A 57,671-nucleotide genomic window follows, 5' to 3' on the forward strand; every position below is an offset into this window, starting at 1 on the left:
ATCAAAACTTGTTTCCATTCCTAAAGCTGTCATTGCCATTGTTAGAGAAAAAGTATCTACAAAATTTATAGCGGTGATTGTACTTTTGCCTAAAAATCCAAAAGAGTTAAACCCTACAACTACTATAAACATCACAGCAAACCAAGGAATTACTACTTTTGTTTTCTCATTTTTGCTGTGAAATCCTGTTTTAATCAACCACAAAGATAATAAAATCAAAAAAGGTACTAAAAATATAACTCTTATCATTTTTACAATAATCGCATCTTTAGATACATCTTCACCTAAAGCAGTAGATGCTCCAACAACATGAGCCACTTCATGTAAAGTTGCTCCAATATAAACTCCCATTTGTGAAGCATTTAAATCAAAAAATCCTAATTTATATAAAAATGGATATAAAAACATAGCAACAGTTCCAAAAATCACCACAAAAGATACAGCAATTGCACTTTTATAAGCTTCATTTTTTAATACACTTTGAGTTGCTAATACAGCAGCAGCTCCACAAATAGAACTTCCAGCACTACATAAAATTGTAATTTCTCTATCTAGTTTTAAAAATCTTGTTCCAACTACATATCCAAAGATAAAAGTAAAAAAAACTACACAAAAAGCTATAAAAACTCCACTAAAGCCTACTTCTTGAAGATTTTGAAAAGTAAGTCTAAATCCATATAAGATAATACCAAATCTTAAAATATATTTTGTAGAAAAGATAATTCCACTTTGCCAAGTAGCTGGAAGTTTATGTCTTAAAGTATTTGCATAAAAAATTCCTAAAACTATTCCAATAATAAGTGGGCTAATTGCTAAGTTCTTAAAAAAATTTGCATCTGCTATGATTGTTGCAATTAATGCAAAAATACCTACAAATAAAACTCCATAAAAAGTATTTCTAATATTTAAATTATTTGTTTTCATAATATTAATCCTTTGATTTTGAAAGTATAACCCTATTAAATTAATTTGTAAAATATATTATTTTTAATATAATGATTAATATTTTTAATAAGGGAATATATGACATTAAAAGAACTAAACTTTTTTTACAAACTTTGTGAAAACCCTCAAGTTACCCAAGTATCACAAGAGTTAAATATAAGTCAATCAGCAATCTCACTTGCAATTAAATCACTTGAAAATTCTCTAAATGAACAACTTTTTGACCGAATTGGCAAAAAACTTATATTAAATGAAAAAGGAAAATATTTCAAAGAAAAAACTCTTCCTCACTATTTAGCACTTATTGATGCTCAAAATATTTTTCAAGAAAATAAATTAGCTGGAAATATCAAAATAGCTGCTAGTAAAACTATTTCAAACTATATAATGCCAAATATCTATTATGATTTTTTAAGCAAATATAGTGATGTAAAAATGGATATTTTAACTATAAATTCAAGCAAAATTATAGATAAGATTTTAAAATCCCAACTTGATATTGGACTTATTGAAGTTGATACACAAAATTCAAGTTTGATAAAAGAAAAACTCTGTGATGATGAATTAATTGTTGTTTCAAGTGACAGAAATCACCCAAAAGTTGCCTTTATTGATGCTATTAAAAAAAGATGGATTTTAAGGGAAACTGGCTCAGGAACAAGAGAAATATTTATAAATCATCTTGGAGAAATAGCAAAAGATTTAGATATTTTTATGCAATTACAAGATTTTGAAGAGATTAAAACTATAGTTTTAAATAATCCAAATACAGTAACAGCAATCTCAAAAGTTATTGTTCAAAAAGAGCTAGAAGAGAAAAAACTATTTCAAATCAAACTAAAAAATCTAGAATTAAAAAGAGAGTTTTATTTAGTTTATCATAAAGAAAAATCAAAAAATCTACTTTTTGAAACCTTAATAGAATTTCTAAAAAGCAGATTTATATAATTTATCTTTTCTTTGTTTCCAAGCTCCAGATTGGGAATCCATACTAAAACCCAAACTAAAACAATCTCTCAATCTCTATCAAACCTTTTATATCTTCATAATCCCTTGCACTTGAATATCTCCAATGTTTTGCAACATCAACATATCCTCTTTCTACTGGATTTTGATGAATATAGTTTATAGTTTCTATCATCATTCTTTCATCTTTTATAAGTTTTGGTTGAAATCCTTCTTGCCAAAGTTGATAAGTAGTTTGTGTTTTGTGTGCTTTTTTATAAAAAGCCAATTGTTCTAGTATAGTTTTTACATTTTTAATTTGAAGATATTTTAGTATCTCTTTTGAAGTAAAGGATTTGAATTTTTTAATTGTTTTTGAAACATCATCACTTGACACAATCATATGAAGATGATTTTCAAGGATTACATAAGCGTATATTTTTAGATTATCTTCTTTTTGCAGAAATTTTAAACTATCAAATATAATATTGGTTGTTTCAGTTCTTGTAAATATTGGTATCCAATGTAAAATAGTACAAGTTATAAAATGCGGATATGTTGGTTCATATATTTTATATCTACTTCTGCCCATTTTTATTTCTCTTGCTTTATTTAGTTTTTATATGCATTCCCAAGCTGGAGCTTGGGAACGAGGAAAAGTAAGCCCCACGTTAACATTCAATTTCCTTTTTTAATTTAATTTTTATTTTATCTTTTCTCATCATCTCACACTCAACCCCTCATCCAAATACTGAATAATTGGATAGATAAAAAACTCTATTACTCTTCTTTTTCCAACTTTTATTTCTGCTGTTACACTCATTCCTGCTTCTAAATATCTTTCTTCGTTCCCAAGCTCCAGCTTGGGAATGCATATTCAAATCCAAACTAAAATAATCTTTCAATATCAATTGAACCTTTATATCTTATTTTTATTTCTCTTGCTTTATTTAGTTTTTATATGCATTCCCAACGTGGACGTTGGAAAAAATTATAGAAAAAACGTGTCACATATGGTGTCACAGTTTTACTTTTTTGTTTATTCTCTAATCAAAAAGTTTCTCATTGTTAATAAACTATGAGATTATCCTTTTCTTCATTCACAGTCTCTCTAGCTTACTAATGTATACTACTTTTTGTTTCTCTTGTTTTATTGAGTATTTAAATCTAAGTTTAATTACTAACAACCCTATTTCTTCCTGATTCTTTTGCACTATAAAGTAATTTATCTGCTTTTCTATACATATCATCTACATCAATAATATTATTTGCATAATCACTATATAATCCCATAGAAACTGTAATATATTGGCTTACTTTACTATTTTTATGTTCTATTTCTAACTTTTCAATACTTTTTAGAATCATAAAAACAAAATGTAAAGCTCTATCTTTATTTTCTGATTTAAAAAGTATTCCAAACTCTTCACCACCCAATCTAAAACAATAATCATCTGATCTTAAACTAAACTCTTTTAGTGTATTAGCTACTTTTCGTAATGCATTATCACCTTCTTGATGCCCATAAGTGTCATTATATTGTTTAAAATAATCTATATCTAATATTACAAAAGATATATGTTGTTTATTTCTTTTTGAGCTATTTAAAAATTTCAACGAAAAATCACTAAAATATCGTTGATTATAAATATTTGTTAAACCATCTTTAATAGATATTTCTTCAATAATTTTTTTATCTGTAATATCTTGTTTAATAGAAATATATCCTATTTTATTGTTAAACTCATCATATTTTGGGCTAATTGTAGTATATATCCAATATGCACTTCCATCTTTAGCTTTATCTTTTAACTCTCCATCCCATATTTTATTTTCACCTATTGTTTTCCATAAATCTTTATATACTTCACTTTTCATATCAGGATGTCTTACAATATTTTGATTTTTTCCAATTAACTCTTCCCTTGAATATTTACTAATTTTACAAAAGGCATTTGAGACATCAGTTATATAACCTTTTAAATCAGTTGAAGATGAAATTATATGATCATCAATTAATTTATTAAAACTTAGTAATCTTTTTTCTATTTCTTCTCTTTTTTTTATCTCTTTATTTAATTTCATATTTGCACTAATAAACACATAAAGAATTATTCCAAATATAAATATTGTTCCCAAAACCCAAAGTGCTATGACTTTATAATCTGTAAAATTCCCAATATTAATAGGAATCCATTTGTTAAAAATCAACTGCTTATCTTCAAATGTTAATGTATTTATAGCTTTGTTAAAAATATTATGTAATAAAGGTTCATCATTTCTTGTTCCTATTCCCAAATTCCAATTTTCGTCAATTTTACCACTGATTTTTAATTGAGAAATAAATTTATTTTGTATTACATATGAGACTGTTGTTAAAGTATCAATAAATCCATATAACTCTTTATTTTTAACTTTATTTAAACCATCTTCAACATTTTTCACTTCATAAATATTAATATTTGGATATTTTTTTTTCAAAATATCAATATAAGCATAATCTTTTACAATACCTATTTGTTTATTTTTAAGATTGGAAATATCTGGTATTTCTGAGATAAATAACTCATCATTTCTTGTAACAATTACTAAAGGAGATTGAATATAGCTATTTGTAAAATCTAAAAATTCTTTTCTCTTAGGAGTTTCAGCTAAAAGAGAGATAATATCACATTTTCTATTTTCAACATAAAATAAGGATTCTGGCCAACTTGAAGTTGGAACAAGTTTTAAAGGAATTCCAATTTTTTTCTCAAAAATTTTAAAATAATCTAAAGTAATACCAGTATGTTTAGAATCAAGAATTTCCTCAAATGGCATCCAATTTGGGTCAATACAATAGGTAATTTCTTTTTTATTTTTTATATAAACAAGTTCTTCTTTTGTCAAATTCAAATTATTTTTAAACTCTTCAAAAATAAAATCTTTTATGTCAAAACCATTATTAAATAATCCATAATCTTTATATAAATCAGAAATATATTTCAATCGTCCTTTATCTATAGTTCCTAAAGGTATGCTCTTTTCGTCTATCATATCTTCAATACTATTTGCTTCAAATCTTAAATGTTCAATTGATTTGTTGTTATTATATTTATTATAAATTAATTGAACAACTTCTTCTTTATGCTTTAATGCATATTCCCAGCCTTTTAATGTGGCTTCTTTAAATTTTTCAACTCGTCTAGGATGATTTATAGCCTCATTTTCATTTGTAAAAAGCATATCACCATATAAGTCAAAGCCATAATTTCTTGGATTAATAATATTAATAGGTATATTTTTTTCTTTTAAATAAAATGGCTCATTACTCAAATATGCAGGAGTAACACTTACTTCATGATTAATTAATTTCATATAATCATAAGGATCTTTTTTTTCAATAAAATTTGGTTTAATTCCTAATTTTTTAAACATTGCATATATTGCAAAACTATCTGTATTATTAGCGTATGTTAAAATATCTTTATTATCTAAATCATATGGAGAGTTAATATCACTACTTTTTAAAGTTATCAATACATTTGGTGAATGTTGAAAAATTGCAGCAACAATAACAACAGGTTCATCTTTTATCTTATTTAATAATAAAGCTGAATCAGCTACTCCATATTGAGCTTCATTGTTTATTACTTGTTGAATGTTGTTATATTTCAAATCTCTTTGTTTTATTTCAACATCTAAATCAACATCATCATAGTAACCTTTTTCTTTTGCAACATAATATCCCGCAAATTGAAATTGATGAAACCATTTTAGTTGCAGAGTTACTTTCTCTTTTGAATATGAAAATGTAATAAAAAATATTATTAATATGATTTTGGATTTAAGCAAAATTCCGGCAACTCTCATAATTTAAACCTTCAGTTTAAAATCAAACTATACTTATAAAAATTATTATACTTAAAAATATGTACAATTAAATTACAAATTAGTTTATTAAAATAGTAATTTGTTTTATTTCATCATCTAAAAGTTCAAATTCCATTATTTTTAAATCATCAATCATATGTTTTGTTGATGTTGTTCCATTTAATGGAATTATATTTATATGATTTAAAAATCTATAAAATATTTGAGTAACTTCCCTATCATACTTTATCGCTAATTCTTTTAAAATCTCACTATTCAAAATATGTGGATTTGCAGTTAATGACCAAAAACTCTCATAAGTAATACTATTTTCATTACAAAAAGCTCTTATTTCTTTGTCATAACCACTTTGGGCATAAAATCTATTTTGAACGATACTTGGTTTTACTTTTGCATTGTTGTACAAATAAACTAACACATCTAAATCATAACAATTACTAATTCCCAAAACCCCTACTTCTTTTTTATCATAAAACTCTTCCATTTTTTGCCAAACTCTTTGAAGTTTACTTCCAGGATATACAGGTGAATGTAAGATATACGCATCTATAAAATTTGCTTTTAGATTCTTTTTTGAAGTTTCAAAAGATTTTTCCACTTGAACTTCTATTTCATCGCTTTCTAAATAAGGCATATTACTTTTGTCTTGCCCATCAATTGGTGTGAATTTTGTTTGAAGAAAAATATCTTCTCTTTTTATTCCAATCTCATAAGCTTTAAGAAGTCCAAGTCCAACTAAATCTTCCCTATAATGTTTTGGTTGACAAGCCGTGTCGATACCTTTAAAACCTTCTTTTAAAGCTTGAAAAACTAAATCTGTAGTATTTTCTTTTTTCCAAGCTGTACCATAAATCATATTTGGTCTTTTTATATTTTCATTTGATAAAAAAGTATTCATATTTTTTTCCTAATTTTTATATAGTTTTATTGTATCAAATATTAACACTAAAATCTTTATTAAAAACAACACATTTATAAGTTTATTTATGTTAACGTACGCAAAAAAATTATATATAAATTACTTATTATTGGACTTTTATGATTAAATTGATTTTATTAGGAATTCTTTCTGGTGCTTTTTTTAGTACAACTTTTGTTTTTAACGATGTTATGAGTGTTTCAGGTGGACATTGGTTATGGTCTGCATTCCTTAGATACTTTTTCGTAATTATTTTTCTAATAATTATTTTAATCTTACAAGGTGGAATAAAACGACTAAAAGATGTATGCAAACTATTTATGGAAAACTACTGGTTTTGGACTATAAGTGGAACAATAGGATATGGATTTTTCTATGCTTTACTTTGTTTTAGTGCTGATTATTCACCAGGATGGGTAATTGCTGCAACTTGGCAATTTACAATGTTTTCAGGGCTTTTTGTTTTTATGATGTTTGGAAAAAAATTTCCTAAAAAAATTTGGATTTTTTCATTTATAATCTTTGTTGGTGTTTGTTTAGTAAACCTTTCACATATGGAAAACTTTGATTTAAAAGCTTTATTACTTGGTGGACTTCCTGTTTTAATTGCCTCATTTTTTTATCCAATGGGAAATCAATTGGTTTGGGAAGCAAAAAATGGAGATCATAAAAATGTACCAAAAATAACTTCAAAACTATTATCAAATGCCTTTAATAAAGTGTTTTTAATGTCAATTGGTTCTGTGCCATTTTGGATTATTTTATTAATCATTATCAATCCACCCGCACCTAGTGATTCCCAAATAATCACAACTGCATTAATAGCATTTTTTTCAGGAATTCTAGCAACTCCAATATTCTTATATGCAAGAAACTTAGCAAAAGATTCAAATGAAATAGCAGCAGTTGATTCAACACAAGCAAGTGAAGTTGGTTTTTCACTTATTGGTGGAATGATATTTTTGGGAAATGCTTCTTTAAATCTTTATTCAATTCTAGGTATTGCCCTTATAATGGGTGGATTACTTTTATTTACTAAATATCAAAATGCTTAAATTAACTATTATATAAATATCGCTCTATTAAAGGAACGGATATTTATATAATTTAAAGACTAAAGTTAATACTCTTATTTTTGTTTTAACAAAACTATTGTAGCAAATGTTGAAATTATAATTCCTACAAAAATACCAAAAGATATACTTTGTTTATCAAAAATAAAAGACAATATAGCAACCATTGCAGGACTTAGATAAACATAAGCCATAAGTTTTTTAGAACCCAAAACTATCGAACCTTTTTGATATAAAAACAAAGTAAAAACAGTTGTAACAATAGAGATATATAACATCAAATAAAATAAATTTCCGTCAATTTTTTCCCATTCTAAAGGAATATCTAAAACTTGCATAGTTAAAAACATCCAAATACATCCACCAACAAGTGTACAAAAAACCAATACTAATAAAATGTCATCTTTTTTATATAAAAATTTCAAGAATATAGAATATAAAGCCATGGAAATCGAGCCTAATAAAAAGATAATATCTCCTTGATTTAATGAAAAATTTAAAAATAATTCAATATTTGCTTTAAAAATAACAATCGTAGTACCCAACATTGCAATAAAATAAATAAAAAGCTGAGTTAAACTAATCTTCTCTTTAAAGAAAAAAATACATAAAATGGCCGTCATTAATGGCACTAAAGTATATAAAGTACTTGTATTTAAAACAGTTGTACTTTCTAAAGCCTTAAACATTCCTATAAAATACAAAGAGTAAAAAAGACTTATTATCATTCCTCTTCCAAAAGTTGAAGAGATTCTTTTTCTGTATTCTTGTTTTATAAATATTGGCATTAAAACAAGAGCCGCTATAAAAAATCTGTACATAGTAATGGAGATAGGATCAATAATTCCTGAAAGTTTCCCTGAAACAAGAAAGGAACTTGCAATCAATGCGGTTGCTAATAAAATATATAAATGGGCTTTTATTGTTTCACTCAAAATTAATCCTTTAAAAAAATTAAAGAATAATACAAAAATTAAATTCTAAAGTCATTTACATATGTTGATTAAACTTTTGTTTATCATTTTTTTAAGAACTTTTGTATAAAATTTATACAATATAGAATTACCTATACTGTTTAGATTAGAATTGAAACAGTTATAGTGTAATCGCTAAAATAATTATTTTAATGGGTCTATTAATTTACTTAGAATTATAAGTATTCTTGGTATTATTGGATTAAAAATCTCTACTTCTTAAATACAAAAAGGCTTCTCTTGATTAAAAATATTCTATTCTTTCTTATTCCTTTAATCATTTATATTACTTTAGCAAATTTTATAATAGATGAAAAAAATGTAATTTTAATAACCTTACTTATAACAGTTATTATTTTTTGGGCAACTTCAATAATACCTGCTTATCAAACATCACTAATTTTTTTATTTACATGTTTGATATTTTCATTGAGTAGCAAAGATATAATTTTTTCAGGATTTTCATCTTCTGCTTTTTGGCTTGTATTTGCAGGAATGTTAATAGCAAGTGCGATAAAAAATGTGAATTTAAGTGAAAGATTTTCCAGTTTATTTACAAATATAAAAAATCCTAGTTATTTAAATATTTTGATTTCTATAAATATTTTTTCTTTGTTATTTAGTTTTATTATGCCCTCAAGTTTAGGAAGAATAATACTTTTACTTCCAATTGCAGCTATCATTGCCAAAAATTTTGGTTTTAAACAAAATGATAATGGTTATATTGGAATAATGTTAGCATTTATTTTTTCAACGGTAATTCCAGCATTTACAATTTTACCTGCAAATGTTCCAAACATGATATTAAGTGGATTAACTTTTGAAATTTATGGTTTTGAGCTTTTATATTCACACTATTTAGTTGTTAACTTTTTTGTTTTAGGTTTTATAAAAAATATAATTATTATTGCCATGATTTATTTTATGTACAATGATACTATAAAACCCTCAGTATTAAAAAGTGAAAAGAATCTTTTATCAAAGGATGAAAAAATAGTTATATTCACTACATTAATGATGTTACTTTTTTGGACTACAGATTTTATTCATGGTATTTCTTCTAGTGTTATAGCTATTGTTGGTGTTTTATTTTTAGCAAATCCAGTTATAAATATCATAAAAAATAAAGATATAAACAGTATAGATTTTTCTTCTTTACTCTTAATTGCCTCAATTATTAGTCTTGGAAATATTGTTGCAACAAATGATTATATAAAAGATATTCTAACTAAAACTATTGATCTTTTTGAACCTACAAGTTATGAAATATTAAATCAAATAATTATTAGTTTATTTATGTCATTTACTGGTATTTTTATTACTCAACCATCAATTCCCGCAATTTTTACACCAATGGCTGAACATATAAGTTTAATAAGTAATTTTAGTTTAAATGAGGTAATAATGATGGAAGTAACAGCATTTTCTACTGTATTTATACCATTCCAATCTACACCAATATTAATTGGTTTAGCATTGGCAAATATCAAACAAATTACAGCTATTAAATTTTTATTGATACTTGCAATTATTACTATAATTTTTTTATTTCCATTACAATATTTTTGGATGCAACTTGTAAAAAATATAATTTAAACATTTCAAATTTTATTTTGAAATGTTTTTTATATACTCAACATAATTCTTTGCAGATTCTTCAAGTTTTTCATCACTAATAACAAATGTTTCATAAGTTACAAAAGGATTTTGATAATCCATTTTTATATAATTTGCAGTTCCAACAAAAGGAGTTAAAAACTCTTCAACTGAGTGTTTATTACTTCCTGTTGAGCTATATTGTGCTGTTCCACTTCCTGTACTTACAGCAATAACAAACTTTTTACCTTCAAGTTTGTAGTTTTCTCCATAAGCAAAATTATAAGTAAAAACTACATCTAACCACTCTTTTAAAAGTGCTGGAGAACTTAACCAATACATTGGAAATTGGAAAATAATTACATCATTTTGTAAAAGTAATTCTTGTTCTTTTTGTACATCTATTTTAAAATCTGGATATTTTGCATATAAATTGTTTATTGTTATATTCTCTTCTTTTTCAGCTGTTTGACTTAAAAATTTATTTACTCTTGACTCATCTATATTTGGATGAACTAGGTTGATTAATACTTTCTTCATTTTTTATCCTTTTATATATTTTCAAAATCTTATCCATTTATGACATTTTTGTCAAGTAGTGATAAAAATGTCATAATTGATATTTTAGTCATTATTAGATAAAATACTTCAAAGGATAAATAATGATAAAACTAAATGGAAAACAATACGAATGTCCAAGTAAAATACCTATGGATTTAGTTGATGATAAATGGAAATTTTTAATACTTTGGAATTTATCTACAAAACCATTACGAATTAGTGAATTATCAGAAAAAATTCCCGACACTTCACAAAGAACTTTAAGCAGAAAACTAAAAGCTTTAGAAGAAGTATCTTTGGTACAAAGAGTTGTTTTTCCAGAAGTTCCACCAAAAGTTGAATATTCACTAACAATTCATGGGGAAAGACTTCTTGAAATATTTACAATAATGGCTAAATGGGGAGAACAATATGCTAAAGATATGGATGCGATAATAGAATAACTTTATTTATTTAACTTTTTTCTAATTCGGCTTAATTGAGTTGGAGTTATGCCTAAATGATTTGCAATATGATGCTTGGCTATTCTATTTTCGATATTTGGATTATTTTTTATAAAATTCTCATATCTTATTGTTGCATCATCAAGGATTAGGGAAATTTCATTTTTTTCTTTTATTATTACCCAGTTTTTTTCTAGATAATTTATATAAAAAGTTTTAAATTCATTATATTTATCTATCAACTCTTTATACTTTTCAAAATCTATATAAATAAGCGTACAATCCTCCAAAGCTTCGATATTTAGATATGAATCTTCTTTTGTAAGAAGGGAAACCTTTGAAGCTGAAAAATAATTCTCACTAAAAAGATTTTTAGTATAAATCTCACCATTCTCACCTAAATAATAAGTTCGTAAAATCCCTTTACAAATAAAATAGATATATTTTGCTTTTGAATAATTATCAAGTAAAATCTCACCTTTTTTTACCTCTTTTAAAAAAGTTATATTTTTTAACTTTTCAAAATTTTCATCATCAAAATCATAATATTGTTTACATACATTTCTAAACTGTTCATAATACAACTCTTTCATAAAATCAATCTTCCATACCAATTCTTAGAAATCCAGTAAATGCTGCATTATCAAAACTCAAAGTTTTATCTACATTTTTTTTCATCTCATTTAAGATTTTTTTGTAAGAATCATAAAACTCAAAACTAGGAGTTGGTTTATAAATTAAATCTTTTATTTCAAAATATTTGATTACATTTTTTGTGGTTGTGGGTTTTATAAAATACTCTTTTTGTCTATCGTTATAATATAAAACTACAGATATTATCGTCCATTTTGCAAGATTATATTGACTTAAATATTCAACTAAGCCCTCAAAACCATCTTTTTGATTTCCATGTAGAAGTTCATATAATTCGATGCTCAACATATCTTTTTCATAAGAAGTCAAACCTGCTAACATATCACGAAACTTTAATTTATCAAACAATGAAACCAAAACAGATTTTTGAATGATTTTGAAAAAAGCATCCACAACTAAGTTTGGATTAGAAAAATTCTCTTTTTTTAAATTTTTTTTTGTGAATTCTTCAAGTTTTGAGGGGTTAAATTTTTTCATAGTTGGGAAAAATTTTGCATCTTCAAAACCTGTTGGATAAAAAGTTAAAAACTCCACTTCCATATCTTTTAGTTTTTCTAAATTCATATTAACTCTTTTTAAATGACATTATATAAGAAGATAAAATATCTATCACATCTACGTAATCTTGGATATTTTGAGTAGCTTTTGCAGACAAAATTGCACCTTCAATAGTTGAAGCAATATAAAGTGCAAGTTTTCTTGTATCACACTGTTGCATCTCATTTTTTTGTATTGAAATATCTAAAATATCTTTTATATTTTTTCTAAATGATTGATAAATCTCTTCCATTAAAACTTTGAAATCTTCATCAATATTTGACATCTCTTGCACAATATTTGCAATAGGACAACCTTTGTTAAAATCCCTTTGGCTTGTATCTTTTAAGCCATTTATAAAAGCTTCTAAATAGCCTGATTCTAAGGCTAATATTAAAGAGTATCTTTGCACAAATCGTTCGTAAATTTTCTCTTTTATACAAACTAATGCCATATCTTTTTTGTTTTCAAAAAAATGGTACATTGAGCCTTTGTGTACTTTTGCATTTTTTAATATTGTTGTTAAGGATGCGCCTTGATAGCCATTTGCGTAAATTTCACTAAAGGCTGAATCTATTAAATTTTTTCTTGTATTATTTTCCATTTTGAATTATAACATTTTAAACTTGACAAATCGGTCAAGTTTTATTAAAATTAGACTTGACCAATTTGTCAACAATAAAAAAGGAAATAAAATGCCAATTATAAAAACATACGAAACAAATGAAGCAAGTGGTGAATTACTTGAAATTTATAATGAAATCATCAAACTAAGAGGTGAAGTTGGAAACAATGCCAAACTATTTAGTTCAAGTCCTGAGCTTTTAAAACAGCAATTAGATTTTATAAAATATTACTCAACGCACCCTACTTTATCAATGGCACTACTTGCTAGTATTAGAATTTGTGTATCAAGTAAAGAAGAGTGTAATTTTTGTATCGATTTTAATACAGCAATGTTGGTAAACCATGCAAAATGGAGTATTGAAGAAGTACAATCTATGAAAAAAGATTTAGATAGTTCAAAACTAACTCAAAAAGAGAATGCCCTTTTAAAATTTGTAATCAACTCTATGAAAAATCCCCACAAAGTAAATGAAAATGATATGGATGAATTAAGAAAGTTAGATTGGCAAGACAAAGATATAATAGATGCTCTAAATCACGGAGCTAGAATGTTAGCAACTGATATAATATTTAACACTTTTAAAATAGAAGATTATAAGGCTTAAAAATTTTAAGAAGTTTTGAAATTCAAAACTTCTTATTTAATTAAATTAAGATTTTTTAACAAACTCTTGTTTTAATTTAATAGCTCCAACACCTGTAACTTTACAGTCGATATTGTGACCATCATTTCCTTCAACAAGTCTAATACCTTTGATTTTAGTACCAACTTTAATTCCAGATGAACTTCCTTTTACTTTTAAATCTTTTATAACAGTTACATCATCTCCATCTTGTAAAATAGTACCATTTGCATCTTTTACTACTAATGTATCGCTACTTTCAGAAGATGATACATCCTGTGACCATTCATGGGCACACTCAGGACAGATGTATAAATTTCCATCTTCGTAAGTATATTCGCTTCCACATTTTGGGCAGTTTGGTAATTGACTCATTATTTTCCTTTTAAACTTTAGATTTTGGCATTATACAATAAGTATACTTTCTTATAATTTAGGGTGATTTTTTGCAAAATCTATTGCATTTTGAACTGCTTTTTTAGCTTGTGGACTATTTTTCCAACAAGAACTTCCCAAAATATCTGAAACAATATCTGTTATCTCTTCCACACTACTTTTTGCCAAATCTTCTAAAGAGTTAATACCAATCTGTTCAAATCGTTTAACAACCGTTTCACCTACATATTTTACTTTTAAAAGTTCTTCTTTTTGCTCTTTTGAAAATCCCATGATAATCCCTATAATCAAAAAATCACAACTGGTTTTATCAAATCTTTTGGTTTATCTTTCATTAAAAGTAAAGCCTCTTCTATATGTTCTTTTCCATTAAATCTATGAGTAATAAGTTTTTCTGGATTTATTCTATTTGTTTGTATCAAAGAAGCTAATTTTTCCATTCTAAGTCTTCCCCCTGGCATTAACCCACCAACAATTGTTTTATGAGCCATTCCATTTCCCCATTCAACTCTTGGAATTTTAATAAATTCACCCTCTCCTAAATAGTTTACATTTCCTATTCTTCCACCTGGTTTTACAATTTTAACAGCTTGGATAAAAGTATCAGAATTTCCACCAGCAATTATCACTTTATCAACACCTTTTCCTTGTGTTTTTTCCATGATTTGTTCAACAATATCGCCTTCATGATAATTGATAATATCAGTCGCTCCAAACTCTTTGGCTACTTCTATACATTTTGGACGTGAACCAATAGCAAATAATCTTGATGCACCTCTACTAACTGCACCTGCTACTGCCATTAGTCCAACTGGCCCAATACCTATTACACAAACCGTATCACCAAATTGAACATCAGCAAGCTCCGCACCATGAAAACCAGTAGGTACCATATCACACAACATAACAGCTTCAATAGGATCAACTCCCTCAGGAATAAGAGCTAGATTTCCATCAGCATCATTTACATGGAAATATTCAGCAAATACTCCATCTTTAAAGTTTGAAAATTTCCAACCAGCCAACATTCCGCCTGAATGCATAGAATATCCTCGTTGAGCTTCTAAACTATTCCAATCAGGAGTAATTGCAGGAACAATAACCTTATCACCTACTTTGAAATCTTTTACAAGTGAGCCAATTTCTACAACTTCCCCAACAGCCTCATGTCCTAAAATCATATCATGCCTATCGCCTAAAGCACCAGCCCAAACAGTATGAATATCAGATGAACAAGGGGAAACAGCTATAGGTTTAACTATTGCATCCATTACCCCGCAAGTTGGTTTTTCTTTTTCAATCCAAGCTACTTGCCCAATTTTCAACATTGCAAAACCTTTCATAACCATTCTCCCTTACATTAAAATTTATTATTAAATATATCTTAAAGATTATTAGTTTAAGATTATTTGATTATTTTTATTACTTAGTGTCCAAACTTTTAACTTAAGATTTTCAATAAAAGTTTTATCATGACTTACAACAATCAAAGCTTTGTCATACTCAAGCAAAGCTTTTTCAATAGCTTCAATAGAATCTATATCCATGTGATTTGTAGGTTCATCAAGTATAATCAAACTAATATTTTCCAATAATGCTTTTGCAATAAAAAGTTTTCTTAGTTCCCCAGGACTTGCAAAGATATGTTCTAAAAGATTCTTTGGATTTGAAGACATTCTTCTTATAAGAGTAAAAAGCAAACCTTTTTTTTCGTTATCTAAAGAATCTATTTCTTCATATAATTTTTTGATTTGAATTTCTTCAATCTCTTGGGGAAGATATAAGTAGTTATTATTTAAACCAATTTTTAAAATAAGATATTTTACAAAACTACTTTTTCCAACGCCATTATCCCCAACAATTGCTATTTTATCATTTGAATTTATAGATAAATTTGGATAATACAAAGTTTTTTCTTGTGATAATTTCAAACTTCCCTCTTCTAAATAAAAAGAGAATAAATCCTTTTTTGAAATATTATTTTCTATTTTTATTCCTTTTTTAAACTCTTTATCTAGTTCATTTCTTTTTAGTTTTTGTTCCTCGTATTTTTTAGAAAAAGTTGTGACAAGTTTTGAATCATTTTTATCTTTTCCTGTAAGTTTGGCAAGATTTATTTTTTCTTTTGAATCTTTGTCATTTTTATCTATATTTTTTTTGGACAATCTACTTTTTGATATTGATACTTTTTCTTTTTGATTTTGAATATTTTTTTGAAGTTTTTTTAATTCTTTGTTAATATTTTCATTCTCTTTTATCAAAAAATCTCTATGTTGATTAAACTCTTTTATAGCATTGTCATAATTGCTTTTATATATGTGAATATTTTGATTTCTCATTATCACTGTATTTGTGCATAAAGTATTTAATATTTCCCTGTCGTGGCTTACTAAAATACCAATACCTCTAAAACTTTTCAAAGCTTCTAGTACAATATTTTTTGAAGTATAATCCAAATAATTTGTTGGCTCATCCAATAATAAAACATCCACTTCTTGGTATAAAGCTATAGCAATTTGAATTCTTTTTTTCTCTCCATAACTTAAACTCTGCCATCTATAAAACCACTCATCTTGGATATGAAGTAACTCTTTTAATCTGAAAGTTTTACTATTAAAAGTATAAATAAACTCTTCAAAACCTTCTGGAGTTTCAGTCAAACTTTGTTGGCAATAATAAACCAAATCATTGCCAACTATACTTCCAAATTCAAGCTTCATTTTTTTAGCAATAAGTTTTAAAAGTGTTGTTTTACCTGAACCATTATTTCCAACAATACAACTCCAAGAAAGTGGTTCAAAAGTAAGATTTAGATTTGAGAAAATATTTGTGTGTGAATACTTAAATGTAAGATTATTTATTTGTAAATATTGCATGGATTTCCTTGATTTATTAGTAAATGAGTATCAAGGATAATTGTATTTTTTAGATTTTATCCTTGAATTAGAGTGAAGTGTTCATTGTTTTTTTCCTTTTTTGATTTTGATTTTTTATTATAATTATAAATACAAAGTTTCATCCGTATTTTAGATAAAACTTTGTAACAATCTATTTTACTTTATAGAAATATATATTTCTATTTCATCATCTTTTGAATATTTTTCAAAATCAAAATTGTATACTCTTTCATATTCACACTCTTTTGAAGCAAAATAGTTCCAAACTTCATGCCAAGTTTCTATTACAACTTTTGGAAATTCACCTTTTTTTGAAAATACTAAATATCTATCTTTTTCTATAGTAATTGCATTCTTAAATTTTGTAACTTCAACGCCAATTGTATAATCATAATCAGAATTTACATCTTTTTCATATTTGTTGTAAACTCCAAACATAGCCAAATTTCTTGACTTGTTGAATGTTTTACTTTCAATATTTTCATCTACATATCTTTGCCAAAGTTGCGGTATCTGTTCTGTTGTTTCATCTAATTCTATTTTGTTGTTAGTTCTTGTTGTGATTCCCGCAACATAAAATTTTTCTAAATATTTTACTTTCATCTTTTCACTTTATTAGTTAATTTTGGAACGTATAGTACTATAATATTTTTTCATAGAGATTTAGAAAAATCTTTTTATATATGAAACAACTATCTCTTTTTCTTCTTTATATACTTCATGTTCAGCAAAAGGGATATTTAAAATTGAGCACTCACTTAATTTACTTTGAAGAACTTCAAAACTATTTAATGAAGTTAAAAAATCATTATCTCCTCTTATTAAAAGTGTTTTTGCACTAATATTTTTTACATTTTCATTTGGATAGCCACTACTTGACTCATCTATCCACATTTTAATCAATTCTTTTGATAATAATTCAAAATTTGCTTCTGAGTTTAGTTTTTGATATAAATCATACTCTTTAGAAAAAATATTTTTCATTTCTTCAACTGTTAATGATTTATATATATCTTTTTGTTGTTCATCAAGATTCCAAGAAGAAGCTATTGAAACGAGTTTTTCAACTTTTATTTTATTTGAAGAAGCCATTCTTAAACCAACAATACCGCCATCACTAAAACCTATAATCGAAACTTTTTTTATATTTAAATAATCTAAAATAGCATATATATCATTTTCTATAAGTTCATACGATAATTTATTTTTTCCTAATGTAGAAGCTCCATGTCCTCTACTGTCAATGCCAATAATTCTATAATCGTTTATAAAATCTTTTGCTATTTCACCTAAATCTTCAATAGTTCCTAATCCACCATGTAAAAATAGAAGAATATCTTTACTTTTATCACCTAACTCTTCATAGTAAATTTTTGCTGTATCAATTTGTAAATAAGTATTATTTTTATGAGTAAACATAACTGTATCCTTTTTTTTAAAAATGTTATCATAGAAAAATAAAAAACAAAATAATTATTACAAATTGTAATGTTTTTATATTATTTCTTCAAATATTTTTTCACAAATTTCCAAATCATATTTAACATTTATAACTCATAGGCTGATAGTTTAAACCTAAATATTCACTTTGTTCACCACTTATTTTAAATCCAAAAGATTCATATGTTTTTATTGAAAAAAGCGAAGCATTTACGCTCATATTTGAAACATCAAAATGCTCGTTTATGTATTGCCAAAGTTTTTTTGCAATGCCTTTTTTATGATATTTTTCATCAACAAAAAGATGAAAAAGATGATTTTTATTTTTGATTGTTATAAATCCCACAATTTTATTTTCGATTACATAAATAAAATACTCGTATTCATCACTTAAAATTCTTTCTTTAAAGCTCTCTTCTAAAAGTTCATCTTCAAACCATTTTGGTACTTCTTTTTCAAAGATATAACTTGTTAATTCATTTGTTATTTGGCTTAATCTTAGAGCATCAAAAGTTTTTGCTTTTCCTATAAAATGGCTAACATTTGGAAAAATATTTATCATTTCATCATAAGTTTTATTTTTTTTCAAAGCTTCAATTACAACATCTAAAGGTTTAGAATAAATATTTGGCAAATCAAACTCATCTTTTTCTAGTTTGAAAGCAAGTTCTTCAAAAGGTGGATTAAACTGGGCATTTACGCCCTCTTTATTTCCTCTTGCATCTATTTTATACCAACCATAATTTTTCAAATAAATTGCATTTAAACCATGTAAACAATAAATATCTTTTTTATATTCACTACAAGATAATCTTTGATAACAAAACCCAGCAGGAATACCATTTGCTCTTAAAAGTGCAGCTAAAAGATGAGATTTTGCATAACACCAACCAGTTTTATATTTTAATACATCGCTAGCTTTACAAGTTGTAATTTCATCTTTGAAATCACCACTATGATTGATATTATCTCTTACATAAGTAAAACAATTTTTTGCTATTTCTTCATCTGTTTTACAATCTTTTGATAACTCAAAAGCAAGATTAAAAACTTCTTCATTTTTAAAATCTATAATTTCTGTTTCTTCTAAATAGTTTTTCATTTTAACTTTTCAAACTCTTTCATCTCTGCATTTATAAAACTATCAATCATACTTCTATAAACATTTTCCACAACTTCTTCATTTGCACCAGTTGATTTTGCTAAATCTTTTACTTTATTGATAACTTCTTCCACTCTTTTTGGTGCTTTTACAGCATCGCTATCTTTTTTGAACTTTGCTGCTTGTTTTACAAATTCACCTCTTTGGGCTATTAGTTTTACTATTTGTTCATCAATGTTATTTATATTATTTCTAACTTCATCTATTGAATTACATTCAATCATTTTCTATTTTCCTCTATTTTATAGAAACGTAAATCTCTATCTCATCTTCTTTTGCATATTTTTCAAAATCTATTTCAAAAGCTCTTTCATATTCGCTATTTTTTTCAAAATAATCCCAAATTTCTTCCCATAATTCAACTACAACCATTGGAAGTTCCCCTTGTTTTGTGAAAACTAAATATTTTTTATCTTCAATTACTATGGCATTTTTTGGTTTTGTAACTTCAACTCCAACAGTTACTTTGTAGTTTCCGCTTGCATCTGACTCGTAGTTGCTATAAACTCCATACATAAAATCACTGTTTGCTTTATCGAAAGTTTTTTTATAAACATCATTTGCAAAATATTCTTCCCAAAGTTGTGCTATTTTGCCATTTTCTTCACTCATTTCAAATTCATTGTTTGTAACTACACTGATACCTGAAATCATTAGTTTTTTTACTCTTGTAACTTTCATTTTTACTCTTTATTTTGTAGATTTTATTAATTTTAAGATTATATTAAACATTTGCTAGTAGTATCTTAAAAAACGTAAATGTTAGGAAAAAATATGAATATTATTGATTTTGAAAATATAAATGTAGGATATGACGAAAAAATTATATTAAAAGATATAACTCTAAAAATAAAAGAAAAAGAACACTGGGCAATACTTGGAGCAAATGGAAGTGGGAAATCAACTTTGATGAAACTAATCCAATCAGAAATCCATCCAAGAAGAACAAATGAATTTAAAAAAGAGATTTTAGGAAAAGCAACTTACTCTATTTCTGATTTAAAAAAACAATTAGGAATCATCACAAATGATTTACACAACTATATTGCAACTCAAGGTTATTTTCTAAGTGGATATATCGTTGTTTTAAGTGGTCACTATAGCTCTCTTGGAGTTTTTAAACATCAAGATTTTACAGAAGCTCAACACGAAAAAGCAAGAGAGACTATGAAGTATTTGGAGATTGAACATCTAGCAGATAAATATGTTCAAGAAATGTCAACGGGGGAGCTGAGAAAATGTATAGTTGCAAGGGCATTAATCCACGACCCAAAAGCTTTCATCCTTGATGAACCGACTGTTGGACTTGATATAAAAGCGCAAATAAATTTTATTAAAATGATTCAAAAGCTATCAAAAAATTGCTCAATAATCCTTGTAACGCATCACTTAGAAGAGATTTTTGAAGAGATACAAAATGTGGCTTTGATTTATGATAATACAATCTATAAAAGCGGGAAAAAAGAGGATATTTTAACAAGTGAAAATCTATCAGAAATATTTGATACAAATGTACATATCAATATGAAAAATAATAGATATTATGTGGAAGAGATTTTCTAATTTATTAAGAAAATTTAATGTTGAAAAAAAATTATTTTAGGATTTAATTGTGTCAGATTTACAAAATGAACTTATAGGATTTGTTATTGTTGCAATAGTTGTAATTGCTTTGGCTTTTTTAACTCAAAAATTACAAAATAGAAATTAGATGACAAAGTATGATTTAAGTATTTAATTAAGTCATTCACCTGATTTTTAATAAGGAGATTTGAAATTATATATATTCTATTGTAATAATTATTAAAAATCGAAATATATAAACTTCTCAGATTCTTCACTTGAACTACCAAGTACAATAGCAATTATCCAAATCATAAGTAAAAATAAGAAGAGATATTTTTTGTTAATTTGGTTTGTTATTTTTTCCACACGACTAAATTGATCAAAATAATGACTCATAAAAAATATAGTTATTAAAATAATAGGAAAAATATACTCTTTTAAGGCAAATATATTAAAAGTACTCCAATTTATTGCTTGAGCACACACATCCATAGCATTCGATAAGTCAGTTGATCTAAATAGAATAGTTGAAAAAACCCACCAATGAAAAGTTAGAAAAATTTTTAATGCTGTAGGAAAAGGAATTTTAATTCTTTTTATTCGTAATAAATTTGTAATTGCGACAAGAAGACCATTCAAAAATCCCCAAAGTATAAAATTCCAACTTGCACCATGCCAAAAACCACAAACAGTCATAGTAAAGAGCGCCGCAAAAAAGTGTAACTGTATGTTTGTTTTTCTACCTGCAATTGGGAAATATATATAATCTCTAAACCAAGTTGAAAGAGTGATATGCCACTTTCTCCATATATCAGGTACAGTTGTAGCTAAATAAGGGCGATCAAAATTAATAGGTAATTTAATTCCAAAAAAAAGCGCAAGACCAATAGCCATATCACTATATCCACTAAAATCACAATATATTTGAACGCTAAATCCATATATAGCTATCAACCATTCATGATATAAAGCAGTTGTGGGACTAGCATACACAGAATCAACATAAGGAGCAAGTTGGTCTGCAAATATTAATTTCTTAGCTAACCCAATAGTGAAAATTGTTATAGCTAATATACGCATTTTATTTGTAACTATTGGAAGATTTTTTAGTTGAGGGATGAGTTCACTTGGTCTTAAAATAGGTCCAGCTATTAATTGTGGGAAAAATAGAATATATCCTAGTAATATATTAAAATTTTTTTCTATAGGATATCTTTTCTTTGAAACATCTATTATATAAGATATCAATGTAAAAGTTATAAAAGAAATACCTAAAGGTAAAGATAAATTTACGGTATTCGTATTAAAAATAAAATTAAAATATTTAAAATATATTAAAGGAACTGAAACAAGAAATATAGATAGGAAGAGTGTTATTCTATTGATATATGGACTTGAAGCATTAATATAAAAAGCGCAAATGTAAGCCAATAACGTAAGTACTACAGGGAAAAGACTATAATAATAATTCCAATATCCATAAAAAAAAAGACTAAATAAAACTATGATAGTAAGCTTGAATTTTTTTGGTGCTAAAAACCAAGCTAATAGATAAACTATAAAAAAATAAAAAAAATCTAAAGAACTAAATAACACCTATATACTCAATTATTAAGATTATTGTTTATTAAATAGGGATAAATAGCATCAGCCATAATTTCATGCGCTTTCTTATTAGGATGAGGGTCTGTTTTCATCACCCACAGCTCTGAAGACTTATATTTATTCTCAAAAGAATCTAATAAATCTATATATGTAAAGTTTCTTTCTATTGCAATTTCTTTCATTATATTGTGAATGTTTTTAAATTTATAATTAGTAATATCATGAATATCAGGTGTCATTACAAAATAAATATTAATATTATTCTTTTTTGCGTAATTACTAAGTTTATCTAAAGAATTTAACATTAAATTAAAACCTTTACTATCTTTTTCATATAGATTATTGTAATAATCTTCAATTGAAAAACTTTTATAATTTATTCGATTTATCAAATCCCAAAGTGTAACAGCTAATTCACTATTTCGTAAAAACCAATTCCCTGAGTTAGCTTTTAATATTTCAACATCATTTAAAAAATAATGAATAACTATATCAGTAGGATGTAATATTTCTAATTTAGTAAAAAATAGTTCAGTATACCGACTAGTGTTATAGTTACCTATACCTGCGTTCAAAACTTCTACATTTTCGCCAAGTTTTTCATCTAGAAGAGAAGTCATGGTTTCTTCTTCTTTCACTCCCCATCCTAATGTTGCAGAGCTCCCTAGAAAAAGTATTCTTCTTTTATTTTCACTTTTTTCATTTATATCTGGACCTCTAAGACCGAAATTATTAGTTCTTATTACTACAGATTGCAAAGTTGCCTGAGCAGAATTTTTATGCTCATGCCCTAATTCTAGATTATTACTATTAACTTTTAGTTCTTTTGCATATTTCCACATCTCGATGTTATAATTTTTCATATCAGAATTTTTAATTCTTAAAATTCCTTCAATTCCAAGAAGCATAAGTATTAAAGTAAAAATAAAAATAATTGAATTAACTAAAACATATTTCATTATTTGTTTCCTTTAGAAAGTATATTATCGAGTCTTTTTTTAAGTTCTGTAGCATAGATCAGATTTCCTTGATATGTATAATGAGAAAAATCACTATAACATTCTGATTTATCATTGAAAATATCTGATAAATCTATAAATTTAATATTAGGATATTCCTTCATATTTTTAATAATTAAAGAATACAGCTCTTTCATATATACAATTTCTTCTGATTTCTTTAAATCTTTTGTAGTTAAATTTTTTAAGATAGGTGTTCCAACAGACGCAATAGGTGGCAAAATTGCAATAAATTGATCATTCCTAGAAACAGCCAAACTATTTGCAATATTCCAAGTTTTTATTATTTGATTAACTATGAAGGCAATTTTTTCTTTATCCATTTCAAAATTTATATCTTCATTTTCTTTTTTTGAGAATTTTGGGTTAATCTTTGATATAAATTCATTTAAAGGATTTATCAAATAACTAAATGTTAAAGGGGAATTTAATTTTATACTTTCGTCTATATTTTTTGCATAGCTTGTACGTAATTTTAATTCTTTTTGAGTATTCATTAAGAATGCATCCATTGGTCCATCATTAAATAAAATAATATTTTTTCTAGAATCATCGTAGTCAACATATAAATTTATAAGTTTTTCTAACGATTGTCTTACTGAGTATCCGATATCAGCATAATTTAGAGAGTACATATTATATTTTGTTGTGAATATAGATGGAATAGTTTTTTCATTGGTTACACCATACCCCCATATTGTTGATGAGCCAAAAAAAAGATATTTTGGAGCATTTTTATCATCATTTGTAGGTAAACTTGTAAATCTATTTCCATCTTCTTGTATGGTAATAATTTTGCCATTAAAAGGGATAGGCTCTTTAACTACAAAATCTCGATATCTATATTGAACATTCCTATATTCTTTTAAAAATTCTTGTGAAATATTTTTATTCTCTTTCGATTGAGGTAAAATGATTTTTATAAGTTGATATGTTTGAAAAGTTAATATAGGAATAAAAAATATACAACCAATGATAGTAAAAAAAATAACTAGATTTATAAAAAGTATTTTTAAAGATTCTTTCATAAATTAATCTTCTAGTGCAAAGTTTTTTTGATTTAATATTGTTTTCACCTGTTGCTTATTTTTTTGTAAATAAAAATTATTAATAACTAAAATATCCATGTCTGTACTAATAAAACATTCAAAAGCGTCCCTAGGTGTACAAACTATAGGTTCTCCTCTTACATTAAAAGAAGTATTCACCAATATTGGGCAACCAGTTAAATCGTTAAATGCACTAATTAAAGAGTGATATTTATGATTTGTTTCTTTGTGTACAGTTTGGAGTCTTGCACTGTTATCAATGTGTGTTACTGCAGGAATCTCAGATCTAACAATTTTTAGTTTGTTTAAACCTTCTATTTTTTTTTCATCTTGAGAGATTTTTTTTAATTTATTTTCATTAACATTTGCTACAAAAAGCATATAAGGGCTAGAATCATCAAAATCAAACCATTCTTGTACATTTTCACTTAAAATTGATGGAGCAAAAGGACGAAAACTTTCTCTATTTTTTATTTGTAAATTTAATCTTGATTGTATTTCAGGCATTAATGGATTTGCTAATATTGATCTATTGCCCAATGCTCTAGGTCCAAATTCCATTTTACCTTGAAACCATCCCACTGCTTTTCCATTTAATAAATCTTTTGCCACTTTTTGTATTAAATCTTTTTCTTCAAATATTTCATAAATTGCATTTAAAGGAGAGATTTCAGTTTCTATCTGCTTATCTGAAAAAGAAGGTCCCAAATAGGAACCTTTCATTGAGTCACCTTTTGTATATACGCGAGGATTCTTTAATTCAATATGCCAAGCTGCTAATGCCGCACCTATTGCTCCACCAGAGTCACCAGCAGCAGGTTGTATCCATATATTCTTAAATCTTTTATCTTTAAAAATTTTACCATTTGCCACACAATTTAATGCAACTCCACCAGCTAAACAAAGATTTTCAATCTTGTATGTATCTGCTAAATGACGAGTTATCTTTAACATAATAGTTTCAGTAACAGATTGAATAGAAGCTGCAATATCCATATAAAATTGAGTCAATTCTTCATCTGGTTTTCGAGTAGGCATAGAAAATAATTTACAAAAATTATTGTTTATCATTTTTAAATCTGTAGCATAACTAAAATATTTTTGATTTAATTTAAATGAGCCATCATCTTTCAAATCAATTAAATTATTTAATATTATATCTTCATATGCAGGTTTACCATAAGGTGCAAGACCCATTAGTTTATATTCTCCACTGTTAACTTTAAATCCACAATAATATGTAAATGCGGAGTATAATAATCCCAAAGAATGTGGAAAATGAATCTCTTTGACTACATTTATGTTCGATTCTTTGCCAATAGCAATAGTACTAGTTACCCATTCTCCTACTCCATCAACAACCAAAACTATTGCTTCTTTAAAATTTGATGGATAAAAAGCACTTGCTGCATGACTAAAATGATGTTCACTAAATAAAAGTTTTTTTTCATTAAAATTACTGTCTAATAACTTAAGTTCAGAAACTATATTTCTTTTTAGGAATAATTTTTCTTTTAGCCATAAAGGCATAGATACTATAAACGACAAAAGTCCTCTTGGTACAAAAGATAAATAAGTTTCTAAAAGTCTTTCAAATTTAAGAAATGGCTTATCATAAAATACAATATAATCAATTTCAGAAATAGTTATATTTGAATCTCTTAATATATATTTAATTGAGTTTATAGGGAAAGAAGAGTCATTCTTTTTTCTTGTGAATCGTTCTTCTTGTACCGCTGAAATAATTTCACCATTTTTAATTAATGCTGCTGCACTATCATGATAATATGCAGAAATACCTAATATATAACTCATATTAAAATAATGTATATACAAAAGGTGATATTACAGTTCCTTGAGAAAAAACAATAATAGAAGACATTAAAAGCATTATTATAATAATTGGTAATAACCAAAATTTTTTTCTTATTTTTAAAAAAAGCCATATTTCTTTAATAAAACTAATCATAATTAAAATTGATACCTCATTGATTGAATTTCGTCATTTCTAATAATCCAGTAAGATTCTTTTTCTTTTTCAAATTTTTTATTAAGTAAATCTTTTCCAATTAGCTTTAAAAAAAAACCAATTGGAAAAAATAAAGTAAAAAAAATTATACTCATTATTATTGGTGGAATTATTTTTTCTAAAATTTTACCTATAAACATCCACGCTAAAAAAATAGGTGTAAATAACTTTGAGAAAAACATATTCATCAAAAATATGACAAAAGGTACAATAATGAATATTATATTTATTTTTTCACTTTTTAGCACAGGTAAAAAAGCAAAAATTAAAAAAATAAAACACATTAAATATATGAATTGATTTTGTAATGAGTTTTTCAAATTATTATCCTTTTTTATATTAGTTCACTAAATTATTTATATTTTTTTTGCATTATACCAAATTTTCTGATTTTTTAACATTAACAAAAATATACAGTTTTAAATCATTTAAAAATAAAAGGTGAGCTTTTAAATTATTTATTTGTAGCTTCTATACTTCCTCAAAAAATATAAGCGATTAGAAAGTATTAAACTCCAATTCTCAAATAGATATTGAGCATTTTTGATATCCATACAGAGTAACATAAGATACTCTACTAAATTCAATAGTTGCTACAAATGCTGAAAATTATCTTTTGGAAATTCAACCAATCTCCTTGCATTTGACAAGCTACATCCGTTTCAAAACTTCTTCTTTTAATTTTCTAAGATAAAAAAATATTTAAAAGAAATTACCACAACTTTAGTATTACTATTTTATTGTACAAAAGTATTGATACTATATATTTGTAGAAAACATAATTTTATGGAAAGCGATTCTATCGAAGATAAAAAGATAAGGTAGTACAAGATTTTTATACTATATAAAAATCTTATTAAAAAGGATACCTACGAAGACACCTATTAAAAAATCAAATCCCTATAAATAGACACTTAATAAATGGCGACCCCAGCATGATTCGAACATGCGTGTTCTGGAGGAAATCCAGACGTCCTTGGCCACTAGACGACAGGGTCAATTTTTTTAGGAGTAGGATTATATTTTAGTTTGAGTTTGTTTTTGCTTAAAAGTGATTATTATCTTAGTTTCTTTAGGGCTTTTTTCGAGAGTTTTATTATTGTTGAGGCTTTTGTCTCATAAAAACCTTTTTTATCTTCAACTAAAATATCAGCTCCAATTGTTGCAAAATCTTTATCAAAACTTTCAGCTGTTTTATTTGCTGATGTTGAATACAAAATATTGAATTTATGGATAAAATCATAAAAATCAGAATCTTTAGGCACAACTCTGAATGACTTTGTATTTGGATAAATAAAAGTTGTTCTTTTACTATTTCTTACTTTTTTTCTAAAACTTTTTGGAACTCGTGTATGTTGAGTTAAAGTCTTAAAAGAATCTACTGTATGAAGTATTTTTTTTGATGTTGGTCTTTGTTTTATTAAAGAGAGTTTCTCATCATTATAAGATGAGAAACCTACTGTTGTATCAGTTTGTACTAGATAAACTAAAGAAGAATCCATGAATTCTTAATCGTTTAAGAATTCTTGGATTGATTTAGGAGTTGAAACATCATTAGTTTTTAAAACTTTGATTGCTTCAACTGCTGCGTTTGCAGCTGCAACTGTTGTAAAATAAGGAACATTCATTCTAAGAACTGATCTTCTAATATTTTTACCATCATCTTTTGATGCCTCTTTTGCTTCACTTGTATTAATAGCCATTGCAATATCACCATTTGTAAGTAAATCTATGATATTTGGTCTTCCTTCACTAACTTTTAATACTTTTTCACACTCAACACCAGCTTCATTTATAGTAGTATAAGTTCCACCAGTTGCTACGATTGTAAAGCCATTTTCAGCTAAACCTTTTGCAATACTTGGAGCAAACTCTTTATCTAAATCACATAATGAAATAAATACTTTTCCACCTTTTGGAAGGTCATTTTTTGCAGCAGTTTGTGATTTAGCAAAAGCCATTCCAAAGCTATCAGAAATACCCATAACTTCACCAGTTGATTTCATTTCAGGACTTAATAATAAATCAGCACCTGAAAGTTTATTAAATGGGAATACAGCTTCTTTAACAGCCACGTGACCTTTTAATTTTGGTTTTAATACTCCATTACCCTCAGTTACAATATCTTTATCATATACTGCAAGTGCGTCTCTTAAAGTTTCACCCCACATAACTCTTGTTGCAACTTTTGCAAGTGGCATACCAGTAGCTTTTGATACAAATGGAACAGTTCTACTAGCTCTTGGATTTACTTCAATTAAATAAATCTCACCTTTGTGAATTGCATATTGAGTATTCATAAGTCCAACAACACCAAGACCTAAAGCCATCTCTTTAGTTTTTGTTTCCAATTGTCTAATTAAATCCTCACTAATTGAGATCGGAGGTAAAGAACAAGCTGAATCACCAGAGTGAATACCAGCTTCTTCTATATGTTGCATAATTCCACCAATATAAACTTCTTTTCCATCACAAATACAATCAACATCAAGCTCAATTGCTCTATCTAAGAATTTGTCAATTAAAACTGGTGCATCATTTGAAACTGAAACTGCTTCATCCATGTATTGTTTTAATTCATCTGTTGAATAAACAATTTTCATTCCACGTCCTCCAAGAACAAATGAAGGTCTTACAAGTACTGGATAACCGATTTTTTCAGCTATTGTGATAGCTTCTGTTACTTCAACAGCTGTTCCATTTTCAGGTTGTAATAATCCGATATTTTCAACAAATGCTGAGAATTTTTTTCTATCTTCTGCTAAATCAATAACTTCAGCAGTTGTTCCTATGATTTTTGCTCCAGCTTTTGTTAAAGCATTTGCAAGTTTTAAAGGAGTTTGTCCACCAAAATGTACAATAACACCATCTGGATTCTCTTTTTCTACTACACTTCTTACGTGTTCGAAATCAATTGGTTCAAAATATAAAACATCTGAAGTATCATAATCTGTTGATACAGTTTCAGGGTTGCAGTTATACATAATTGTTTTTACACCCATTTCATTTAAAGCAAATGATGCGTGTACACAACAATAATCGAACTCGATTCCTTGACCAATTCTATTTGGTCCACCACCAATAATCATTACTTTTTTCTCTGTTGATTCAACTTTTTCAACTTTTGGCAATTTTGTGATATTAGTTGTAGAGTATAAATATGGAGTTAAAGCTTTGAACTCTGCTGCACAAGTATCAACTTCGTTGTACTCAAAATCAACATCTAAAGCTTTTCTAGCTTGATATACATCTTCTTCAGTTTTACCAATTAGATTTGCGATCATTTTATCACTAAATCCATTTGTTTTGATTTTTCTCATAAACTCAGCATCACTTAAAATTGATTCATTTATTGATGTTTCTAAATTAAATATTTCTCTGAATTTAGATAAGAACCATGGGTCAATTTTTGATAATTCAAAAATATCATCATTTGATAAACCTTGTCTCATACCTTCCATTAGGTATAAAAGTCTTTTATCATTTGGTCTTCTAATCTCTTTTTTTATGAAATCAAAATCACCAGCGATTCTATCAAATCCAACAAGTCCAGTTTCTAATGAACAAAGAGCTTTTTGGATAGATTCGTTGAAAGTTCTTCCAATTGCCATTACTTCACCAACTGATTTCATTGAAGTTGTAAGTGTTGAGTCTGCTTTAGGGAATTTTTCAAAAGTAAATCTTGGGATTTTTGTAACAACATAATCAATAACTGGCTCAAATGATGCAGTTGTTCCTGTAATATCGTTTTGAATTTCATCAAGTGTAAATCCAACAGCAAGTAAAGTTGCTACTTTTGCGATTGGATAACCAGTTGCTTTTGATGCAAGTGCAGATGATCTTGAAACTCTTGGATTCATTTCAATTACAATCATTCTTCCAGTATTTGGACAAATTGAGAATTGAACATTTGAACCACCAGTATCAACACCAATTTCTCTAAGAATTGCAAAAGATGCATTTCTCATATCTTGGTATTCTTTATCTGTAAGAGTTAAAGCAGGTGCGATAGTTACAGAATCTCCTGTATGAACACCCATTGGGTCTAAGTTTTCAATAGAACATACGATAATACAGTTATCATTTTTATCTCTGATAACTTCCATCTCGTATTCTTTCCATCCAAGCATAGATTCCATGATTTCAATTTCATTAATTGGAGATGCTTCTATACCGATTTCAGCAAGTTTTTTGAACTCTTCCATGTTATAAGCAACACCAGAACCACCACCTGCAAGGGTAAATGAAGCTCTAGAAATTACTGGAAAACCTATCTCTTTTGCTACTCTCATAGCTTCTTCAACGCTATATGCGTTTGCACTTCTTGGTAAATCCATACCAATTTTTATCATAGCTTCGTTAAAAAGATGTCTATCTTCACCTTTTTTAATAGCATCAGGATGAGCTCCAAGGAAAGCTACACCTTCTAGCATACCCTTGTCATACATTGAAGTTGCGACATTAAGTGCAGTTTGTCCACCCATAGTAGGTAATATAGCATCAATTTTTTCTTTTTCAATTATCTTCGCAACTACAGCTTCTGTAATTGGTTCAATGTAAGTTTTATCAGCAAATTCAGGATCAGTCATGATTGTTGCTGGATTAGAATTAATTAAAACAACTCTATATCCTAATTCTTTCAGCGTTTTTGTAGCTTGTGTACCAGAGTAATCAAACTCGCATGCTTGACCAATAACAATTGGCCCAGAACCGATAAGTAAAATAGACTTTATATCTTCTCTTTTTGGCATAAAAATTCCCCGTATATATATTTTATAAAATTCGGATAGTGTATCTAAAAAGGTCTTAAAATTGGGTTATGTGCCTATTGTTTAGTCATTGCTAATTTTACTGCAAGTGCCACAAAGACAAATGAAGCCAGCTTATTTAAGATCATTTGAGAATTTTCAGATTTGTTAAAAACATTTGCCAAAGTACCTGAAAGAAGTGCAATTGAGCCAAATACTAAAACTGTTGCAATTATAAAAAGCATTCCTAAAAGTATCATCTGAAAAGGTACAAAACCTAAATTTGCATTTGTAAATTGTGGTAAAAAAGCCAAGAAAAAAATAGATACTTTTGGATTTGTAATATTCATTATAATTCCACGATAATAAAGTTTTTTATAATCAATGAATTTATTATTTTTTGTATCAATTTTTTCACTTGAAGCATGGAAAATTTGCCATGCAAGATAAAGAAGATAACCAGCGCCAATTATTTTTAAAATAGTAAATGCAATCACAGAAGTTTGAAAAATAACAGCAACACCTAAACTAACAGCCATAGTGTGAAAAATAAGTCCGGTACATAAACCAAAAACTATCATTAATCCTGATTTTTTTCCTTGAAATATTGATTGTGTTAAAACAAAAATATTATCAGGGCCAGGCACAAGTGCTAATAAAAGTGAAGCCGAGAAGAAAGTTATTATCGTTTCTAGTGAAAGCATTTATTATCCCTATTTTTAAGCTGTTGGAAGATTAAATTTTTTTGTATTAATCACACCCTCATTATCAAATGATAGATAATATAAAACATCTTTTTTTACACTAAGACCAGCTAAATATCTAAGTGCTAGATTTGCTTGAAGTGAGCCAATATGCATAACAATAGGACAAGCAATTCCATTTGGTTTTCTATCATTTATTTGAAAAACTGCTTCATAAGAGGCTTTTTCAAAAAAACAAACTTGCCCATGAAACTCCTCAACACTTCCATAAATCCAAGGTTGATTGTGTTTCATACAATATTCATTTATTGCTGCTCGGGTTGGAAGATTATCAGTTGCATCTATGATTAAATCAAAAGTTAAATCTTTTTTTGCAAACTCTTCAAAACTTTCAGTACAAGCATTTACTTTTACATAAGGACATCTTGATTCCATAAGTTCTTTTAAAACTTCTGCTTTGTATTTTCCATCATCACCAACTTTGAAACCTATTTGTCTATGGATATTATGAACTCCAACCGTATCAAAATCTACAAAAGTAAACTCCCCTATTCCAGAAGCTCCCAAAGCAATTCCAAGTGTACATCCTAGTCCACCACTCCCTATTATTGCAACTTTTTTATTTTGAAGAGAGTCTTGTGTTTCTTGACCCCAAAGTTTTATTTGTCTATTGAAATATTCGTTAAATTCTTCATTCATATTTAATCCTTAGTAAAAAAATATAGTTTATTTTATTATTTTATTTGTAATCATATCAAATTTAGTTTAAATTACTATAAGCAAAATCAAGTATAATAACCCATATATTGTATAATGCAAAAAAAATAAATAAAAGGTAACAAATGAAAAAATATTATATTTTTTTAACTCTATGTATTTTAGCTTTAAATGCTAATTCGGCTTCTACTAATTCTAGCGATAATTATGAGAAATTAAAACAAACCGTAGAGAAAAAATACCAAAATAATGAACCTAAAGAATGGGGAGAAAATGTAACAGGAGTAAAAACAAAACTTAAAACAAAAAACAAAGTTATTGCTCTTACTCTTGATGCTTCAGGAAGAAAAGGTGGAACAGGTTATGATAGTCATCTAATTGCTTATTTAGAAAAAGAACAAATACCTGCGACACTATTCCTTGGTGGAAAATGGATTGATAAAAATATGGAAATTGTAAAAAATCTAGCTTCTAATCCACTTTTTCAAATAGAAAATCATGGATATGAATATAAACCAGCATCTGTAAATGGAAAATCAGTTTATGGCATGGAAGGAACTGCAAATATTTCAGAACTTGTTGATGAGATTGAATTAAACGCAAAAAAAATCGAAGAAATAACTCATAAAAAAACAAGATATTACCGTTCAGGAACAGCTCATTATGATGAAGTTGCTGTAAAAGTTGCAAATAGTTTAAGACATGAAGTTGTTGGTTTTTCTGTATTAGGTGATGCGGGTGCAACATATAGCGCTAAAAAAATCGAAGAAGCATTCGCAAATGTAAAAGGTGGCGAAATTGCAGTAATTCAATTTAATCATCCAGAATCTCACACAAGAGAAGGAATTATAAGAGTTATTAAAAAACTAAAAGAAGAAGGCTACAAATTTGTAAAACTATCTGATTATTCTTTGAAATAATCAGATAGTTTTTTAGGTATATTCGGGTTTTACATCTGCAACTAAAAGTTCATTTTCAATAGCGTTATACTCACTATTTGATGAGATATTACTTTGTGTCCCCATATCATCATAAAATTTTTCTACAAAAGTTATAATTTTATTCAAAACTCTTGGTATGATTTTTTGTCTTTCTAAAAGTTTTGGTTTTACTTTTAGGGTATGTACTATTTCATCTTTTAGAGGAACTCTTTGTTCATAGATATATTTATCTACAACTTTTCGCACTTCTTTGCAATCAAGATTTTCTTCATTACACAACTCTTTATATGCTTGGTCTTTTTGTTCTTCCCAAAACTTATCAAATTCATCTTCAATATCATCTTCATTGATTGAATAAAGATTTTCATTGATAAATTTTTCTATAAGTTCTTTTTTACTTCTTAGTTGTGGATTATTTGTCAAAATATTTGAGATATTATCTCGTTGTCTTTGTTTTTCATCTTCTGTTGAGTCTTTGTATTTTGCCAATAGTTTTAAAATATATGCTACATTTATCTCATCTTTATGGATAAGTTCAAGTTCAAAGTCTACATCTTCAAGTATTGATACTTTTTCACTTCCTTGAGTTCTTTCACTTTTTATTTTCTCATACATATCAAGATATTTTGACTTATAGTCTTCAAACATCTGCTCACTCATAGACAAATCAGACCATTTAAAATCACTAAATCCCTCTAAGATATTTTTTAACCTCATCAATTCTCTGAATGCTTTGATAAATTCCAATTTATCATCTTCGCTTATTAATCTATCTACACTACTAACACTTGGAGCTATTTTTATAAGATTTATAAAAGCTTCATTAAATTTAATAACATACTCTTCATAAGGTTGCATTAGTATAATATCTTTTGCTTCCTCTTTTGAAAAAAGTGCAATTGCATCATCTGTAGCTTTTTTGATATTTCTAAAACAAACAATATTCCCTTGAGATTTTCTTTCATCAAGTATTCTATTTGTTCGCGAAAAAGCTTGAATAAGTCCATGATATTTTAAGCTTTTATCCACATACAAAGTATTTAGTCTTTTACTATCAAATCCAGTTAAAAACATATTTACCACAAGAAGTAAATCCACTTCACCTTTTTTTACTCTTTTTGATAATTCATTGTAATAGTTATAAAAAGTCTTACTATCTTTTGTACTGTATTTTGTCCCAAATATCTTATTATAATCAGCTATATACTCATCAAGTTTTTCACGACTATGTTTATTGATATGCTCTTCATCAATATGTGCTCCATCTGACTCATACAAACCATTTGCATCTTTATCATCTTCATTTGCACTATATGAGAATATTGTTGCTATTTTTAAATTGTGTTCTTTACTTCTAAATGTTTCATAATATTTTGTAAGCATTTCAACACTGCTTACCGTCATCATTGCAGTAAAATCTTTACTATGAGTTTTTCTTCCATGATTAGCGATAATATAATCTACTATTTTTTCAATTCTATCTTCACTTTGTAGTAATTCTTCCCTATCTATATCTTCTACTTCAATATCAATATTTGTAGCACTTCCCTCTTTTTCTTTATATCTTCCTATATACTCAACTGAGAATTTCAAGACATTGTCATCATTGATTGCATCTGTTATTACATATCTATGAAGTCTATCATCAAAAAGGTCTGCTGTGGTTCTTTTGCCCAATTTATTTCCCATAGCATTTTCAGGGAATATTGGTGTTCCTGTAAATCCTATCATTTGATTGTTTGTAAAAAATTTATTGATATTTAGATGTGTTTCACCAAACTGACTTCTATGGCATTCATCAAAGATAAATACTATATGTTTATCTTTTTGTTTTTCCATCTTTTCTAGGTATTGTTTTTTATTTATTGCAGTATTTAATTTTTGTATTGTTGTTACTATTAACTTTGTATCATCACTAAACTGTTTTACTAAAGCTTTTGTATTATCAGTACCATCTACACTTCCATCACTAAATGAGTTAAACTCTTTTGTTGTTTGAAAGTCCAAATCTTTTCTATCTACCACAAAAACTACTTTATCTACTTTTGGCAACTTCATAAGTATTTGTGCTGTTTTAAATGAAGTTAGAGTTTTACCACTTCCTGTTGTATGCCAAATATAGCCATTTCTTTTTGAAGTATTTACTTGTTCTATAATAGCTTCAACCGCGTAAAATTGATAAGGTCGTAAAACCATAAGTATCTTATCAACTTCAGCTAAAACAATATATTTACATATCATCTTAGAGATATGACATCTCTCTAAAAAGAAAGAGGTAAACTCTTCAAGGTTTGTGATATTTTTATTCTCTTTACTTGCCCAAAAAAATGTTTGTTTAAAACTTTGTTTTTTATTGTTGGCATAATATTTTGTATTTACTCCATTGCTAATAATAAAGATTTGAACATAATGAAACAATGCACTATTTGAGCCATAAGAGTGTCTTTGGTATCTATTGATTTGATTAAAAGCTTCTTTGAGTTCTAATCCTCTTCTTTTTAGTTCAATTTGAACAAGTGGGAAACCATTTATCAAAAGAGTTACATCGTATCTGTTTTTGTAAGTTCCATTTATACTGATTTGATTTGTAACTTGAAAAAGGTTTTGACACCAATGTTCACTATCTAAAAATTCAATATAGAATACAGTTCCATCATCACGAGTTAATACATACTTATCTCGTAACTTTTTAGCTTTTTCAAATACACTTCCACCATTTAGATGATTTAATATTCTTTTAAATTCACTTTCACTTATGCTTGTTTTATTATGCTTTTCAAGTTGTGATTTAAGATTTGTTTCTAAATCTTTATCATCTTTTATATCTACTTTTTCATACTTTAAACTAATAAGTTGTTTAATAAGGTTATTTTCAAGTATCGCTTCATTTTGTCTGCTCATTATTATCCTTTACACAAACATCTGTTGTAAAAGTGCTTTTTTAAACTCTTTTGTAGAATTTAACTCTTTTGTTGTTAATTCTATCTTTTTATCTATTGATGATAAGAAGTTTGCTATTTTTGTTTGTTCTTGAATACAAGGGAAAAAAGCTTTATATAAAGAAATTTGAGGAACAGTTAATTGTGGAACACCAGTACTTTCAATAGCAAAATTTATATTATTAATTATTTCTTTCAAAAAACTACTACAAATATTACTTTTAGGTTCAATTACAATTAACCTAACAATTGCATTAAAATTCTCTTTTCTTAAATTTGCATAACCTAAATTACCTCTTCCACTAACCGTCACACAATTTGTTTTATATTGGAAAGTTGTTGCAAATCCATATAATCCTTCTCCTGCTCCATTAGCATATATTGGATAAAAATATTTTTCACATTTTTCTTTTGAATATTCTAATTTATTCAAATCTCCACCAGCAGAAAATTTACCAATATCTCCCAGTCTTTTTTCTTCCCACTCAGGGAATTCACTTCCATCATCAGCTTTAAATCTAATCTCTTGATTAAATATTTTATTCATTACACCTTTTTTATATTCTTGAAGTAATGTTTCTTTTTTTGTTAATTGTTCTATTTTTGTATCAATTGAGGTTAGAAAAGAAGCTATTTTTTCTTGCTCTTGTTTTCCTGAGATATAAATTCTTATTTTTGATAAATCTGTCGAATTTATAGCTGGATAACTTGTACCTGTACATCTTAATAAAACTTTATTCACAAAATTATCAGTATGAAGTTTCTGATATAAAAATTCAGATGATTCATTTGCTCTTATTTGAGCATAACCTGTCGAAGCAACATACTCACCATCTAATTTAAAAAAGTAATTATTCTTTTGATAGGGTCGAACTGTTTGAAATAAAATATCATTAATTGACAATAATCTTTGTGCTCTACTTGGTGCTTCATCTTTTATTATTTCATTTGATTTTACAAGTAAACCCTTTTCAACACTCTCTAAATCTATATAAATAAACTTATTTGGTAATTCTTTTGTTTTTGGATTAATTATAGAAGTTTCTTTTAATTCTTTTTCTTCCCAATCTCCACTAAACTCACTGAATCTCAATTTAGGTATTTTACTCATAACAACATCCTAAAAAGGTGTAGAGATATTTAATTCTCTACAAAACGATGCAATAGTTTCATTTGTTGCTTTCATATCATCTTCTAAAGCTTTTAAATCATTTGAAACTCTATTCAAATCAATAACATCATCTTCTTCAAAAGTATCAACATATCTTGGGATATTTAGATTGTAGTCATTTTCTTTTATCTCTTGTAAACTGGCTTTATAAGAGTATTTATCTTCTTCTTTTCTGTTTGTATAAGTATCAATGATTTTTTCAATATCTTCATCTCTTAAAACATTTTGATTTTTTACCTTTTCAAAGTGTTTTGAAGCATCTATAAATAAAACATCAGCACTATCTTCACGACACTTTTTAAAGACCAAAATACAAGTAGGAATAGAAGTTCCATAAAAAATATTTGCAGGTAATCCAATAACAGCATCAAGATAGTTTCTATCTTCAATCAAATATTCTCTTATATGTCCTTCTGCACCTCCACGAAAAAGTACACCATGGGGAAGAACTACTGCCATAGTTCCATTATCATCAAGATGATAAATCATATGTTGTACAAAAGCAAAATCAGCCTTTGAAGATGGCGCAAGGCGTCCGTATTGAGAAAATCTATCATCACTCAGGTGAAGTGGATTTGCTGACCATTGGGCTGAAAATGGTGGATTTGCAACGATGGCTTCAAATTTTTTATCTAAGTGTTGTGGATGTTCTAGTGTATCTTCTTGTTTTAAGTCAAACTTTCGATAGTGAACATCGTGCATTATCATATTCATACGAGCAAGGTTGAATGTGGTTCTATTTAACTCTTGTCCATAAAAGTTTGATACATCTTTAACCTCTTTTGCTACACGAAGAAGAAGTGAACCTGAACCACAAGTTGGGTCATAAACTGATTTTAGTTTTGTTTTTCCAGAAGTTACGATTTTAGCAAGGATTTTTGAAACTGCTTGAGGTGTATAAAACTCCCCTGCTTTTTTACCTGCATTTGAAGCAAACTGAGCAATTAAATACTCATAAGCATCACCTAAAACATCTCTATCGTGGTTTTTAAGTTCAAAGTTTATATTATCAAGGTGAGCTAAAACTTTTGCTATAAGAGTGTTTTTTTGCTCTTCACTACGACCAAGTTTTTTAGAAGTTAAATCAATATCAGAAAATAAATCTTCAAAATCATCTTCACTCTCATGCCCCATAGTTGAAGACTCAATATTTCGTAAAATTGTAGTCAAATCTTCAAGTATAAAGTTATTTGTATCGCCATTTCCCCTTTGTGCCACGGCAGAAAAAAGTTCATTTGGTTTTAAAAAATATCCAAGTTGTTCGATAGAATCTTCTTTAATAGCATCAAGGTATTGTGCATCTTTTTTTTCATCAAGTGAAGTATAGATAAGTTTATCTTCTTCTAAAAGGTCATTTGCATAGCTTTCCATTTTTTCAGATAGATACTTGTAAAAAATAAATCCAAGAATATAATCCCGAAACTCATCGGCATCCATTTTCCCTCTTAGGGTATTTGCTATATTCCATAGCTGTTGTTCTAATCTTCTTTTATTCTCTTCACCCATATTTGTATATATTTCCTTGATTATTAGTAATATTATTTTACTAAAACTAAGTAGTCAAAGGGCTAAGAAAAGATTTTAATTTGACAAAACACCCTCTTCTTTCAAACTCAAATATCCATCATTTGTGATTATCAAATGGTCAAGTAGTTCGATTCCTAATATCTTTCCACTCTCTTTTAATCTTTTTGTTACATTTATATCTTCATTGCTGGCTTCTAAAATTCCACTTGGATGATTATGAGCTACAATTATACTTGCGCATCTTTTTTCAATTGCGTAAGAAAATACTTCTCTTGGGTGAACTAGGCTTTGATTTAGGATTCCTATTGTTATTATTTTTGTTTGGATTAGATGATTTGCACCATCAAGATATAAAGCCAAAAAATACTCTTGTTGTTTATTTTGATACTCTTTTAACTCCAAATATACATCATTTGAACAGGTTATTTTTTTGTTTTGTTTGATTAAATATCTTTTTGATAATTCGATTGAACTTAATATTTGTGAGGCTTTTGCCATTCCTAAACCATGAATTGAAGATAATTTTTCTAAGCTTAGATTTTCAAAATCCTCTTCAAAAAGTTTTATGATTTCATGGGATAGTTTTATTACATCTTTGCCTTGAACTCCGCTTCCTAAAAGAACGGCTAAAAGTTCATAATCTTTTAGTGCAGTTGCACCTTTTTTGATAAGTTTTTCTCTTGGTTTATCTATGTTTTCTAGTTGTTTGATAGATTTCATAAACTTCTCCTTATTTGTTGAAGAAGTTTATCAAATATTTTTTAGTGCTTAAAAAAATATCTCAATTTGTTATATTTTATTCTTTGTTTGCAGTTGAGAAGATTAGTTTTGCTTCATCAAGAAGTTTTTGAGCGTCTTCTAACTCTTTTACACCTGTTTTATATACTTGAATTGAATCACTTAAAGTAATTTGTGGATTTGATAGTTTTTCTAAAAGCTCTTTTGCTTTTATGATTTTTTCTTCAAAATTTATTTGTTCTAACTCTTTTGTATCTTGCATTTATTTATCCTTTAGTATTTCTCTTACGTGGTCTTCAAACTTCTCAACTTCTACCAAAAACGAATCATGTCCCGATTGGCTTTGCACTAATTTATATGTTACTTTGTCTTCTCGACCTAGTTTTATCATTATATCTCGTATCTCTTCCATCTCTTGCGGGAAAAACAACATATCATCGCTAAAGGCGATTAAATGAAGATTTGCTTGAACTTTATCAAAAGAATCTGCTAATTTATCTTTATTTCTTCCTGCATCAAAAATATTCATTGTTTTGCAAACATACAAATATGAAAGAGGATCAAAAATATTTGGAAAGGCATAAGAGTTATATTCTAAATATTTCTCAACTTCAAATCTTCCAAATAATTCATATAAACCATCAGTTGATGAATAATCTCTTCCAAATCTATTATTAAAAAAGTTAGGACTTAAATAACAAATTAATCCAGCCATTCGCCCAACTGCAAGTCCTGGAAGACCTAAAGCTTGTGGATCATCTTTTTTATAGTTTCCATTTTTAAATAATGGGTCATGTCTTATAGCTTCCATTCCAATTTTATTAAAAGCTATTGCCCAAGGTCTAGTGTATGCAGTTGTAGCTAATGCAATAACATCTTTTGCAAAAGTTGGCTGTTCGATTGCATAACAAAGAGCTTGCATTCCACCCATACTTCCACCAATTACAGCCACGGCATTTGAAATACCTAATCTTTTGTATAGTTTCATTTGAGCTTTTACAATATCTGAAATTGCAAGAACTGGGAATTTTAATCTATACTCTTTTTTTGTTGAAGGGTCTATACTCATAGGATTTGTAGAACCAAAAGAACTTCCAATATTATTTGAACAAATTACAAAATATTTTCTTGTATCTATTGCTTTTCCATCACCTATAAATTTATCCCACCATCCAGGTTTCGCTTCATCTGCATATCGTCCAGCTGCATGATGACTTCCTGACAAAGCATGACAAATAACAATTACATTTGATTTATCTTCATTTAATTCACCGTAAGTTTCATAAATGATTTGGAAAGACTCTAAAAGTCGTCCACTCTCTAAATATAAAGGTTCATTAAATTTTGCAATATTTGTCTCTATCTTCAAACTTTTTCCAATCTATTTTTGTTAAATTAAGGTTCGTATGGTATCAAAACTATCATAAGACTATGATTTATTATTTAATTACACCTTATACAAATCCTCAAGATTTACTTTCATAAGTTCTTGCCAAGGTAAACTTGGTGACCAAATATCAAATATTGATAAATCAATTTGCTCAAATGGCGTTCTTAAAATATATTTATGATAGACATACATAAAAGCACTTACTCTATAATTTTTTGCACAGTGAACCCAAACTTTATTTCCTCCAAGTGCTTGTAATGTATTTAAAAATAGTTTTAAATCACTTAGCTTTGGATTCTCAAAATTCACAGGAATATGAAAATAACTCATACCTAAATCTGTTACAACTTTGTTTTCATTTTCAATTGCATTTGAAGCATTGTATAAAGCCAGATTTATAACCACTTCAAAACCTTGATCTTGAATTAACTCAAATTGTTCTGCTTTTGGTTGACCTGATGTCGAAATAAGCTCATTTATTTTGATGTAATTTAAAATTGTTTCCATACTAGCTCCTTTGCATTTTTTATCATTGTATGATTTTCTTTCTTATTCATAAGTAAATTTATATATAATTGTCCATAAAAAAGATATTTAGTAGGATTTGAAAATGAATATGATAATGGCAAAATCAACAAATGCAATAAATGCATATAATTTAGTAAAAACTTTACAAAAAAGATTTGTTGATAAACTTGATATTTTAAGTGCTAAATTTGGAGAAAATAAAAGATTTGAAGATGTAATTTGGCTAAGAGAAAATGGACTTTGTGGTGGTGGAGATAGATTTGAAGCGAGGGACGAAGTTTTATTTAACACAGCAAGTGTAAATGTTTCTCAAGTTCACTATGACAAACTTCCGAATAAAAGTTTGCAAAGTGCAACAGCAATTTCAACTATTATTCATCCTAAAAATCCCAATGTTCCATCAATTCATATGCACATTAGTTTAACATGTTTAAGGGATGGAAACTCTTATTGGCGAATTATGGCTGATTTAAATCCAAGTCTTGAAAATAATGAAGATAAAAAAATATTTGATGCTTGTTTAAAAGAAATTACAAAAGAAAACTATGAAGAAGGAACAAAACAAGGGGAAAAATATTTTTTTATTCCAGCTTTAAATAGACATAGAGGTGTTTCTCATTTTTATTTAGAAAACTATAAAACTTTGGATAATCAAAAAGATTTTGATTTTGCCATGGATTTTGGTAAAGCTGTTATTGATACATATATAAATATAATTGCAAATGCTTTTGAGACGAGACAAACATTTAGTGTTTTAGATATTAAAAAACAGCTTGATTACCACACTTTATATCTTTTTCAAGTTTTAACACTTGATAGAGGTACAACTTCAGGACTTTTGGTACATGATCAAAATGATGTAGGGATTATGGGATCACTTCCTAAATTTGTAAATAAGGCTTTATTACAAACTTGGATTGTAAAAATACAAATCCCACAAAATGAATTGTTAAAAAATATTATTGATAATATTGAAAATGATGGAGTAATAAATACTCAAATAAAAGAGAAGTTAGCGCAAGTTGTGAGAATTCATTATAAAAATTACCCAGATGCACTAAAATATCAAGCAAGCGGAATGATAATTCCAAATACAGTAAATAATCACATTAAATAAAAGGAAATAATTATGAATGTAATAGAACAGTTAGAAAAGTTATTAAAAACTGAGGTTTTGATTCAAGTAAATGAAGAGATAAAAGTAATAGAAAAATTTCTTTTAAAACAAAAAGATAGTGAAGACTTAAAAGTTGAATTAGATTACATGTTAGATGTAAAAAAATATTATGAGCAAGTTTTATTGCATATTGATAAAAAGATTCTAAGTGAAGAAGACGCTGTTAAAATTCTTCAAGATTTAGAAGATATGAGAGATGATGAGGATGATATATAAAAATGTTTGATTTGGAAATTTATGAAATAGTTAATATTTTAGGTTTATTTATAGGAATTGCTTTTGGTGTGATTGCTCAAAAAAACCAGTTTTGTTTTAGTGGTTCAATAAAAGATTATATTCTTACAAAATCTACAAAAAGAGGTGCTTCTGTTATTATGGCTATGATTATTGCCATAGTGTCTACAACTTTGATGGCAAATCATTTTGATATTGATTTAACTCAATCAAATTATTTTAAAAGTAATATAAATTATTTTGCAATAATTTTCGGTGGATTACTTTTTGGAACAGGAATGATGGTTGCAGATGGTTGTAGTAGTAGAAGTTTAGTTAAATATGGGCAAGGCGATTCAAATGCTTTGATTACTTTAATATTTATTGCTATTTTTGCTTATGCAACTACAAAAGGCTTGTTATATGGAGTTTTAAGTCCATTTACAAATAATCCTTTTTTAATAGAACTGTCATCATATATCAAAAATGTTCAAATGAATATATTTGTAGTTTTAGCTATTTTAATAGTGATTTTATTAGTTTTAGTAAAAAAAGTAAAAAGAATTTTTTCTTTAGTTGATGGAGCTTTAATTGGATTATTAGTGAGTATTGCTTGGTTTGTAAGTGGTTATATTGGAGCAGATAGTATGGAAAGAGAAATTGAACTTTCTAGTATTACTTTTGTTTATCCAACTGCTAAAACATTAGAGTTATTTACATATTATCAAGTAAATGAATTATCATTTGGAATTACAATTATTTGTGGTGTATTAGTTGGAACTTTTCTTATGTCTTTTATAAACAGAAAATATAGTTTTGGATGTACGTCAACTCAAACTTTTAATAAAGTAAAATATAATATGATTGGTGGAGCTTTAATGGGAACTGGTGGAATTTTAGCCATTGGTTGTACAGTTGGACAAGGTTTATCTGGACTTTCAACTTTGGCATTTTCTTCAGCACTTGCAATTATATCTATTTTTGTATCAGGTTTGATTACTGCTAAAATTTTAAATAAATATGATAAATTGCCAATGTGTTTTATATTTGAATGGGATGATGATAAGAAAAATAAACCTATAGATTTCCAAATCTAATAGGCATAAAAAAAGGCTTTAAACTTTCGTTTAAAGCCTTTTTTTTAAGAGATTAGTTCAATTGATATTGAACTATGTAATCTCTCATTAAAGGTGGTGTATCATAATAATTTTCATTGCTATCAGCTAAAAGAGCATTATTTTGATTATTCGCATCTTCTGTTCCTTCTGTTGCTTCTTCATGTTCATCATTTTTTGATTCAAATCCAGTTGCAACAATAGTTATTTTTACTTCATCTTTTTCTAGTGTACTATCAGAAGTTGTACCAAAAATAATCTCAGCATTAGAATCCATTCTATCGTTAATAGTTCCCATTACATCATTAATTGCAAATAATGAAACTTGTGGATGAATATTAAAGTGAATTAAAATACCTTTTGCTCCATTTAATGAAACTTTATCGAGTAAAGGAGAATCAATAGCATCTTCTAAAGCTCTTTGAGCAGCGTTTTCACCCTTTGCTCTCCCTATTCCCATTAATGCCATACCTTTATGTTGCATGATTGTTTTAACGTCTGCAAAGTCTGTATTAATATCAGAATTACCTGGATTTAAAATAACTTCAGACATTCCATTTACAGCTTGGTATAAAATATTATCAATGATTTTGAAAGCGTCTTTCATCCCAACATTTTCATCAATAATTTCTAATAATCTGTCATTTGGTACAATAATGATTGAATCACTTACTTTTTTAAGTTCTTCAAGTCCAAGATTTGCTAAACCTGCTCTTTTTTTACCTTCCCACGTAAATGGTTTTGTAACAACAGAAACAGTTAATGCTCCGATTTCTTTTGCAGCTTTTGCAATTATTGCAGCAGCTCCAGTTCCAGTTCCACCACCAAGACCAGCAGCAATAAAAATAATATCAGCACCTTTTAAAGTAGCTTTTATCTCTTCATAACTTTCAACAGCTGAATCTCGTCCAACTTCCGGTTTCATACCAGCACCTAAACCTTTTGTAAGTTTAAGTCCTAATTGTATTTTTTTTGGAGCTTTTGAGATATGTAAAACTTGTAAATCTGTGTTGGCAGCAATTAAATCAATTTTATGAGAACCCTCATTTATCATGTGGTTAATCATATTACAACCACCACCACCTACTCCAATAACAGCAATTTTTGCTACATTATCAGATAGAACTTTGCTTGGCATATCCACTTTTATATCGTCAACTCTAAATAAATTTTCCATTAAAACCACTCCGATACTTTATTCCAGAATTTTGAAACGCCCTTTTTCTTATCTCTTACTAAAGGTGTTAAAATTGTAGAATTATCTTTTATTTGAATTTCTTCTCTAACATGTTGTGTCATTGGTTTTTCAGAAGTATTTTCAACAACTGAAATCTTTGGCTCCATCATTCTATCTTTTTTTAGTGGCTTAACAAGTTTTTTACTTGAGTCTAATTGATAACTTCTATTAGTTCCTAAAGAGTAGAATAATAATCCAACTATTGTAGCCATATTAGCTTCATCGAAACTCATAAAACCATTTTTAATGTTTTTAGGATTTGATACACTAATTGGAATACCTTCATAAATTTTTTCAGCAAGTTTTTTGATACCATCAAGATAACTCATTCCACCAGTTATTACAATACCTGAACCTGTATTATCTAAATGTCCACTTTTTTTAAGTTTATTTTTTACTAAAACTAAAACTTCTTCAACACGTGCATGAATAATTGTTTGAATATAATCAAGTGCAACTTCAGAAATACTCTCTTCATCACCAATTCTTGGAATTTTAACTTTTGTAACACCTAATTCGTTGTTTGGAGAGTAGTTTCTTAATAGTGAACCATATTCAAGTTTTATTTTTTCTGCTGCTGAGGGAGGAGTATGTAACATAACAGATAAGTCATTTGTAATATGGTTTGAACCAACAGGAATAAAACCATTAAAGATAATTGAATTACCTTTAAAATATACAAATTCTGTAGTTGTAGCACCTAAATTAATAACAATAGCTCCAAACTTTTTTTGTTGATCATCAAGAACAGCTAAAGCTGATGAATAAGAATCTAAAACAAATTTAACGATTTCAATTCCAGATGTTTTAAGTGCTGATTTTATATTTGTTAAAGCTGTTCTTTTTGCAGTTACAATATAAACAGAAACTTCAAGTCGGCTCCCATTCATATTTAAAGGATTATCAACTTCAACAGAATCATCAACTTTAAAAAATATTGGAACAACATGTACAACTTCATATTCAGGAACTATCGTTGCATTATACAAAGCCATTTGCATAACTTGATTTATTTCTGTTTCAGTAATAAGACCATTTGGAACATTAACTGAACCACTACTTCTTATACTTTTTGAATAACTTCCAGAAATAGAGACAACAGTTGTATCTATTAATTCTGTAGTTGTTCTTTTTGCTATTGAAACTGCATCTTTTATAGCTTTTGAAGCTTCTTCAATATTTATTATAAGACCTTTATTAATTCCGCCACTTCTTTGAATACCAGTACCTAATATATTTATATTATATTCTAAATCATGTTTTGCAATAACTGCTGTAATATTAGATGAACCAATATCAATTGCTAGAAAAGTATTATTCAATGATTACTCCTTCTCTTTATTTGAAGATTGTATTTCAAAAGTATTTTCTAATTTTTTCATTAAATTTGTCATTAATTCTTCCTCTTGAAGTTGTATAATTGTTCCTTTTACAACATCATCTTTTGCTTTATTATAATCAGCAAATTTAGAATTATTTATTTTATATAGTACTTCTTTTCCATCTAGTTTTACAACTCCTTCTTTTGAAGTTGCTGAAAATAATTCATTTAAAAATTTAGCCGCATCTTTTTGTTCTAATCCTGGGATTTTATCTATTGATTCTCTAGTAATACCTGTTATTTCAGTACCTTGAAAATCTTTGAGTTGAGAAGCAGATAACTCATCAAGTTTTTTTGCTTTCATGATTTTTTCATAATCTTTAGTAACTAAAGGTAAAGCTTCTTCAAAAAATAAAGCTTGTGATGGATTTTTCTTATTAAGTTTTGCAATCACATATTTATTATTTTCTAAAAATGGTTTTGCAATTTCTCCCTCTGTTAACTCAAGAATTTTTGAATTATCTTCTAAGAAAGGTAATAAAGACTCTTTATAATTTACTTTTGCGTCAAGCTTTTCTTCATCTTTTTTGATTTTTAAATAGATTTTTAAAGCTTCAGTTCTTGCAAATTTTTCATCTAAATCTTTAATTATTTGCTCACGTGCTTCATCTAAAGATTTAATTTTCCCATCTTCAAATTTATAATCTATTTTAAATTTTTCATAATGAGCTTGAATATCTTCATCACTTGGATTTGATGAAACTATTGGAAGTTCTTTAAGTTCTAAATCATATGAAACTTCTGACATATAAGAGTTTTTATTCTCTTCCCAATATTTTTTTAATTCATCTTGATTTATATCAACTGATATATCACTAGCTTTTAAGATTTTAATTGAAATATCATCTTCTATAAAAACTAATTTACTTATATTTTCAATTTCAACACTACTTGGTTTTAAATCAAAAAGTATTTGAACTTTTTGTAATAGAATATTTCTTTTTAAAGAATCTTCGAAAATTTTTGGTGTCATTTTATTTTGAGCTAATACTTTTACATATGTATCTTTGTCAAATTTCCCATCTTTTGAGAAAGCATTATATTTTACTAATTCTTTTGCAATATCTTCATTTGTAACATCTAGTCCTAAAGAATCTGCATATGATAGGATTAAGTTTTTTTGTAAAACTTGTCTGTAAGCTGTATCTTTTAATTTTAATTGTTCTGCTAATTCTTTGTTAAACATAGAACCAAACATTTTAGAATATTGTTCATAAAGATTTGAATACTCTTGTTGATATTCTTCAACTGACACTTCTCTATCACCAACTACTGCTACAACTCCACCTTGTTTTCCATATTCATAAGAACCCCAACCAACAAAGCCAGCTCCGACAAATGCAATTGTACTAATCCAAATAGTAATCACAAGCCATTTTTTATGTCTTTGCATCCATGTTATCATAAAATATTATCCTCTTAAAAATTTTCTATATGATACAAAAGAGTTGCTTTTAAGTTCGTTAAACGGCTATTATTTCTCTATTTTGAACAATTCTTTTACTAAGTAAATCATTTATTACAGATTCTCTAATTGTTATTTCTAATTTTTTACAAGCACTTTTAAAAGCTTCTTCTTCTCCAACAATAAAACACATTCTTTTGGCTCTTGTAATTGCTGTGTAAAGTAATTTAGTATTATGCATAATATAATGGGAAAAACTCATTGGAATTAAGGCATTTTCATACTCCATTCCTTGGGTTTTGTGGATAGTTAAACAATATGCAAGTGATAATAAAGAGTGAACATTTTCAAAATCATAAAATACAACCATATCATCATTTGGATATAAAACTATACATTTCTCTTCTTCAAAATCAAGTTTTATAATAAGTCCTAATTGACCATTATAAACCCTTCTCTCAAGAAAATCAGTTGAGCCACTTTTATACATACTCATAGTTTGAGCTTTCATATTCTCATTTTTTATATGAATTACTTTGTCTGTTAGTTTGTATTCATAAACTTTTGAGACAAAAGCTTTTCCTTTTGTATGATTAAAAAGTTTTTGTAATTGAATATTTAAGTTATCAACGCCTAAAGTTCCAGCTTTCATAGGAGTAATTACTTGAAAAAGTATTAAAGCTTGAGAAATTTTCTTTTTCTTTATAAAATCATAATATTGCTCAATATAACCAGCTGAAATATTTAAAATATTATTCAAAATATATTCAGAATTTTCACCTCTTAAATCTGCAAAGTCATTTGAAGAGATAGAGTTTTTCTGCGAATAATAGTTTGAAATAGATACATCAATAAATTTAAAATCTTCATAATCTTCTTTATAAGCTGGAACTTCACCTTTTCTTATATCATTTGCAATTACGGCAATTGCCTGATTTTCATTTTGTCTATAGATTTTTGTTAGTTTACAAATTGGGGCAAGCTCATATTTTATAGCATCTGCAAGTACATTACCAGCACCAATTGCTGGTAATTGGCCATCGTCTCCTACAATTATAAAAATTGTATCATCATCAATTTTTGAAACTATTTGATTAAAAGTAACAGAGTTTACCATTGAAGCTTCATCTAAAAGTATAGCTTTGTAGGGGAAAAAATCTTTCTCTTTATGTTTCATAAGAAGTGATTGAATTGTTGAAGAGTTGTAACCTGTGGTGTCTGAAATACGCTGTGAAGCAATTCCACTTAAAGCAATAGTCATAATATCATCATAAGACATTGTCTCTTCAAGAAGCTCTAAAATCGCCCTACTTGAAGTTGATTTTCCAGTTCCTGCGTAACCAATTAAAAATAGTGTTTTATCTCCATTATTTATAAGCTCAACTGCTTTTTTTTGCTCAGTACTTAACTCAAATCCTAAAGTCTCTTGTTTTTTTAGTAAATACTCATCGAAAGTTGCAATAATTTTTCTGTTTTTTTCATCTTTTCTTCTTGTAAAAAACTCTAAAATCCGCTTTTCTGCATAATAAAGCATTGATAAGGCATATCTATTTTCGCTTGTTACAAAAAGATCTTCTTCAACTAACATTTTTGAAATAGCTGATTCGTATAAAGCCTCTTCATTAAAAAAACGTAAACTATCATCTAAAAGTTTGTATAAATGAAATTTTTCTATTGAAGAGTTTCCATTATTATCACAATATTCCCTTAAAGTGTAGTTTAGACATGCCATTATTCTAAACTCAGATTTTGGGTCAATTCCAAGTGATTTAGCTATTTCATCGGCTCTTTTAAAACCAATTCCTTTTATGTTTATTAAAATATATGGATTTTCTTTGATTTTCTCTATTAGGTTTTCAACTTCACCTAAACTTGAATATATTTTTGTAATAAGATTTGAAGTAACTCCAAATTTTGCTAAAAAAGAACCTAGTTCTCTTAAGTGTTGGAATTTTTGCCAAGAGCTAACTATCATTTGAAGTTTTTTCTCTTTAATTCCTTTAAAATCAAGAAGTTCTTGTGGTCTATTGCTTAATATATCTATTAACTCTTCTTCATCATATTTTTCAAGTAATTCATGGGCAAATTTTTTACCAACACCTTTTACTATTTTTGTAAGAAAAAAGAATATTTCCGCTTCTTTTAGTTGTAAAGTATCAAATTCAAATTGAACACCATATTTTTTATGAGTTATCCAATTTCCTTTTAAAATAACCTCTTCACCAACGATTTTTTCAATATCTGTATCGAAATATGCACCACAAATTTTTTGATTATTTTCTAGAACTGCGATTATGTATTTTGTTTCATCGTTTTTGTATAAAACTTTTTTTATAACTCCTGATAATTTGAAACTTTTATACTCTTCTTGGCTCATTAATATCCATCATTAAATTTTTGATTTTTATGTTTATCTTTTTTGTAAGTAGTACTATTTTTTTCTTTTTGAATAAGATTTGCATCTTTTAATAAAATTGCTCTTTCTTCTTCAAAAGATTTTGAATGCTCTTTTAAATAAAACATTGTTTTATTTATAAAAACTTTTATTCCCTCATAATATTCAGAATATAACTCTATTTCTGTTGTTTTTATCATCTCTTCATAGTTTTTTTTAGTTCTTTGTTTGAATAAATCTTTATCAAAATTATCAAGTTTTAATAAAGAAATAGTTCTTGTAAAGAATTTTTCTAAAACTCTTATATATTTGATTCTTTGTTGTTTTTCATTTACTTCATAAATCATTTAAGTAGTTCTTCTAGATTTTCAATAGGTCTTGCAATCACAGCAATATCTCCTTTGATGATAATTGGTCGCTCAATCAAAATTGGATGTTCAACCATAAAATCAATTAATTTATCTTCATCATCTATCTCTTTTAATTTTAGCTCTTTGTATATATCTTCACCAGATCTGAGAAGTTCTTTTGCTTGGATGTTAAGTTTTTTTAAAACATCTTTTATTTGCTCTTTTGATGGAGTTTGTTCTAAATATTTAACAACATTTGCATTTATATTTTTGTTTTCTAATAACTCCATAGCTGCTCTTGATTTTGAACATTTAGGATTATGCCAGATTTGAATGTTTTGCATTAATAACCTTAAATAATATATTCTAGACTTATTATATCCAAAACTTTTTTATAGAAGATAAAACATTACAAAGTGTAATGTTTTATCTTTTAGAAGGTACTGCTAAGACTTAGAGTTGGTCCTTTATACTGATATTTAAGATTATCATAATCAATAGTTCTATTTCTATATCCTGCATTAATATTTAAAGCATCATATTGAAAAACTTTATATCCTAAGTTAACATAATATTCATAAACATAGTCAATATCACTACTTTGGCCATAAGATAATCCATAATTAACTTCAAGCTTATCTTCTTCATTTTTGACATGAACTTCTAAAGAAGGAAACTCTTCTCTAGTTTTAAAATTTACATTATAATCAACAATATTAAAGTCTGCTTTATAATTATTATAAGCAAGACCTAAATTAATATTCTGATAGTTATATAAATAATATAATTTAAGCCATTTTACTTTTGTTTCTAAATCAGAATCAACTATTAAAACATCTGTATAAGATGATTTTGAATCTAGAAGTTCCGTTTTTAAAGTATGTTCTTTATATTTAAGTGAAAGTTCTGGTATTAAGACACTCTTTTTATTTGATGGACGCACTTTTCCTGTTCGAAAAATATCACTTGTAAGATATGAATAAGTAATCTTTGGAGTAATTGAAAAATCTCTATTTAAAGAGTTTTGTGAATACTGTTTTGTATCTTGTAAAATATTTTCTTTTTTATAATCTTTTATAAAACTTTTATCAACTGTTGGAGTAGTTTCTTTTATTTCATCTGTTTTAACTTCTTGAAGTATCTCTTTTTTTATTTCAATAGGTTCTTGTGATTTAACAGCTCGAAATTTTTCTTTTTTAGCACTATTTGCCACAGATTTTACAGATTCGAATTTTTCTTCTTTATTAATCTTTTGATTAGTTGTTTCATTAGAACTATTCATAAAGTTGTATTCAACTTTTTTATCATTTGAAATTTTACTCACAGGTGTATAATCATCAGATGCATATAAACTTGATAATAAAAGGCAAAAAATAACTGTTTTTTTCATTAAGACTCCAATTTTTTAGGAGTTTATGTTATCTAAGTTTTGATAAAAATATATTAAATTATTATCAAGTTATTAAATTTTTCCAATTATTTTTAATATAATCAGCAACTCTAAAAGAATTTGCATAAATTGTCCATGTAAACGGTACACTTCCACCTGTTGGCATAAAACTAGCATCAGTTACAAAAAGATTAGATACTTCATGGGCTTGACAATATTTGTTTAAAACTGAAGTTTTAGAATCATTTCCAAATCTGCAACCACCAGCTAATAAGTTTGATGATGGAAGTGGTGAAATATCTGATATTATCTTTTTTCCACCCATTTTTTCAAATAACTTTATTGCTTTTTCTTCTAAAAATTTAGAAGCTCTTAAATCTTGTTCATGACTACCAATTCTAATATTTGCAACTGGAATCCCATATTTATCTTTATATTTTTCATCAACACTTACAAAAGAGTCATCATTTGGTGTCCAATCGACAAAAATTTCCATATTTAGAGTTCTAGTTTTTGTAAAAGTTTCAAAGATTTTATTTTGTAGCTCTTCACCGATTAATAATTCACTCTCGTTCCATCGTAAAAATGAAGCTCTTCTTATTGGATTTGCATGTTCAAAAAGAATATCTATTGTTCCTGTTTTAAACTCTTTTGTATAATACCAATCAAGTAAACTTCTATTTACAAATAATCCTGCTTCTTGTAAATCTTTTAAATTCATATTTGTTTCATCAAAAGTGGCACTTACAATTCCACCACTACTTGAAAGAAAGTTTTTTCCCACATTTCCACTATTATTTGCAAGCCCTTTGGGGAAATTTTCATCTTTTGAATTTAATAAAAGTCTTGAAGTCTCCACAGATTGAGCAGCAACTACAAAAAGTTTTGCTTTTACCTCTTTTTTTCTTCCCTCTTTTGTTAAATAGGTGGCACTATTTATTTTTTTGTCTTTTGAAGTATTTAGTTTAACTACAAAGGCATTTGCAATAATTTCTACATTATTTGTTAAAAGTGCATCTTTTATCAAACTAGCTCGTGAACTTCCCTTTGCACCACTTGAACAAGGGTATGAACCACAATAATTTGAGTAATAACAAGGATTTCTATGCCCTTTTGCACTTGAAATTATTGCTCTTGGTGTTTTAATACTTTTATAATTTAACTCATCGCAAGCTTTATCTATTAAATTTACGATTTTATTCTCTTGTAATGCTTCATAAGGAAAATCTTTTGTACTTCTTGGCTCAGAAAATTCATATTTTTGAACTTCTCCTGAAACCCCCACCAGTTCTTCAACTTTTGTATAATAAGCTTCCATTTCATCATAGGAAATTGGCCAATCAACAATGTTTGAATTTTTAGGAATTCCATAAGTTGAAGCTAATTTAAAGTCATTTGGTTTAAGTCTATGAAAATATCCACTCATAAAATTTGAGGAACCACCTAAAAGGTTACCATTCCAAAAACTCCAACCACTCTCATAAGTTGGAAATTTCACCCACTCATTTTCTCTTTTTTCTTCAATTGTGTGATATTCATCTTTTAGATTTGGTGTATAAATAGGACGCCTTACGACTAACTCATCCTTTGAAAAATCTTTTTCATTATAAATGTCACCTTTTTCTAAAACACAAATTTTCAGACCTTGTTTACTTAATTCATAAATAATTGGACCAGCACCTGCTCCGCTTCCAATAACACAAACATCATACATCATATTTTTTGTCCATAAGTTTTTAAAGGTCTTGGAATTCCTATTGAATGGTTTACGCTATTCCAAGCTATTTGATTAAAGTTTCCACCATAAATCGGGTCACTAAACATGGCTTCAATTCCATAATATGAGAGTTTTGAAATCCAAGATTTTGCATATTCATTATTTTTAGCAACATTAAAGATAAGAGTTCTTTTTTTCTCTTGTGACAAATTTAAAAAATCTGGAAAAGCACTAAGAAAATCTTTTGAACCTTGTAAAACCAAAGTTTTATCTTCATCATCAAAAGTTTTATTAGAAATGTTTTGTACTAAATATTCTACTGCTTTAAACTCTTTTGCGCTTGGCATCAAAGAAGTTTTTGGAAATATGATATTTAAAATTTCATCTAAGAGCATCAAAGTTTTAGATGGAATATTTTTGGCAAATGCAATATTACTTGAAAATAAAATTGCACTTATTGTTGTAAATTTTATAAAGTTTCTTCTTTTCATGGAAAAATTGTATCTAAATATTTGTGTAGCAATCATGTAGATTATGTTATACTTTGGCATGTTAGTAACAAATAATCCTTTATTAAATATACTATTACCAAATGATAACAAAGTTTTAAAAGAGGCTTTAAAAGAAGCTGACTCAAAAACATTAGAACAATTAGTTAAAAATAGTAGTGGTTCGGTTAATGATGTTTTAAAAGATTTATTTGATAATTTAAAAAATGGTACAAAATCAAACTCTAGCATTGAAAATATGCTAAAAAATTCTACTGTATTTAAAGAAATGGGAACTTTCTCAAACTCTCTTTCTTCAATGCTAGAATCAATTACATCGCAAGATGGAAATCCAACTTTAGAAAAATTTAAACCAATTTTAGAAAATTTCCTAAAAAATATAAAAGATATGGATGCAAATACCCTAAAAGAACAACTAAAAAATTCAGGTGTTTTTTTGGAGTCAAAAATGGCTCAAAATCCAAATGCAAAAGTTGAAAATATATTAAATCAAATTCAAAATTTGATAAAAGATTTAAATACTCCCCAATCAAAACAAGTAAATGAACTTATAACAAAAATTCTTCAAACACCAAATAATAGTGATGTAAATGCTAATTTGGCAAATCTAAAAACACTTTCAAGTGCTTTACAAAATTTGACAAATTCACTTTCTAAACCCCAAACACAAAGTTTATCAAACCTTACAAATCAATTGCAAAACATTTTAAATGAGGGAACCCTTGTAGAATCAAAAATTGAAAATACACCAAACTATCAAAATTTACAAACAAAAGAGAATGTTACAGTTCAAAATAAAGAAACACAAACATCAACATTGATGCAAACAAAACAAGAACTTAATCCTATAATTAAAGAAAACACTCTAACTCAATCAAATATTCAGACAAACTTGCAAACAAAAGAAATTATAAATACTCAAACAAAAGAGTTACTAAGTCAACTTAAAAATGAGCTAGTTCAAAATCCAATTTTACAAAATAAAAATATTATGCCATTAATTGATAATCTTTTAAAAATGGATAATCTATTTGCAAAAAATGAAAATTTATCTACTTTACTTAGTCAAAATAATTTAAGCAGTTTTACAAGTAACTTTGCATCAAATTTAAATCCTTTATTAAATGATTTAAAACAAAGTTTAGAAAATCTTAATCCAACTGAACATAATATGCAAAATCAAGTAACAAAGTTAGTAGAAAAAATTGAAAATATAATAAAAGATATTTCAAATCCTGCTTTACAAAAAAATGATAATTCTAATATAAATGAAGATATGAAAACAGTTCTATTAAAAATGCAAGATGAATTATCTTCAAAAACTGATCCAAAATCACAAGAATTAAATAAACAAATTGATAAACTTTTAACTCAAATTGATTATCAACAACTTCTATCACTGAGTTCAAATTCAAATAGTGTTTATCTTCCTTTTCTTTGGGATATGTTAGAAGATGGAAATATTTCTATGAAAAAAACTGATGAAGAAAAGTTTTATTGCCAAATAAATCTAACTTTAAAGGATTTTGGAAAAGTTGATTTAATGTTAGCTTTGTATGACAAAAATAAACTTGATTTAACTATTTATGCACAAAGAGAGCATTTTAAAACAGCTTTGCAAGAGAATATACAAAAACTAAAAGTTGCACTAAATAGTGTTCGTTTAATTCCTGTAAATATAAAACTACTTGATTTAAAAGAAGAGAATGAATCAAAAGATAAACCAACACAAGCTTATATAAATAATGGTTACAATCAGAATTTAAATCCAAATTCTGGCGTGGATATAAGGGTATAAAATGCAAGATAATAAAGATTTCATTCAAAAATCAGTTGCACTTAAATACGATATAGAAAAAGACAATGCGCCAAAAATTATTGCAAAAGGAAAAGGTGAAACTGCTTCAAATATTATCAAAATTGCAAAAGAAAATAATATTCCTATTAGAAAAGATGAGGATTTGATAGAACTTTTATCACAAATTGATATAGATAAAGAGATTCCTGACTCTATGTATAAAGCCGTTGCTGAAATATTTTCTTTTATCTATGACTTATCAAAAAATAAAAATAATATTGATGAAAAAATAAAAGAAAGAAGAACTAATAATATTTGATATTCTTATAAGATTTTTTATACTATAATCTTAGATAATCAAAAATAAAGCATCAAATTTATATGACAAGAAACAATCTAGATAATCCAATTTTCTTATTTATTGTACTACTTATAGCAATTATAATTAATGCTATTGCTTCTATACATTTTTTATTGATTATGTTTGCAGGTATTTTATTTACAGCTTTTTATAGATGTCTTAGAAAAAGATATTTATATTCTTTAACTTTTGTTGTAATCACATTTTTATTTATTGAAATAAATACAGGATTAAAACCTTTTACTTTAACACTTTTGTCACTTTTTATTTATATATTTATTTTACCA

57 protein-coding genes and 1 tRNA gene (2 of these 58 running past the window's edge) are annotated in these 57,671 nt (G+C 27.1%); 13 read left to right on the top strand and 45 right to left on the bottom strand.

Annotated elements, in window-relative coordinates; genetic code table 11:
- Window positions 1-924: the 5' portion of a YeiH family protein gene (locus tag AVENP_RS08945; RefSeq protein WP_128358105.1), read on the bottom strand. Its footprint begins 99 nt before the window's first position; the window shows 924 of its 1,023 coding nt (coding positions 1-924); the start codon lies at window positions 922-924; its stop codon lies beyond the left edge, outside the window.
- 99 nt (window positions 925-1,023) lie between these two features.
- Between AVENP_RS08945 and AVENP_RS08950 the strand changes: the two genes are divergently transcribed.
- A complete protein-coding gene (locus AVENP_RS08950) occupies window positions 1,024-1,893 on the top strand; it encodes a LysR substrate-binding domain-containing protein (RefSeq protein WP_128358104.1) in 870 nt (289 codons plus the stop codon).
- Between the two features lie 55 nt (window positions 1,894-1,948).
- Here the strand turns inward: AVENP_RS08950 and AVENP_RS08955 are convergent, their stop codons facing one another.
- The 3 genes from AVENP_RS08955 to AVENP_RS08965 all read right to left on the bottom strand — a co-directional run bounded on the left by AVENP_RS08955 (window position 1,949) and on the right by AVENP_RS08965 (window position 6,661).
- A complete protein-coding gene (locus AVENP_RS08955) occupies window positions 1,949-2,482 on the bottom strand; it encodes an REP-associated tyrosine transposase (protein WP_128358103.1) in 534 nt (177 codons plus the stop codon).
- A 581-nt stretch (window positions 2,483-3,063) separates the two neighbouring features.
- Window positions 3,064-5,742 (bottom strand): ABC transporter substrate-binding protein, encoded by a 2,679-nt coding sequence (locus AVENP_RS08960; protein ID WP_128358102.1) that lies wholly within the window; start codon window positions 5,740-5,742, stop codon window positions 3,064-3,066.
- Window positions 5,743-5,821: 79 nt separating this feature from the next.
- Window positions 5,822-6,661, bottom strand: coding sequence for an aldo/keto reductase family protein (locus AVENP_RS08965; protein ID WP_228201844.1), 840 nt, complete (start codon window positions 6,659-6,661; stop codon window positions 5,822-5,824).
- Between the two features lie 140 nt (window positions 6,662-6,801).
- On the opposite strand from AVENP_RS08965, the gene AVENP_RS08970 reads away from it, so the two are divergent.
- Window positions 6,802-7,737, top strand: coding sequence for a DMT family transporter (locus AVENP_RS08970; protein ID WP_128358101.1), 936 nt, complete (start codon window positions 6,802-6,804; stop codon window positions 7,735-7,737).
- 74 nt (window positions 7,738-7,811) lie between these two features.
- On the opposite strand, the gene AVENP_RS08975 is transcribed toward AVENP_RS08970, so the two are convergent.
- On the bottom strand, window positions 7,812-8,690 hold the full coding sequence (locus AVENP_RS08975; protein ID WP_128358100.1) for a DMT family transporter: 879 nt from the start codon (window positions 8,688-8,690) through the stop codon (window positions 7,812-7,814).
- Between the two features lie 279 nt (window positions 8,691-8,969).
- Between AVENP_RS08975 and AVENP_RS08980 the strand changes: the two genes are divergently transcribed.
- Complete coding sequence (locus AVENP_RS08980; RefSeq protein ID WP_128358099.1) at window positions 8,970-10,325, top strand: SLC13 family permease; 1,356 nt, start codon at window positions 8,970-8,972, stop codon at window positions 10,323-10,325.
- A 12-nt stretch (window positions 10,326-10,337) separates the two neighbouring features.
- Here the strand turns inward: AVENP_RS08980 and AVENP_RS08985 are convergent, their stop codons facing one another.
- Complete coding sequence (locus AVENP_RS08985) at window positions 10,338-10,865, bottom strand: NAD(P)H-dependent oxidoreductase (RefSeq protein ID WP_128358098.1); 528 nt, start codon at window positions 10,863-10,865, stop codon at window positions 10,338-10,340.
- A gap of 122 nt (window positions 10,866-10,987) precedes the next feature.
- On the opposite strand from AVENP_RS08985, the gene AVENP_RS08990 reads away from it, so the two are divergent.
- On the top strand, window positions 10,988-11,329 hold the full coding sequence (locus tag AVENP_RS08990) for a winged helix-turn-helix transcriptional regulator (protein WP_128358097.1): 342 nt from the start codon (window positions 10,988-10,990) through the stop codon (window positions 11,327-11,329).
- A 2-nt stretch (window positions 11,330-11,331) separates the two neighbouring features.
- Here the strand turns inward: AVENP_RS08990 and AVENP_RS08995 are convergent, their stop codons facing one another.
- From AVENP_RS08995 to AVENP_RS09005, 3 genes are read right to left on the bottom strand one after another with little or no spacing between them, the layout of a single operon-like run.
- A complete protein-coding gene (locus AVENP_RS08995; protein ID WP_128358096.1) occupies window positions 11,332-11,922 on the bottom strand; it encodes a Crp/Fnr family transcriptional regulator in 591 nt (196 codons plus the stop codon).
- Between the two features lie 4 nt (window positions 11,923-11,926).
- Window positions 11,927-12,547, bottom strand: a complete 621-nt coding sequence (locus tag AVENP_RS09000) for a hypothetical protein (protein ID WP_128358095.1) — start codon at window positions 12,545-12,547, stop codon at window positions 11,927-11,929.
- A gap of 1 nt (window position 12,548) precedes the next feature.
- Entirely contained in the window at window positions 12,549-13,124 is a 576-nt protein-coding gene (locus AVENP_RS09005) for a TetR/AcrR family transcriptional regulator (RefSeq protein WP_128358094.1), read from the bottom strand.
- Between the two features lie 91 nt (window positions 13,125-13,215).
- Between AVENP_RS09005 and AVENP_RS09010 the strand changes: the two genes are divergently transcribed.
- On the top strand, window positions 13,216-13,752 hold the full coding sequence (locus tag AVENP_RS09010) for a carboxymuconolactone decarboxylase family protein (protein WP_128358093.1): 537 nt from the start codon (window positions 13,216-13,218) through the stop codon (window positions 13,750-13,752).
- 45 nt (window positions 13,753-13,797) lie between these two features.
- On the opposite strand, the gene AVENP_RS09015 is transcribed toward AVENP_RS09010, so the two are convergent.
- The 9 genes from AVENP_RS09015 to AVENP_RS09055 all read right to left on the bottom strand — a co-directional run bounded on the left by AVENP_RS09015 (window position 13,798) and on the right by AVENP_RS09055 (window position 20,346).
- Complete coding sequence (locus tag AVENP_RS09015) at window positions 13,798-14,145, bottom strand: zinc ribbon domain-containing protein YjdM (RefSeq protein ID WP_128358092.1); 348 nt, start codon at window positions 14,143-14,145, stop codon at window positions 13,798-13,800.
- A 51-nt stretch (window positions 14,146-14,196) separates the two neighbouring features.
- Window positions 14,197-14,439 carry a helix-hairpin-helix domain-containing protein gene (locus AVENP_RS09020; RefSeq protein ID WP_128358091.1) on the bottom strand — a complete coding sequence of 81 codons (243 nt, stop codon included), beginning with the start codon at window positions 14,437-14,439 and terminating at the stop codon, window positions 14,197-14,199.
- Window positions 14,440-14,453: 14 nt separating this feature from the next.
- On the bottom strand, window positions 14,454-15,509 hold the full coding sequence (locus AVENP_RS09025; RefSeq protein WP_128358090.1) for an NAD(P)-dependent alcohol dehydrogenase: 1,056 nt from the start codon (window positions 15,507-15,509) through the stop codon (window positions 14,454-14,456).
- Window positions 15,510-15,560: 51 nt separating this feature from the next.
- Entirely contained in the window at window positions 15,561-17,042 is a 1,482-nt protein-coding gene (locus tag AVENP_RS09030) for an ATP-binding cassette domain-containing protein (protein ID WP_128358089.1), read from the bottom strand.
- Window positions 17,043-17,219: 177 nt separating this feature from the next.
- Complete coding sequence (locus AVENP_RS09035; protein ID WP_128358088.1) at window positions 17,220-17,666, bottom strand: GyrI-like domain-containing protein; 447 nt, start codon at window positions 17,664-17,666, stop codon at window positions 17,220-17,222.
- Window positions 17,667-17,726: 60 nt separating this feature from the next.
- Entirely contained in the window at window positions 17,727-18,482 is a 756-nt protein-coding gene (locus AVENP_RS09040; protein WP_128358087.1) for an alpha/beta fold hydrolase, read from the bottom strand.
- Window positions 18,483-18,603: 121 nt separating this feature from the next.
- Window positions 18,604-19,605 (bottom strand): GNAT family N-acetyltransferase, encoded by a 1,002-nt coding sequence (locus tag AVENP_RS09045; protein WP_172664267.1) that lies wholly within the window; start codon window positions 19,603-19,605, stop codon window positions 18,604-18,606.
- Complete coding sequence (locus tag AVENP_RS09050; RefSeq protein ID WP_128358086.1) at window positions 19,602-19,889, bottom strand: chorismate mutase; 288 nt, start codon at window positions 19,887-19,889, stop codon at window positions 19,602-19,604. Before AVENP_RS09050 ends, AVENP_RS09045 begins: the two co-directional genes overlap by 4 nt.
- 13 nt (window positions 19,890-19,902) lie before the next feature.
- Window positions 19,903-20,346, bottom strand: a complete 444-nt coding sequence (locus AVENP_RS09055) for a GyrI-like domain-containing protein (RefSeq protein WP_128358085.1) — start codon at window positions 20,344-20,346, stop codon at window positions 19,903-19,905.
- Between the two features lie 93 nt (window positions 20,347-20,439).
- On the opposite strand from AVENP_RS09055, the gene AVENP_RS09060 reads away from it, so the two are divergent.
- The gene (locus AVENP_RS09060; RefSeq protein WP_128358084.1) at window positions 20,440-21,228 is read left to right on the top strand and encodes an ABC transporter ATP-binding protein; all 789 of its coding nucleotides are present in this window, start codon (window positions 20,440-20,442) and stop codon (window positions 21,226-21,228) included.
- A gap of 240 nt (window positions 21,229-21,468) precedes the next feature.
- Here the strand turns inward: AVENP_RS09060 and AVENP_RS09065 are convergent, their stop codons facing one another.
- From AVENP_RS09065 to AVENP_RS09110, 11 genes are all read right to left on the bottom strand, one after another.
- Entirely contained in the window at window positions 21,469-22,479 is a 1,011-nt protein-coding gene (locus tag AVENP_RS09065) for an MBOAT family O-acyltransferase (RefSeq protein WP_346726418.1), read from the bottom strand.
- A 356-nt stretch (window positions 22,480-22,835) separates the two neighbouring features.
- Window positions 22,836-23,795, bottom strand: coding sequence for an SGNH/GDSL hydrolase family protein (locus tag AVENP_RS09070; protein WP_128358082.1), 960 nt, complete (start codon window positions 23,793-23,795; stop codon window positions 22,836-22,838).
- Window positions 23,795-24,883 (bottom strand): SGNH/GDSL hydrolase family protein, encoded by a 1,089-nt coding sequence (locus AVENP_RS09075; RefSeq protein ID WP_128358081.1) that lies wholly within the window; start codon window positions 24,881-24,883, stop codon window positions 23,795-23,797. The genes AVENP_RS09070 and AVENP_RS09075 overlap by 1 nt, the downstream gene beginning before the upstream one ends.
- A 3-nt stretch (window positions 24,884-24,886) precedes the next feature.
- Window positions 24,887-26,719, bottom strand: coding sequence for a carbamoyltransferase family protein (locus AVENP_RS09080; protein ID WP_128358080.1), 1,833 nt, complete (start codon window positions 26,717-26,719; stop codon window positions 24,887-24,889).
- A 1-nt stretch (window position 26,720) separates the two neighbouring features.
- Entirely contained in the window at window positions 26,721-26,873 is a 153-nt protein-coding gene (locus tag AVENP_RS15900) for a DUF5989 family protein (RefSeq protein WP_228201843.1), read from the bottom strand.
- Between the two features lie 2 nt (window positions 26,874-26,875).
- Window positions 26,876-27,253 carry a hypothetical protein gene (locus AVENP_RS09085; protein WP_128358079.1) on the bottom strand — a complete coding sequence of 126 codons (378 nt, stop codon included), beginning with the start codon at window positions 27,251-27,253 and terminating at the stop codon, window positions 26,876-26,878.
- A 602-nt stretch (window positions 27,254-27,855) separates the two neighbouring features.
- Window positions 27,856-27,931 (bottom strand) — tRNA-Glu (locus tag AVENP_RS09090).
- Between the two features lie 60 nt (window positions 27,932-27,991).
- Window positions 27,992-28,435, bottom strand: a complete 444-nt coding sequence (locus tag AVENP_RS09095; RefSeq protein WP_128358078.1) for a Sua5 YciO YrdC YwlC family protein — start codon at window positions 28,433-28,435, stop codon at window positions 27,992-27,994.
- 6 nt (window positions 28,436-28,441) lie between these two features.
- Window positions 28,442-31,684 (bottom strand): carbamoyl-phosphate synthase large subunit, encoded by a 3,243-nt coding sequence (gene carB / locus AVENP_RS09100; RefSeq protein WP_128358077.1) that lies wholly within the window; start codon window positions 31,682-31,684, stop codon window positions 28,442-28,444.
- A 74-nt stretch (window positions 31,685-31,758) separates the two neighbouring features.
- Window positions 31,759-32,385 carry a LysE family translocator gene (locus AVENP_RS09105; RefSeq protein ID WP_128358076.1) on the bottom strand — a complete coding sequence of 209 codons (627 nt, stop codon included), beginning with the start codon at window positions 32,383-32,385 and terminating at the stop codon, window positions 31,759-31,761.
- Window positions 32,386-32,400: 15 nt separating this feature from the next.
- The gene (locus tag AVENP_RS09110) at window positions 32,401-33,084 is read right to left on the bottom strand and encodes a HesA/MoeB/ThiF family protein (RefSeq protein ID WP_128358075.1); all 684 of its coding nucleotides are present in this window, start codon (window positions 33,082-33,084) and stop codon (window positions 32,401-32,403) included.
- A 143-nt stretch (window positions 33,085-33,227) separates the two neighbouring features.
- On the opposite strand from AVENP_RS09110, the gene AVENP_RS09115 reads away from it, so the two are divergent.
- Entirely contained in the window at window positions 33,228-34,022 is a 795-nt protein-coding gene (locus AVENP_RS09115; RefSeq protein WP_128358074.1) for a polysaccharide deacetylase family protein, read from the top strand.
- A gap of 12 nt (window positions 34,023-34,034) precedes the next feature.
- Here AVENP_RS09115 and AVENP_RS09120 read toward each other — a convergent pair whose 3' ends face one another.
- The 7 genes from AVENP_RS09120 to AVENP_RS09150 form a co-directional block, all read right to left on the bottom strand.
- On the bottom strand, window positions 34,035-36,944 hold the full coding sequence (locus tag AVENP_RS09120; RefSeq protein WP_128358073.1) for a type I restriction endonuclease subunit R: 2,910 nt from the start codon (window positions 36,942-36,944) through the stop codon (window positions 34,035-34,037).
- A gap of 9 nt (window positions 36,945-36,953) precedes the next feature.
- Window positions 36,954-38,093 carry a restriction endonuclease subunit S gene (locus AVENP_RS09125; protein ID WP_128358072.1) on the bottom strand — a complete coding sequence of 380 codons (1,140 nt, stop codon included), beginning with the start codon at window positions 38,091-38,093 and terminating at the stop codon, window positions 36,954-36,956.
- Between the two features lie 9 nt (window positions 38,094-38,102).
- Window positions 38,103-39,659, bottom strand: coding sequence for a type I restriction-modification system subunit M (locus tag AVENP_RS09130; RefSeq protein ID WP_128358071.1), 1,557 nt, complete (start codon window positions 39,657-39,659; stop codon window positions 38,103-38,105).
- A 75-nt stretch (window positions 39,660-39,734) separates the two neighbouring features.
- Window positions 39,735-40,400, bottom strand: a complete 666-nt coding sequence (radC, locus tag AVENP_RS09135; protein ID WP_128358070.1) for a RadC family protein — start codon at window positions 40,398-40,400, stop codon at window positions 39,735-39,737.
- A gap of 76 nt (window positions 40,401-40,476) precedes the next feature.
- Window positions 40,477-40,680 carry an exodeoxyribonuclease VII small subunit gene (gene xseB, locus AVENP_RS09140; RefSeq protein ID WP_128358069.1) on the bottom strand — a complete coding sequence of 68 codons (204 nt, stop codon included), beginning with the start codon at window positions 40,678-40,680 and terminating at the stop codon, window positions 40,477-40,479.
- Window positions 40,681-41,787 carry a homoserine O-acetyltransferase MetX gene (metX, locus tag AVENP_RS09145; protein ID WP_128358068.1) on the bottom strand — a complete coding sequence of 369 codons (1,107 nt, stop codon included), beginning with the start codon at window positions 41,785-41,787 and terminating at the stop codon, window positions 40,681-40,683.
- 78 nt (window positions 41,788-41,865) lie between these two features.
- Entirely contained in the window at window positions 41,866-42,315 is a 450-nt protein-coding gene (locus tag AVENP_RS09150; RefSeq protein ID WP_128358067.1) for a protein tyrosine phosphatase family protein, read from the bottom strand.
- Between the two features lie 103 nt (window positions 42,316-42,418).
- Between AVENP_RS09150 and AVENP_RS09155 the strand changes: the two genes are divergently transcribed.
- Genes AVENP_RS09155 through AVENP_RS09165 form a run of 3 tightly spaced genes read left to right on the top strand, consistent with a single transcriptional unit; the run spans window position 42,419 to window position 44,823 of the window.
- Complete coding sequence (locus AVENP_RS09155; protein WP_128358066.1) at window positions 42,419-43,453, top strand: coproporphyrinogen III oxidase; 1,035 nt, start codon at window positions 42,419-42,421, stop codon at window positions 43,451-43,453.
- Between the two features lie 12 nt (window positions 43,454-43,465).
- Window positions 43,466-43,729: a hypothetical protein gene (locus AVENP_RS09160; protein ID WP_128358065.1), complete on the top strand. Its 264-nt coding sequence runs from the start codon at window positions 43,466-43,468 to the stop codon at window positions 43,727-43,729.
- 2 nt (window positions 43,730-43,731) lie between these two features.
- Window positions 43,732-44,823, top strand: a complete 1,092-nt coding sequence (locus AVENP_RS09165) for a YeeE/YedE family protein (protein ID WP_128358064.1) — start codon at window positions 43,732-43,734, stop codon at window positions 44,821-44,823.
- A 52-nt stretch (window positions 44,824-44,875) separates the two neighbouring features.
- On the opposite strand, the gene ftsZ is transcribed toward AVENP_RS09165, so the two are convergent.
- The 9 genes from ftsZ to AVENP_RS09210 all read right to left on the bottom strand — a co-directional run bounded on the left by ftsZ (window position 44,876) and on the right by AVENP_RS09210 (window position 55,267).
- Window positions 44,876-46,018: a cell division protein FtsZ gene (gene ftsZ, locus AVENP_RS09170; RefSeq protein WP_128358063.1), complete on the bottom strand. Its 1,143-nt coding sequence runs from the start codon at window positions 46,016-46,018 to the stop codon at window positions 44,876-44,878.
- Window positions 46,018-47,400, bottom strand: coding sequence for a cell division protein FtsA (gene ftsA, locus AVENP_RS09175; RefSeq protein WP_128358062.1), 1,383 nt, complete (start codon window positions 47,398-47,400; stop codon window positions 46,018-46,020). Before ftsA ends, ftsZ begins: the two co-directional genes overlap by 1 nt.
- A gap of 3 nt (window positions 47,401-47,403) precedes the next feature.
- Window positions 47,404-48,864 carry a peptidylprolyl isomerase gene (locus AVENP_RS09180; protein ID WP_128358061.1) on the bottom strand — a complete coding sequence of 487 codons (1,461 nt, stop codon included), beginning with the start codon at window positions 48,862-48,864 and terminating at the stop codon, window positions 47,404-47,406.
- A gap of 58 nt (window positions 48,865-48,922) precedes the next feature.
- Entirely contained in the window at window positions 48,923-51,241 is a 2,319-nt protein-coding gene (locus tag AVENP_RS09185; RefSeq protein ID WP_128358060.1) for an AAA family ATPase, read from the bottom strand.
- Window positions 51,241-51,606 (bottom strand): hypothetical protein, encoded by a 366-nt coding sequence (locus tag AVENP_RS09190; RefSeq protein ID WP_128358059.1) that lies wholly within the window; start codon window positions 51,604-51,606, stop codon window positions 51,241-51,243. The genes AVENP_RS09185 and AVENP_RS09190 overlap by 1 nt, the downstream gene beginning before the upstream one ends.
- Window positions 51,603-51,953 (bottom strand): arsenate reductase (glutaredoxin), encoded by a 351-nt coding sequence (gene arsC / locus AVENP_RS09195; protein ID WP_128358058.1) that lies wholly within the window; start codon window positions 51,951-51,953, stop codon window positions 51,603-51,605. The genes AVENP_RS09190 and arsC overlap by 4 nt, the downstream gene beginning before the upstream one ends.
- An 89-nt stretch (window positions 51,954-52,042) precedes the next feature.
- A complete protein-coding gene (locus AVENP_RS09200; protein ID WP_128358057.1) occupies window positions 52,043-52,999 on the bottom strand; it encodes a porin family protein in 957 nt (318 codons plus the stop codon).
- A 64-nt stretch (window positions 53,000-53,063) separates the two neighbouring features.
- Window positions 53,064-54,716, bottom strand: a complete 1,653-nt coding sequence (locus AVENP_RS09205; RefSeq protein ID WP_128358056.1) for a GMC family oxidoreductase — start codon at window positions 54,714-54,716, stop codon at window positions 53,064-53,066.
- Window positions 54,713-55,267, bottom strand: coding sequence for a gluconate 2-dehydrogenase subunit 3 family protein (locus tag AVENP_RS09210; RefSeq protein WP_128358055.1), 555 nt, complete (start codon window positions 55,265-55,267; stop codon window positions 54,713-54,715). The genes AVENP_RS09205 and AVENP_RS09210 overlap by 4 nt, the downstream gene beginning before the upstream one ends.
- On the opposite strand from AVENP_RS09210, the gene AVENP_RS09215 reads away from it, so the two are divergent.
- From AVENP_RS09215 to AVENP_RS09225, 3 genes are all read left to right on the top strand, one after another.
- The gene (locus AVENP_RS09215) at window positions 55,266-57,023 is read left to right on the top strand and encodes a flagellar hook-length control protein FliK (protein WP_128358196.1); all 1,758 of its coding nucleotides are present in this window, start codon (window positions 55,266-55,268) and stop codon (window positions 57,021-57,023) included. The two genes, AVENP_RS09210 and AVENP_RS09215, sit on opposite strands and share 2 nt — an antisense overlap.
- 1 nt (window position 57,024) lies before the next feature.
- The gene (locus AVENP_RS09220; RefSeq protein WP_128358054.1) at window positions 57,025-57,342 is read left to right on the top strand and encodes an EscU/YscU/HrcU family type III secretion system export apparatus switch protein; all 318 of its coding nucleotides are present in this window, start codon (window positions 57,025-57,027) and stop codon (window positions 57,340-57,342) included.
- 62 nt (window positions 57,343-57,404) lie between these two features.
- Window positions 57,405-57,671, top strand: the 5' portion of a protein-coding gene (locus AVENP_RS09225) for a hypothetical protein (protein WP_128358053.1). 174 nt of this gene lie beyond the right edge of the window; only the first 267 of its 441 coding nucleotides appear in the window; the start codon lies at window positions 57,405-57,407; the stop codon falls past the right edge of the window.

It is taken from the genome of Arcobacter venerupis (assembly GCF_013201665.1).
GTDB lineage: Bacteria > Campylobacterota > Campylobacteria > Campylobacterales > Arcobacteraceae > Aliarcobacter > Aliarcobacter venerupis.

Coding starts and splice junctions, on each gene's coding strand:
- arsC (WP_128358058.1), bottom strand. CDS start 51,953: ATGCAAAACATTCAAATCTGGCATAATCCTAAATGTTCAAAATCAAGA.
- AVENP_RS09155 (WP_128358066.1), top strand. CDS start 42,419: ATGAATATGATAATGGCAAAATCAACAAATGCAATAAATGCATATAAT.
- AVENP_RS09120 (WP_128358073.1), bottom strand. CDS start 36,944: ATGAGCAGACAAAATGAAGCGATACTTGAAAATAACCTTATTAAACAA.
- AVENP_RS09015 (WP_128358092.1), bottom strand. CDS start 14,145: ATGAGTCAATTACCAAACTGCCCAAAATGTGGAAGCGAATATACTTAC.
- AVENP_RS09210 (WP_128358055.1), bottom strand. CDS start 55,267: ATGCCAAAGTATAACATAATCTACATGATTGCTACACAAATATTTAGA.
- carB (WP_128358077.1), bottom strand. CDS start 31,684: ATGCCAAAAAGAGAAGATATAAAGTCTATTTTACTTATCGGTTCTGGG.
- AVENP_RS09220 (WP_128358054.1), top strand. CDS start 57,025: ATGCAAGATAATAAAGATTTCATTCAAAAATCAGTTGCACTTAAATAC.
- AVENP_RS08955 (WP_128358103.1), bottom strand. CDS start 2,482: ATGGGCAGAAGTAGATATAAAATATATGAACCAACATATCCGCATTTT.
- AVENP_RS09165 (WP_128358064.1), top strand. CDS start 43,732: ATGTTTGATTTGGAAATTTATGAAATAGTTAATATTTTAGGTTTATTT.
- AVENP_RS09150 (WP_128358067.1), bottom strand. CDS start 42,315: ATGGAAACAATTTTAAATTACATCAAAATAAATGAGCTTATTTCGACA.
- AVENP_RS09075 (WP_128358081.1), bottom strand. CDS start 24,883: ATGAAAGAATCTTTAAAAATACTTTTTATAAATCTAGTTATTTTTTTT.
- AVENP_RS09125 (WP_128358072.1), bottom strand. CDS start 38,093: ATGAGTAAAATACCTAAATTGAGATTCAGTGAGTTTAGTGGAGATTGG.
- AVENP_RS09055 (WP_128358085.1), bottom strand. CDS start 20,346: ATGAAAGTTACAAGAGTAAAAAAACTAATGATTTCAGGTATCAGTGTA.
- AVENP_RS09005 (WP_128358094.1), bottom strand. CDS start 13,124: ATGGAAAATAATACAAGAAAAAATTTAATAGATTCAGCCTTTAGTGAA.
- AVENP_RS09130 (WP_128358071.1), bottom strand. CDS start 39,659: ATGGGTGAAGAGAATAAAAGAAGATTAGAACAACAGCTATGGAATATA.
- AVENP_RS08990 (WP_128358097.1), top strand. CDS start 10,988: ATGATAAAACTAAATGGAAAACAATACGAATGTCCAAGTAAAATACCT.
- AVENP_RS09045 (WP_172664267.1), bottom strand. CDS start 19,605: ATGAAAAACTATTTAGAAGAAACAGAAATTATAGATTTTAAAAATGAA.
- AVENP_RS15900 (WP_228201843.1), bottom strand. CDS start 26,873: ATGATTAGTTTTATTAAAGAAATATGGCTTTTTTTAAAAATAAGAAAA.
- AVENP_RS09110 (WP_128358075.1), bottom strand. CDS start 33,084: ATGAATGAAGAATTTAACGAATATTTCAATAGACAAATAAAACTTTGG.
- AVENP_RS08960 (WP_128358102.1), bottom strand. CDS start 5,742: ATGAGAGTTGCCGGAATTTTGCTTAAATCCAAAATCATATTAATAATA.
- xseB (WP_128358069.1), bottom strand. CDS start 40,680: ATGCAAGATACAAAAGAGTTAGAACAAATAAATTTTGAAGAAAAAATC.
- AVENP_RS09095 (WP_128358078.1), bottom strand. CDS start 28,435: ATGGATTCTTCTTTAGTTTATCTAGTACAAACTGATACAACAGTAGGT.
- AVENP_RS09190 (WP_128358059.1), bottom strand. CDS start 51,606: ATGATTTATGAAGTAAATGAAAAACAACAAAGAATCAAATATATAAGA.
- AVENP_RS08985 (WP_128358098.1), bottom strand. CDS start 10,865: ATGAAGAAAGTATTAATCAACCTAGTTCATCCAAATATAGATGAGTCA.
- ftsZ (WP_128358063.1), bottom strand. CDS start 46,018: ATGGAAAATTTATTTAGAGTTGACGATATAAAAGTGGATATGCCAAGC.
- radC (WP_128358070.1), bottom strand. CDS start 40,400: ATGAAATCTATCAAACAACTAGAAAACATAGATAAACCAAGAGAAAAA.
- AVENP_RS09040 (WP_128358087.1), bottom strand. CDS start 18,482: ATGTTTACTCATAAAAATAATACTTATTTACAAATTGATACAGCAAAA.
- AVENP_RS08995 (WP_128358096.1), bottom strand. CDS start 11,922: ATGAAAGAGTTGTATTATGAACAGTTTAGAAATGTATGTAAACAATAT.
- AVENP_RS09105 (WP_128358076.1), bottom strand. CDS start 32,385: ATGCTTTCACTAGAAACGATAATAACTTTCTTCTCGGCTTCACTTTTA.
- AVENP_RS09215 (WP_128358196.1), top strand. CDS start 55,266: ATGTTAGTAACAAATAATCCTTTATTAAATATACTATTACCAAATGAT.
- AVENP_RS08965 (WP_228201844.1), bottom strand. CDS start 6,661: ATGAATACTTTTTTATCAAATGAAAATATAAAAAGACCAAATATGATT.
- AVENP_RS08950 (WP_128358104.1), top strand. CDS start 1,024: ATGACATTAAAAGAACTAAACTTTTTTTACAAACTTTGTGAAAACCCT.
- AVENP_RS09030 (WP_128358089.1), bottom strand. CDS start 17,042: ATGCAATATTTACAAATAAATAATCTTACATTTAAGTATTCACACACA.
- AVENP_RS08970 (WP_128358101.1), top strand. CDS start 6,802: ATGATTAAATTGATTTTATTAGGAATTCTTTCTGGTGCTTTTTTTAGT.
- AVENP_RS09160 (WP_128358065.1), top strand. CDS start 43,466: ATGAATGTAATAGAACAGTTAGAAAAGTTATTAAAAACTGAGGTTTTG.
- AVENP_RS09010 (WP_128358093.1), top strand. CDS start 13,216: ATGCCAATTATAAAAACATACGAAACAAATGAAGCAAGTGGTGAATTA.
- AVENP_RS09050 (WP_128358086.1), bottom strand. CDS start 19,889: ATGATTGAATGTAATTCAATAGATGAAGTTAGAAATAATATAAATAAC.
- AVENP_RS09070 (WP_128358082.1), bottom strand. CDS start 23,795: ATGAAATATGTTTTAGTTAATTCAATTATTTTTATTTTTACTTTAATA.
- AVENP_RS09020 (WP_128358091.1), bottom strand. CDS start 14,439: ATGGGATTTTCAAAAGAGCAAAAAGAAGAACTTTTAAAAGTAAAATAT.
- AVENP_RS09200 (WP_128358057.1), bottom strand. CDS start 52,999: ATGAAAAAAACAGTTATTTTTTGCCTTTTATTATCAAGTTTATATGCA.
- AVENP_RS09080 (WP_128358080.1), bottom strand. CDS start 26,719: ATGAGTTATATATTAGGTATTTCTGCATATTATCATGATAGTGCAGCA.
- AVENP_RS09115 (WP_128358074.1), top strand. CDS start 33,228: ATGAAAAAATATTATATTTTTTTAACTCTATGTATTTTAGCTTTAAAT.
- AVENP_RS09000 (WP_128358095.1), bottom strand. CDS start 12,547: ATGAATTTAGAAAAACTAAAAGATATGGAAGTGGAGTTTTTAACTTTT.
- AVENP_RS09060 (WP_128358084.1), top strand. CDS start 20,440: ATGAATATTATTGATTTTGAAAATATAAATGTAGGATATGACGAAAAA.
- AVENP_RS09205 (WP_128358056.1), bottom strand. CDS start 54,716: ATGATGTATGATGTTTGTGTTATTGGAAGCGGAGCAGGTGCTGGTCCA.
- AVENP_RS09035 (WP_128358088.1), bottom strand. CDS start 17,666: ATGAAAGTAAAATATTTAGAAAAATTTTATGTTGCGGGAATCACAACA.
- AVENP_RS09180 (WP_128358061.1), bottom strand. CDS start 48,864: ATGATAACATGGATGCAAAGACATAAAAAATGGCTTGTGATTACTATT.
- AVENP_RS09185 (WP_128358060.1), bottom strand. CDS start 51,241: ATGAGCCAAGAAGAGTATAAAAGTTTCAAATTATCAGGAGTTATAAAA.
- AVENP_RS09025 (WP_128358090.1), bottom strand. CDS start 15,509: ATGAAAGGTTTTGCAATGTTGAAAATTGGGCAAGTAGCTTGGATTGAA.